This window comes from Sphingomonas pruni NBRC 15498 (genome assembly GCF_001598455.1).
GTDB classification, from domain to species: Bacteria; Pseudomonadota; Alphaproteobacteria; order Sphingomonadales; family Sphingomonadaceae; genus Sphingomonas; species Sphingomonas pruni.
This window is the reverse complement of sequence record NZ_BCYZ01000006.1, coordinates 55,141-112,811: the sequence shown is the minus strand read 5'-3', so window position 1 is coordinate 112,811 and position 57,671 is coordinate 55,141. Positions and strand designations below refer to the sequence as shown.

Annotated in this window: 52 protein-coding genes (2 of these 52 only partly in view); 26 read left to right on the top strand and 26 right to left on the bottom strand. The window is 61.6% G+C overall.

Annotated features, from left to right (window positions below):
* From SPR01S_RS02920 to SPR01S_RS02880, 9 genes are all read left to right on the top strand, one after another.
* Positions 1-1,186: the 3' portion of a hypothetical protein gene (locus SPR01S_RS02920; protein ID WP_066584659.1), read on the top strand. The gene continues 299 nt to the left of window position 1, outside the view; 1,186 of the gene's 1,485 nt are visible here — the last part of the coding sequence; the start codon falls outside the window, past its left edge; the stop codon is at positions 1,184-1,186.
* Positions 1,186-3,003 carry an asparagine synthase (glutamine-hydrolyzing) gene (asnB, locus tag SPR01S_RS02915; protein ID WP_084250889.1) on the top strand — a complete coding sequence of 606 codons (1,818 nt, stop codon included), beginning with the start codon at positions 1,186-1,188 and terminating at the stop codon, positions 3,001-3,003. Before SPR01S_RS02920 ends, asnB begins: the two co-directional genes overlap by 1 nt.
* Before the next feature lie 33 nt (positions 3,004-3,036).
* Positions 3,037-4,260, top strand: a complete 1,224-nt coding sequence (locus tag SPR01S_RS02910) for a glycosyltransferase family 4 protein (protein ID WP_218016692.1) — start codon at positions 3,037-3,039, stop codon at positions 4,258-4,260.
* Positions 4,257-5,912, top strand: coding sequence for a heparinase II/III family protein (locus SPR01S_RS02905; RefSeq protein WP_066584656.1), 1,656 nt, complete (start codon positions 4,257-4,259; stop codon positions 5,910-5,912). Before SPR01S_RS02910 ends, SPR01S_RS02905 begins: the two co-directional genes overlap by 4 nt.
* Positions 5,909-8,005, top strand: coding sequence for a bi-domain-containing oxidoreductase (locus SPR01S_RS02900; RefSeq protein WP_066584654.1), 2,097 nt, complete (start codon positions 5,909-5,911; stop codon positions 8,003-8,005). Before SPR01S_RS02905 ends, SPR01S_RS02900 begins: the two co-directional genes overlap by 4 nt.
* Positions 8,006-8,009: 4 nt before the next feature.
* The gene (locus tag SPR01S_RS02895) at positions 8,010-8,930 is read left to right on the top strand and encodes a glycosyltransferase family 2 protein (RefSeq protein WP_066584648.1); all 921 of its coding nucleotides are present in this window, start codon (positions 8,010-8,012) and stop codon (positions 8,928-8,930) included.
* The gene (locus SPR01S_RS21120; RefSeq protein ID WP_169803359.1) at positions 8,927-10,087 is read left to right on the top strand and encodes a glycosyltransferase family 4 protein; all 1,161 of its coding nucleotides are present in this window, start codon (positions 8,927-8,929) and stop codon (positions 10,085-10,087) included. Before SPR01S_RS02895 ends, SPR01S_RS21120 begins: the two co-directional genes overlap by 4 nt.
* 181 nt (positions 10,088-10,268) lie before the next feature.
* The gene (locus tag SPR01S_RS02885; RefSeq protein ID WP_066584642.1) at positions 10,269-11,720 is read left to right on the top strand and encodes a hypothetical protein; all 1,452 of its coding nucleotides are present in this window, start codon (positions 10,269-10,271) and stop codon (positions 11,718-11,720) included.
* Positions 11,717-12,490, top strand: a complete 774-nt coding sequence (locus SPR01S_RS02880) for a glycosyltransferase family 2 protein (RefSeq protein WP_084250887.1) — start codon at positions 11,717-11,719, stop codon at positions 12,488-12,490. Before SPR01S_RS02885 ends, SPR01S_RS02880 begins: the two co-directional genes overlap by 4 nt.
* A gap of 74 nt (positions 12,491-12,564) precedes the next feature.
* On the opposite strand, the gene SPR01S_RS02875 is transcribed toward SPR01S_RS02880, so the two are convergent.
* The 5 genes from SPR01S_RS02875 to gmd all read right to left on the bottom strand — a co-directional run bounded on the left by SPR01S_RS02875 (position 12,565) and on the right by gmd (position 18,980).
* Positions 12,565-13,694 (bottom strand): IS3 family transposase gene (locus SPR01S_RS02875; RefSeq protein WP_157081894.1). Its coding sequence is split into 2 segments (ribosomal slippage): positions 12,565-13,442 and positions 13,442-13,694, totalling 1,131 coding nucleotides; the frame shifts between segments, so codons are not numbered across the junction.
* A 461-nt stretch (positions 13,695-14,155) separates the two neighbouring features.
* Positions 14,156-15,205, bottom strand: coding sequence for an acyltransferase family protein (locus SPR01S_RS21115; protein WP_169803358.1), 1,050 nt, complete (start codon positions 15,203-15,205; stop codon positions 14,156-14,158).
* A gap of 639 nt (positions 15,206-15,844) precedes the next feature.
* Positions 15,845-16,804 (bottom strand): GDP-mannose 4,6-dehydratase, encoded by a 960-nt coding sequence (locus SPR01S_RS02860; RefSeq protein WP_066584630.1) that lies wholly within the window; start codon positions 16,802-16,804, stop codon positions 15,845-15,847.
* Positions 16,801-17,880, bottom strand: a complete 1,080-nt coding sequence (locus SPR01S_RS02855) for a glycosyltransferase family 4 protein (RefSeq protein WP_066584625.1) — start codon at positions 17,878-17,880, stop codon at positions 16,801-16,803. The genes SPR01S_RS02860 and SPR01S_RS02855 overlap by 4 nt, the downstream gene beginning before the upstream one ends.
* 35 nt (positions 17,881-17,915) lie before the next feature.
* Positions 17,916-18,980: a GDP-mannose 4,6-dehydratase gene (gmd, locus tag SPR01S_RS02850; protein ID WP_066584623.1), complete on the bottom strand. Its 1,065-nt coding sequence runs from the start codon at positions 18,978-18,980 to the stop codon at positions 17,916-17,918.
* A gap of 181 nt (positions 18,981-19,161) precedes the next feature.
* Here gmd and SPR01S_RS02845 point away from each other — a divergent pair, with 181 nt between their 5' ends.
* The 4 genes from SPR01S_RS02845 to SPR01S_RS02830 all read left to right on the top strand — a co-directional run bounded on the left by SPR01S_RS02845 (position 19,162) and on the right by SPR01S_RS02830 (position 24,836).
* Positions 19,162-20,634, top strand: a complete 1,473-nt coding sequence (locus tag SPR01S_RS02845; RefSeq protein ID WP_066584621.1) for an O-antigen ligase family protein — start codon at positions 19,162-19,164, stop codon at positions 20,632-20,634.
* A 70-nt stretch (positions 20,635-20,704) separates the two neighbouring features.
* Positions 20,705-21,331, top strand: a complete 627-nt coding sequence (locus SPR01S_RS02840; protein ID WP_169803356.1) for a polysaccharide biosynthesis/export family protein — start codon at positions 20,705-20,707, stop codon at positions 21,329-21,331.
* A 9-nt stretch (positions 21,332-21,340) separates the two neighbouring features.
* Positions 21,341-23,569, top strand: a complete 2,229-nt coding sequence (locus SPR01S_RS21110; RefSeq protein ID WP_084250882.1) for a GumC family protein — start codon at positions 21,341-21,343, stop codon at positions 23,567-23,569.
* 67 nt (positions 23,570-23,636) lie between these two features.
* On the top strand, positions 23,637-24,836 hold the full coding sequence (locus SPR01S_RS02830) for a hypothetical protein (RefSeq protein ID WP_066584606.1): 1,200 nt from the start codon (positions 23,637-23,639) through the stop codon (positions 24,834-24,836).
* Between the two features lie 42 nt (positions 24,837-24,878).
* On the opposite strand, the gene SPR01S_RS02825 is transcribed toward SPR01S_RS02830, so the two are convergent.
* The gene (locus SPR01S_RS02825) at positions 24,879-25,589 is read right to left on the bottom strand and encodes a class I SAM-dependent methyltransferase (RefSeq protein WP_066584603.1); all 711 of its coding nucleotides are present in this window, start codon (positions 25,587-25,589) and stop codon (positions 24,879-24,881) included.
* Positions 25,590-25,899: 310 nt separating this feature from the next.
* Positions 25,900-26,154 (bottom strand): hypothetical protein, encoded by a 255-nt coding sequence (locus SPR01S_RS02820; RefSeq protein ID WP_066584601.1) that lies wholly within the window; start codon positions 26,152-26,154, stop codon positions 25,900-25,902.
* A gap of 363 nt (positions 26,155-26,517) precedes the next feature.
* Between SPR01S_RS02820 and wecB the strand changes: the two genes are divergently transcribed.
* Together wecB and wecC are read left to right on the top strand one after the other, a co-directional pair.
* Positions 26,518-27,651, top strand: coding sequence for a non-hydrolyzing UDP-N-acetylglucosamine 2-epimerase (wecB, locus tag SPR01S_RS02815; RefSeq protein WP_066584599.1), 1,134 nt, complete (start codon positions 26,518-26,520; stop codon positions 27,649-27,651).
* Between the two features lies 1 nt (position 27,652).
* Positions 27,653-28,903 (top strand): UDP-N-acetyl-D-mannosamine dehydrogenase, encoded by a 1,251-nt coding sequence (gene wecC, locus SPR01S_RS02810; RefSeq protein ID WP_066584597.1) that lies wholly within the window; start codon positions 27,653-27,655, stop codon positions 28,901-28,903.
* 9 nt (positions 28,904-28,912) lie between these two features.
* Here wecC and SPR01S_RS02805 read toward each other — a convergent pair whose 3' ends face one another.
* Both SPR01S_RS02805 and SPR01S_RS02800 read right to left on the bottom strand, forming a co-directional pair.
* Positions 28,913-30,211: a sugar transferase gene (locus SPR01S_RS02805; protein ID WP_066584592.1), complete on the bottom strand. Its 1,299-nt coding sequence runs from the start codon at positions 30,209-30,211 to the stop codon at positions 28,913-28,915.
* A 70-nt stretch (positions 30,212-30,281) separates the two neighbouring features.
* Positions 30,282-31,250 carry a M48 family metallopeptidase gene (locus tag SPR01S_RS02800; protein WP_066584591.1) on the bottom strand — a complete coding sequence of 323 codons (969 nt, stop codon included), beginning with the start codon at positions 31,248-31,250 and terminating at the stop codon, positions 30,282-30,284.
* A gap of 132 nt (positions 31,251-31,382) precedes the next feature.
* On the opposite strand from SPR01S_RS02800, the gene SPR01S_RS02795 reads away from it, so the two are divergent.
* Positions 31,383-32,630, top strand: coding sequence for a nucleotide sugar dehydrogenase (locus SPR01S_RS02795; RefSeq protein ID WP_066584590.1), 1,248 nt, complete (start codon positions 31,383-31,385; stop codon positions 32,628-32,630).
* Positions 32,631-32,640: 10 nt separating this feature from the next.
* Positions 32,641-33,639, top strand: a complete 999-nt coding sequence (locus SPR01S_RS02790) for a GDP-mannose 4,6-dehydratase (RefSeq protein ID WP_066584589.1) — start codon at positions 32,641-32,643, stop codon at positions 33,637-33,639.
* Positions 33,640-34,218: 579 nt separating this feature from the next.
* Here SPR01S_RS02790 and SPR01S_RS02785 read toward each other — a convergent pair.
* From SPR01S_RS02785 to SPR01S_RS02775, 4 genes are all read right to left on the bottom strand, one after another.
* Positions 34,219-36,762: a hypothetical protein gene (locus tag SPR01S_RS02785; RefSeq protein ID WP_066584588.1), complete on the bottom strand. Its 2,544-nt coding sequence runs from the start codon at positions 36,760-36,762 to the stop codon at positions 34,219-34,221.
* 273 nt (positions 36,763-37,035) lie between these two features.
* Entirely contained in the window at positions 37,036-37,326 is a 291-nt protein-coding gene (locus SPR01S_RS21420; protein ID WP_157081888.1) for a hypothetical protein, read from the bottom strand.
* Between the two features lie 217 nt (positions 37,327-37,543).
* Positions 37,544-38,347 (bottom strand): FkbM family methyltransferase, encoded by an 804-nt coding sequence (locus SPR01S_RS02780; protein ID WP_066584585.1) that lies wholly within the window; start codon positions 38,345-38,347, stop codon positions 37,544-37,546.
* Positions 38,344-38,910 (bottom strand): aspartyl/asparaginyl beta-hydroxylase domain-containing protein, encoded by a 567-nt coding sequence (locus SPR01S_RS02775; protein WP_066584582.1) that lies wholly within the window; start codon positions 38,908-38,910, stop codon positions 38,344-38,346. Before SPR01S_RS02775 ends, SPR01S_RS02780 begins: the two co-directional genes overlap by 4 nt.
* Positions 38,911-39,017: 107 nt before the next feature.
* Between SPR01S_RS02775 and SPR01S_RS02770 the strand changes: the two genes are divergently transcribed.
* Genes SPR01S_RS02770 through SPR01S_RS02750 form a run of 5 tightly spaced genes read left to right on the top strand, consistent with a single transcriptional unit; the run spans position 39,018 to position 44,279 of the window.
* Positions 39,018-40,205 (top strand): sulfotransferase, encoded by a 1,188-nt coding sequence (locus SPR01S_RS02770; protein WP_066584579.1) that lies wholly within the window; start codon positions 39,018-39,020, stop codon positions 40,203-40,205.
* 59 nt (positions 40,206-40,264) lie between these two features.
* Positions 40,265-41,188, top strand: a complete 924-nt coding sequence (locus SPR01S_RS02765; RefSeq protein ID WP_066584576.1) for an HPr kinase/phosphorylase — start codon at positions 40,265-40,267, stop codon at positions 41,186-41,188.
* Entirely contained in the window at positions 41,185-42,084 is a 900-nt protein-coding gene (locus SPR01S_RS02760; RefSeq protein WP_066584572.1) for a sulfotransferase domain-containing protein, read from the top strand. The genes SPR01S_RS02765 and SPR01S_RS02760 overlap by 4 nt, the downstream gene beginning before the upstream one ends.
* Positions 42,081-42,347 carry a PqqD family peptide modification chaperone gene (locus tag SPR01S_RS02755; RefSeq protein WP_066584563.1) on the top strand — a complete coding sequence of 89 codons (267 nt, stop codon included), beginning with the start codon at positions 42,081-42,083 and terminating at the stop codon, positions 42,345-42,347. The genes SPR01S_RS02760 and SPR01S_RS02755 overlap by 4 nt, the downstream gene beginning before the upstream one ends.
* A gap of 27 nt (positions 42,348-42,374) precedes the next feature.
* A complete protein-coding gene (locus SPR01S_RS02750) occupies positions 42,375-44,279 on the top strand; it encodes an asparagine synthase-related protein (protein WP_084250879.1) in 1,905 nt (634 codons plus the stop codon).
* Positions 44,280-44,296: 17 nt separating this feature from the next.
* Here the strand turns inward: SPR01S_RS02750 and SPR01S_RS21415 are convergent, their stop codons facing one another.
* The gene (locus SPR01S_RS21415) at positions 44,297-44,467 is read right to left on the bottom strand and encodes a hypothetical protein (protein ID WP_157081882.1); all 171 of its coding nucleotides are present in this window, start codon (positions 44,465-44,467) and stop codon (positions 44,297-44,299) included.
* A gap of 281 nt (positions 44,468-44,748) precedes the next feature.
* Between SPR01S_RS21415 and SPR01S_RS02745 the strand changes: the two genes are divergently transcribed.
* The 4 genes from SPR01S_RS02745 to SPR01S_RS02730 are packed head-to-tail and all read left to right on the top strand — an operon-like array spanning position 44,749 to position 46,968.
* Positions 44,749-45,288: a phage tail protein gene (locus SPR01S_RS02745; RefSeq protein ID WP_066584559.1), complete on the top strand. Its 540-nt coding sequence runs from the start codon at positions 44,749-44,751 to the stop codon at positions 45,286-45,288.
* Between the two features lie 33 nt (positions 45,289-45,321).
* Complete coding sequence (locus SPR01S_RS02740) at positions 45,322-45,879, top strand: phage tail protein (RefSeq protein WP_066584554.1); 558 nt, start codon at positions 45,322-45,324, stop codon at positions 45,877-45,879.
* Between the two features lie 16 nt (positions 45,880-45,895).
* Entirely contained in the window at positions 45,896-46,426 is a 531-nt protein-coding gene (locus tag SPR01S_RS02735; RefSeq protein WP_066584551.1) for a phage tail protein, read from the top strand.
* Between the two features lie 11 nt (positions 46,427-46,437).
* Positions 46,438-46,968 carry a GNAT family N-acetyltransferase gene (locus SPR01S_RS02730; protein WP_218016691.1) on the top strand — a complete coding sequence of 177 codons (531 nt, stop codon included), beginning with the start codon at positions 46,438-46,440 and terminating at the stop codon, positions 46,966-46,968.
* Here SPR01S_RS02730 and SPR01S_RS02725 read toward each other — a convergent pair.
* The 12 genes from SPR01S_RS02725 to SPR01S_RS02675 form a co-directional block, all read right to left on the bottom strand.
* The gene (locus tag SPR01S_RS02725; RefSeq protein WP_066584550.1) at positions 46,961-47,281 is read right to left on the bottom strand and encodes a DUF6916 family protein; all 321 of its coding nucleotides are present in this window, start codon (positions 47,279-47,281) and stop codon (positions 46,961-46,963) included. The genes SPR01S_RS02730 and SPR01S_RS02725 overlap by 8 nt on opposite strands.
* A gap of 34 nt (positions 47,282-47,315) precedes the next feature.
* Positions 47,316-47,435: a DUF2474 family protein gene (locus SPR01S_RS21105; RefSeq protein ID WP_084250878.1), complete on the bottom strand. Its 120-nt coding sequence runs from the start codon at positions 47,433-47,435 to the stop codon at positions 47,316-47,318.
* Positions 47,435-48,445 carry a cytochrome d ubiquinol oxidase subunit II gene (cydB, locus tag SPR01S_RS02720; protein ID WP_066584546.1) on the bottom strand — a complete coding sequence of 337 codons (1,011 nt, stop codon included), beginning with the start codon at positions 48,443-48,445 and terminating at the stop codon, positions 47,435-47,437. The genes SPR01S_RS21105 and cydB overlap by 1 nt, the downstream gene beginning before the upstream one ends.
* Positions 48,442-49,920 carry a cytochrome ubiquinol oxidase subunit I gene (locus tag SPR01S_RS02715; protein ID WP_066584544.1) on the bottom strand — a complete coding sequence of 493 codons (1,479 nt, stop codon included), beginning with the start codon at positions 49,918-49,920 and terminating at the stop codon, positions 48,442-48,444. The genes cydB and SPR01S_RS02715 overlap by 4 nt, the downstream gene beginning before the upstream one ends.
* A 135-nt stretch (positions 49,921-50,055) precedes the next feature.
* Positions 50,056-50,601: an FKBP-type peptidyl-prolyl cis-trans isomerase gene (locus SPR01S_RS02710; protein WP_066584542.1), complete on the bottom strand. Its 546-nt coding sequence runs from the start codon at positions 50,599-50,601 to the stop codon at positions 50,056-50,058.
* Between the two features lie 9 nt (positions 50,602-50,610).
* Positions 50,611-51,276 (bottom strand): FKBP-type peptidyl-prolyl cis-trans isomerase, encoded by a 666-nt coding sequence (locus SPR01S_RS02705; protein ID WP_084250877.1) that lies wholly within the window; start codon positions 51,274-51,276, stop codon positions 50,611-50,613.
* A gap of 10 nt (positions 51,277-51,286) precedes the next feature.
* Positions 51,287-51,931, bottom strand: a complete 645-nt coding sequence (locus SPR01S_RS02700) for an FKBP-type peptidyl-prolyl cis-trans isomerase (RefSeq protein ID WP_066584540.1) — start codon at positions 51,929-51,931, stop codon at positions 51,287-51,289.
* 111 nt (positions 51,932-52,042) lie between these two features.
* Complete coding sequence (rpsU, locus tag SPR01S_RS02695) at positions 52,043-52,249, bottom strand: 30S ribosomal protein S21 (protein ID WP_056428702.1); 207 nt, start codon at positions 52,247-52,249, stop codon at positions 52,043-52,045.
* Between the two features lie 154 nt (positions 52,250-52,403).
* On the bottom strand, positions 52,404-52,667 hold the full coding sequence (locus SPR01S_RS02690; protein WP_066584537.1) for a hypothetical protein: 264 nt from the start codon (positions 52,665-52,667) through the stop codon (positions 52,404-52,406).
* A 72-nt stretch (positions 52,668-52,739) separates the two neighbouring features.
* A complete protein-coding gene (locus tag SPR01S_RS02685) occupies positions 52,740-54,167 on the bottom strand; it encodes an efflux transporter outer membrane subunit (protein WP_066584534.1) in 1,428 nt (475 codons plus the stop codon).
* A 3-nt stretch (positions 54,168-54,170) separates the two neighbouring features.
* Entirely contained in the window at positions 54,171-57,338 is a 3,168-nt protein-coding gene (locus SPR01S_RS02680; RefSeq protein WP_066584530.1) for an efflux RND transporter permease subunit, read from the bottom strand.
* 6 nt (positions 57,339-57,344) lie between these two features.
* A protein-coding gene (locus SPR01S_RS02675; RefSeq protein ID WP_066584527.1) for an efflux RND transporter periplasmic adaptor subunit crosses the window boundary here: on the bottom strand, positions 57,345-57,671 show its 3' end. Its footprint extends 843 nt past the window's final position; the window shows 327 of its 1,170 coding nt (coding positions 844-1,170); its start codon lies off the right edge, out of view — the gene reads right to left on this strand; the stop codon is at positions 57,345-57,347.

Here is a 57,671-nt window from a genome sequence, read left to right as displayed (position 1 = left end):
CTACGACTTTTATCCACTTGAGACCGTAAAGCTAAATCTACTGATAACCGTTTTTCATGTCGTATTTCTGCTGACAGTTAAGGGAGTATTTTACGTTATTCGCGATTGGAAAATTTCGGCGGAAAATTCAAATCCGAATGCACTTATTCATCACTCTCGCCTAAGCATGCTTGTTTTTGGATCAACTTGCATGATTATCGGTTCAATAGTAAATTACTTTGTTGTATTTCCACAAATTGTGGGATGGATCAGGCTTCCCTTTTTCAGCACTATATCCAACTTTTCGGCCCTAGCTTGGGTTGGATATTTCATGGTGACCCTATGGGCCCTTCGGAATGGCCGTAGGGAACTTGTCGTCCTCCCGATCATCCTCGCAATAGGCGAATCGGCTATCGGTGTTTTTGCCATGAGTAAGACGGCAATGCTGAATCCGCTGATCATGCTTGGTATTGCTTTTGTTTATCATCGGCAAAGCATCAGCAGAATTTTGCTTTTTTGCGGCATTACCCTCCCGTTGATCCTCTTCCTAGCTCCGATCATAACCTATGCCCGTGAGACCAATAACGCATTATACAGCGGCTCAGCCACTGTTGCGGAAATTCCAAATATCTATGCATCCTATTTCTCGAACGATCGCAGGCAGGACCAATATTCCGAGGTGCAACTAGGATGGGCCCGGCTTAGCTATGTCAACGCGGGTACATTTATCATCAGCCAATATGACCACGGCCTGCCGGGAACCTCATATCGATATTGGTCAATAGTCTGGATTCCGAGAGTTATTTACAATAATAAACCAATTATTACAGACGTCTCGCGCGAACTCTCATACGCGGCGAGCGGCAACTACGACACCTCCTCCAGTGCGGGGCTCGCTGCTGAAGCATATTGGAATGGCGGCTGGATCGCCGTGGGAGGCATCGCCATTTTTGTTGGACTTTTGTTCACTCTGTGTTCGATATATTCCTTCGTTGTCATTCACCGACAAGCATGGCACCTATTCTTTATTGTGTTGATAGGGATGCGCATGGCGCTTCGCGTTGATGGTGCGTTCGTTGCCGATATCTTGGGACCAATCGCGTTAATGGTGCTGGCGCATGTGTCGCTCGAGCTTATCAATCGCTTTTTACCGCAAGGGATGGCGCGCTGGGGCCGCCCTATCCAGCAAAATATTGGGCTCCATTAATGTGCGGGCTAGTCGGCTTTTTCGCTTATTCCGCGCACGCCCCGTCGGTCTGTCGTACGACCTTGGTGGCAATGCGAGACCGTATGATCGCGCGCGGTCCGGACGGCGCGGGCTTATGGATCGCGCCGGACGGCCGTGCGGGTTTCGGCCATAGACGCCTATCGATCATAGATCCTAGTGATGCTGGCGCGCAGCCGATGTCCACATCCAACGGGCGCTACACGATCGCGTACAATGGCGAGATCTACAACTACCGCGAGCTGCGCTCCGAGCTCGCCGACGCCGGCATAGTATTTGTAAGCGATTCCGATACCGAAGTGCTGCTTCATCTTTACGCCCGCCACGGCGCCGAGATGCTGACAAGACTTCGAGGAATGTTCGCGATCGCAATCTGGGACGCTGTCAAGCGATCGACGTTCCTCGCGCGCGATCCTCTCGGCATCAAGCCGCTATACTACGCCAATGTGGGTGGCGCCGTTCGCTTCGCTTCGCAGGTCAAGGCGCTGTTGGCCGACCCAGCGATTCCGCGCACGCCGTCCGCCGCCGGGCTGGCGGGATTCCACCTGATGGGCTCCGTCCCCGAACCCTATACCGCCTGGCATGCGATCCGCGCATTACCTGCCGGTCATTGGGTGGCGATCACTCCTGACGGCGTTCAGGAGCCCCTCGAATATGCGCGCATCGCCTCGGTCTTCGCAGGAGCGGCGAGCCTGACAGTGAGCGACGCGGATGTCCGGACGGCGCTGCGTGACAGCGTGAGGCACCACCTAGTTGCCGATGTCGAGGTCGGCGCGTTCTTGTCCAGCGGGGTCGACTCCGGCGCGTTGATCGGACTGATGCGCGATTGCGGTCAGCACACTATCCGCGCGTGCACGCTAGCCTTTGCGGAGTTCGCGGGCGCTTCTCAGGATGAAACTCCCGGTGCGATCGAACTGGCGCAGAATTATGGCGTCGACCATCATATTCGCACGGTCACGGCCGCCGAGTTCGCCGACGATATGGACGCGATCTTCGACGCAATGGACCAGCCGAGCATCGATGGTATCAATACTTGGTTCGTCAGCAAGGCGTGCCGCGAAATGGGGTTGAAGGTCGCATTGTCGGGATTGGGCGGCGACGAACTGCTGGCCGGCTATTCAACCTTCCATTCGGTACCGCGGACGCTGCGCTACGGCGGACCGCTCAGCCGAATCCCGGGCGCTGCTTCGACGGCGCGCATGCTGATCCGCACGCTCGCGCCACGTTTCGCTCGCAAGAATCCGAAGGCCCTCGGCGTGCTGGACTATGCCGGCACCTGGGCGGGTGCCTATTTTCTGCGGCGTGCAGTGCTCCTGCCGTTCGAACTGGAAGGTGCGATGGATCCTAGCCTCGCGCGCGCAGGTCTCGAGGAATTGGCTTCCCTCCGGCCGGTGGCGAGCAGCATTGAGCCTGACCCTGGATCGGACAATGGCCGAGTGTGCACGTTAGAATTGAGCAACTACATGCGGAACCAATTGCTACGTGATTCGGATTGGGCCGGCATGGCCCATTCGATCGAGATTCGCGTGCCGCTGGTCGACTTCTCCTTGCTACAGGCGCTCGCGCCCCGCATCGCGTCGCTCAAGCCGGGCGAGGGCAAGAAGCTGCTGGCAAACGCACCGACGGTCCCCGTCCCTGCAGCTATCGTCGATCGCAGGAAAACGGGATTTGGCATTCCGATCGGCGGCTGGTTGCGCGGCGGTGCCGAGCATCTCGAGGACCGCCGCACGTCGCGCCGTTGGGCGCAGGTCGTACACGCGCGCTACGATCAGTCGACTACCGGACATTCCACGCGCTAAGCGGTGGCGCGGGCGTGGATGAACGGCTAGGCCGTGCCTGTGAAAATCCTCGCGCTTTGCCATTATTATCCGCCCGAGGTGAACGCGCCCGCATCGCGCCTGTCTGAACATGCACGTATCTGGCGTGAGGCCGGTCACGACGTAACCGTCGTGACCTGTGCACCCAACCATCCGGCGGGACATCTCTATCGAGGCTATCGCAATCGCCTGTGGCAAGAAGAGACAATTGACGGTGTCCGCGTTATTCGGCTGTGGACTTTCTTGGCGGCGAACGAGGGCTTTCTGCCGCGCAGCGCCAATTATCTTTCCTACCTGTTCTCCTTGCTGTTTTGGATATGGCGCTTGCCGCGCGCCGACGTGGTGATGTCGACCAGCCCTCAATTCTTCTGCGGGATCGCCGGTTGGTTCCTCCAAAGGCGCCAGCGGCCGTGGGTGCTCGAGATACGCGACCTCTGGCCCGAAAGCATCATCACCGTGGGCGCGATGAAGCGGGGGGCGACGATCCGCGCGTTGGAGCAGATCGAGGCGTTCGCCTACCGCAAGGCGGATCTCGTAGTTTCGGTGACCGAGGGTTTCGTGCCCCATATCCGGGCGCGCCGTCCCGAAGGACCGATCGCTGTGATCAAGAATGGGGTCGACCTGTCGCATTTCACCAGAGACCCGGTCGCCGCCGACGCTTTCCGAGCGCAACACGGCCTGACCGGCAAGTTTGTCGCATCCTATGTCGGCACACACGGCATGGCGCACGGGCTCGAGGTCGCCATCGCCGCTGCGGAGCGCGTCCGCGAGCGGACCGATATCGCTTTCCTGATGGTCGGAGGCGGTGCCGAGCGCGAGAGAATCAAGACGCTGCGCGACGCCAAGGACCTGACCAACATTGTCATGCTCGATCAACTGCCTAAACCCGCGATGCCCGCAGTCTGGGGGGCAAGCGATGTCGCGCTGGTCATTCTCAAGCGCGTCGAAACGTTCAAGACAGTGATCCCGTCCAAGATGTTCGAAGCGATGGCGCTCGGCGTGCCGATGATCCTGGGCGTCGAGGGCGAAGCCAAGACGCTGATGGAAGACGGCGGCGCGGGCATCGCGATCACGCCGGAGGACGATGCCGAACTTGCCGCGGCAATCCTGCGCCTCGCCGACGACCGCGCGCTCGGTCGCCAGATCGGCGCTTCGGCCCAGGCGTTCGTCCGCGAGCAGTTCGATCGCGAGAAGCTGGCGCGCGCCTATCTCGCAGAATTCGAGGCGCTTCGCCGATGAAGCTGGCGCGCAGTCTCGCTTTTGCCCGCCACGTCCCGCCGCGCCAGATCGCCGCGCGCTTCTGGCTCGAGGCGAAGCGCCGCTGGTCGCTGCGCGCGCCCCCGCGCCTCGAAGCGCTCGCTTATCCGGCCGCCGCGCCGCCGCAGCCGATCTTCCCGCCGCGCACCGGGATGATCGAGCGCCTTCCCACCGGTTGGCGCTTCACCTTTGTCGGCCGCTCGGTCGAAACCGGCGAGGCGATCGACTGGCAGGCCGATCCCGATCAATTGTGGTGCATGAACCTCCATTACATGGAGTATTTGGAGGAAGTCGACCGCGACACCGGTATCGCGCTGATCCGCCAGTGGATCGCCGCCAACCCGCCTTGGCGCCGCGGTTACTGGCGCGACAGCTGGAACAGCTACGCCTTGTCGCTGCGCGTGGTGATGTGGATGCAGCGGCTCACCGCCTGGGGCGTGGACTTGGCCGATCCAGACAGTCGCCGCATCGTCTCCAGCCTGGCAGCACAACTCGATTTCCTGCTGCGCAACCTGGAGCTCGATCTCGGCGGCAATCACCTGATCAAGAATATCAAGGCGCTGGCCTGGGGCGGTGCATTCTTCACCGGTCCGTTTGGCCAGAAGCTGCGCGACCGCGCTATCCGACTGCTCGCACGCGAGATCCCGCGCCAGATCCTGCCCGATGGGATGCATTATGAGCGATCGTCCTCCTATCACGCCCAGGTCTTCGCCGATCTAATCGAAACGCGCGCGGCGCTCGACGATCAGGCGCTCGACCCGGTGCTCGCCCGCATGGCGCAGGTCGTCGCGATGCTGACCCACCCCGATGGCGGCCCGGCGATTTTCAACGATGCCGGGCTTACCATGGCCTATGCTCCCGACGTCTGCCTTACCGCCTTTTCGCGAGCCACCGGCCGGCCAATCCCGCAGCGCGACGGCGCGTTCGGCCTTCGCGACGCCGGCTATTTCGGGCTCCATGCCCCCGGCTTCGCGCTGATCGCCGACATGGGACGGATCGGCCCGGACAGCCTGCCCGCGCATGCCCATGGCGATATCGGCTCGATCGAATTGTCGATCGGCAGCGAGCGGATCGTTGTCGACCAGGGCGTCTACGAATATGTCGCCGGGGAGCGCCGCGAGGCGTCGCGGAGCGCGCATCATCATAATTGCCTGGCGATCGAGGATGCCGAGCCGGCCGACTTTTACGGTGCGTTCCGCTGCGGCCGCCGACCGCGCGTCGGCGTGTCGCAATTCGTCGGCGGCGATGGCGGCATGCTGCTCCAGGGTCATCATAACGGCTATCGTCGCCTCAAGGGGAAGCCGGTCGTCGTCCGCCGGCTGGAAGCGAATGCCGAAGGAATCGTTCTCCACGACCGGATCGACGGATCGCATTGGCACGAGGCAACGTCCCGCCTGCTGCTCCACCCCGATTGCCGCATCGAGCTTCACGGCGATCTTGCGATTGTGCATCGCGGCGAAGTGTCTATCGCCGTCAAAGGTTCCGCGCCGCTCCATGTCGAACCCGCTGTGTGGTGGCCCGACATGGGCGTAGAAGTGGCGACGCGGCGGCTGTGCTTGACACTCCCGCCGGGTTGCTTTGAAGCCACGCTGGAATTCGGCGCCGCAACACCGCTTGAATCGGGGATTTCGTGAAACAGGTCGAACAGAATTATCGCAGCGGCGTGCTCCGCCTGATCGACGCGCCGGTGCCGCGCGCCGGGGGCGGGCGCAACCTGGTTGCGACGCGCGTGTCCCTGATCAGCGCGGGTACCGAGAAGCAGATCATCGACCTCGCGCGGTCGAGCCTCGCCGGCAAGGCGATGGCGCGCCCCGATCTCGTCCGGAAGACGCTGCAGAAGGTCCGCAACGAGGGCTTGCTGCCGACCGTGCAGAAGGTTTTCGCCAAGCTCGATACGCCGATCCCGCTCGGCTATTCGCTGGCCGGCACGGTTGTCGAGGCCGGCAGCGACGCGGGTGGCTATATGGTCGGTGACCGCATCGCCTGTGCGGGCGCCGCCGTCGCAAACCACGCCGAATACAATGCTGTCCCGAAGAACCTGTCGGTGCGTATCCCGGCCGGCGTCGACGACGAAGCGGCGAGCTTCGTCACGATCGGCGCGATCGCGCTGCAGGGCGTTCGCGTCGCCAACCCGACACTTGGCGAGCGTGTCGTCGTCATGGGGCTGGGTCTGATCGGCCAGCTCACGGTGCAATTGCTCAAGGCCAATGGCTGCCGCGTGTTGGGGTTCGATCCCAATCCGGCGCGTGCCAAGCTCGCGCTGGAGATGGGCGCCGATGTCGCGGTCAGCGACGCGCTGGACGACGCCGTGCGCGGCTTCACCGACGGCTATGGCGCCGACGCGGTGATCGTCACGGCGTCGAGCAAATCCTCCGCCCCGCCCAACCAGGCCGCAGAGATCAGCCGGATGAAGGGCCGCGTCGTGATGGTCGGGCTGACCGGCATGGAGATCGACCGCGAGCCTTATTACAAGCGCGAGCTCGATCTCAGGCTGTCGATGTCCTACGGCCCGGGCCGCCACGATCCCGCCTATGAGCTGGAAGGCCATGACTACCCGCTCGCTTATGTCCGCTGGACCGAGCAGCGTAACATGCAGGCGTTCCTCGAACTGGTCGCCGAAGGCCGGGTCACGCCGTCCAAGCTCGTCACCCATCGCTTCCCGATCGAGCAGGCCGAGGCCGCCTACAAATTGATGGACTGCGACGAACCCTATCTCGCCATCCTGCTGACCTATGCCGACACGCCAACCCCGATCGAACGCTCGATCCCGGTAGCCGGCAAGAAGGCGTCGATCGCCACCGGCCCCGGCACAGGCTTCATCGGCTTCGGCAATTACGCCAAGTCGGTGCTGCTCCCCGCGCTCAAAAAGGCGGGCAACGAGCGGCTGACGACCGTCGTCACCTCGACCGGCCTGTCGGCGCATGACGCCGCCGAGCGCCAGGGGTTCGCGCGCGCGGCGACCGATCCCCAGGCAGTGCTGGGCGACGCCGACACCGATTGCGTATTCATCGCGACGCGGCACGACAGCCACGCTCGGTTGACAGTCGAAGCGCTCAAGGCCGGCAAGCACGTCTTCGTCGAGAAGCCGCTCGCGCTGACTATCGACCAACTCGCCGAGGTCCAGGCCGCGGCGAGCGCCGCGCGCGGCGTGCTCACGGTCGGCTTCAACCGCCGGTTCGCGCCGATGATGGTCGAGGCCAAGATGGCGCTCGCCAATCGCGGTGGACCGATCGCGATGCATTACCGCATCAACGCCGGACACGTGCCGGGCGACAGCTGGCTGCACGGCAGCGAAGGCGGCGGCCGCATCGCTGGCGAGGCTTGCCATTTCGTCGACGCGCTCACGTTCCTGGCCGGCGGGCCGCCGGTCGCGATCGAGTCATTCAGCCCTGACGGCGTCGGCGACACGGTCTCTGCGGTACTCCGTTTCGCCGATGGCTCGACGGGCACGATCCTCTATTCCTCTCTCGGCGACTCCTCGCTGCCCAAGGAATATCTCGAGGTGTTCGCCAGCGGCCTCGTCATCCGCCTCGACGATTTCCGCAAGCTGCACATCACGCGCGGCGGCAAGACCACGACTAAGTCGGCCTCGGCGCAGGACAAGGGTCAGGCCGGGCTGGTCAAGGCGTTCTACGCCGCGGCGCGCGATGGCGCTCCGCCTCCGATCCCGCTCGAGGAACTGATCGCGGTCAGCGCCGCGACGCTGGACATCGCAGGCGCGGGCTGACCCTGTGGCCGACATCACTGCGATCGTCCTCGCTTATAATGAGACGCTCCATATCGGTCGCTGCGTCGAACGCCTAAAGAGTTGGTGCGCGAAGGTCGTTGTGGTCGACAGTTACTCGGCCGACGACACCGTGGCGATCGCGCTGGCAGCGGGAGCCGAGGTCTATCATCGCCGCTTCGTCAACCAGGCCGAGCAGTTTCAATGGGCGCTCGACGCCATCCCAATCACCACTGGTTGGGTTATTCGCGTCGACGCTGATGAATATTTCGAGCCGGCACTGATCTCCGAGATCGAGGAGCGCCTGCCAACGCTCAACGCCGAAACGACCGGAGTCATATTCAAACGTAAGATGATCTTTCGAGGCCGATGGATTCGCTGGGGAACCTACTATCCAGTTTACCTGCTCCGACTGTTTCGCACTGGTGCTGCCCGGATGGAGCAGCGCTGGATGGATGAGCATCTCCAGCTTTTACACGGCCAGGCAGCGCACTTCACGCGCGGCGATTTCGTGGACGAAAACCTGCAGACGATCGGCGCCTGGACCGACAAGCACAATCGCTACGCGACGCGCCATATGATCGACTTCGTCGGGCGCCAAATCGGCCTCATCCCGACCGAGCCAATGCCCGCCAATCGTAGAGCGCGCGTCAAGCGCTGGCTCCGCGAAGAGGTTTTCGGCAAAGCTCCGCTCTATCTGCGGTCCTGGCTCTACTTCCTATATCGCTACTTTCTGCGACTTGGCGTTCTCGACGGGCGGCAAGGATTGGTCTGGCATTCTCTCCATGGGTTCTGGTTTTTCATGTTAATCGACGCAAAAATCGACGAGGCTCGGCGCCAGATCGCCGAACATGGTGAGGGATCGCTGCCTCAATGGCTGGCGGATCGCTATGGCTTCACCGAGCTTTTGCCCGGACCGAATCAGTGAAGCCTCGCATCTTGGTGTTGATCGGTGCCTTCTGGCCCGGTCACGAATCGGCCGGCCCAAACCTGAGTGTAAGGGCCATGTGCGAGACACTCGCTGATAGCTTCGACTTCCTTCTCGTCGCGCGCGACCGGCCAGTCGGCGCTGCTGAGCCACTAGTACCGAGCGACGGCTGGCGGGACCTTGGCTGGGCAAACATACACTATTTGCCCGTTAGCCGGCGCGGCGCGACAGGACTCGCTCAATTGCTTCGCGAGACGCCCCACGACGTAGTGTTCACCAATAGTTTCTTCGACAGGGAATTTACCATTCCGCTTCTTGTGGGGCGGCGTTGCCGCAAGATACCACAAACGCCGATAATACTTTCTCCGCGTGGCGAATTCTCATCTGGGGCGCTGGGATTGAAGAAAGCTCGTAAAACCCTTTATCACGCCGTGGTGAAAGTGTTCGGGTTAGCGCGCGACATAGTCTTCCATGTCACCAGCGACAGTGAGAAGGCCGACACGCGCAAACTCTTTCCGAAAAACCGGATTGAGCAAATCACCAATGTTCGCCCCCTCTTCCCGCTGCCCCCTTATGAGCCCGGGAACCTATTCCGTCTTGCTTTTCTCGGCCGCATCTCACCGGTCAAGGGTCTCGACGTAGCGCTGGAAGCCTTGGCGCTCGTCAAAAAGCGTGTCCACCTCACCATCTATGGTCCGATTAGTGATGCGGCCTATTGGACGCGTTGCCAAGAATTGATCTCCGCCCTACCCTCCAACGTCACCGCGCACCGCGAAGGCGAACTTAGGAATGAAACGGTTCCCGCCGCAATGGCGGCGCAGGAAGTGATGTTCATGCCATCACGCTCGGAGAATTTCGGTCATGCGATCTTCGAAGCGTTGTGCGCCGGCACCCCGGTCCTCATTGGAGATCGCACTCCGTGGCAGGATCTCGAGGCAGCCAATGCGGGGTTCGACATTCCGCTCCCGAATCCAACCGCACTCGCTGCGGCAATCGAACGGCTCGCCGCGATGGCGCCGACTGAATACTCCGCTTGGCGTGCTGGCGCACGGGCAATGGCCGAACATTTCGTCGCGACCTCCACAGCGCGCGCCGACATGGCCGAACTTTTCCATAGCTTGACCATCAGGAGCGCTTCACCCGGGGGCAGCAGCTAATGACGAGACTCGCCATCATGCTACAGCGCGCATCTAGAATTCGATTACTAGGCATCGAGAGCGGTGCAATACATTCCTACTCGACGTCGGGACTGGTCATGAAGCGATGATTGCACGATTGGGTGCGCCTTCAGGCGCGTTCCGCGTTGGCCTCGATGTTGTAACGCAATTCCTATCGGTCATGACCAGTTTCATTGACCGCCTCTTCCTCACCGGACTGGCTCTGCGTGTGCTGGGAGTCGCCGGGTTCGAATATTGGTCTGTTGCGATGTCGCTATCGGCGCTGCTGTCAGTGCTCGATTTCGGCTGCTTGATGAACTTCTCCAACATGGTGGTGCACGCCCGCGAACGTGACAATCTGGCATTATCAGTCCGGCTTTATCAGCGGGCAAACACCATTTTTCTAATCATCGGCAGTGTTGCCGCTCTAGGCGGAATGATCATAGCGATCTCCCCATCACTGCAGAATTTCGTCGGCTTAAATGCTCGCCAATTCGATACGGAAGCGCCCCTGGTGCTTGGCCTTTTAGTTATCGCGACAGGAGTTAAACTGGTCTTCGCAAACGCGATGTCGGTCTACCGCGCTAACTTGCGTTTTGCCCGTGGAAGCACGATCAATGCTTTCGTCGATCTACTGCGGATTCTCGGGACAATCCTCGGGTTGCTGATCGGCCGCAACCTCGTCGGTGCTGCGGCTGGCCATACGTTTGGTACATGCTTAGGTCTATTTCTTATGATGGCGGACATCACCCGAACGATGCCACACTACCGCTATCGCTTCCGGTCCCCCCTCTCCGAAGACATGCGAGGCGCGCTTCGTACGTCCCTCGCGTTCGCTGCCCCCTACATCCCCATAACTATTTTAAATCAGGGACCAATCCTATTACTCAACAGCCATACCGCCGCGGGCTCTAGCGTGCTCGCCATCTTTGTGCTCTTGCGGACGCTGAGCAACGTCATTCGGACCATCATCATTAAGGTCACGAACGTGCTCGGCATGGAAGCCGCACGCCTCGCGATTCGCGGCGAGGAAGGTGTGGCGGAGCGCCTACTCGACCTGATAGGATGGCAGATTGCTGCGACTGCGGCCTGCATAGCTGGTGCGCTGCTCGCCGGAGGAGAAATTTTCGTCCGGCTTTGGACCGGTAAATCGGGTTTGTTCGACCCTCTCATCCTAGCCATCATGCTCGCCCCCTTGGTGTTAGCGCCCACCTATCTGATCGCAGCGTCGTTCCTGCAGTACCGCAATACGCCCCGAATATGGACTACCGGGATGTTCGCCCAGTTGCCCGCGGCCGCTTTAATTTATGTTCTGCTGACTGGGCAGAGCGAACTGCTACGGATTAGCGCTGCCGCCTTCTTGGGCGAATTGGTAGGTCTCGCCCTACCAATGGCATTAGCAATTGGCGGACAACTACGCGTCATGACAATTTTGCGCGAAACCCTACGCACATTAGCCGCCGGTGCACTCGCGGCCGGGGCGTTTCTGGTCACGCGCTGGCTTATCAATTGGTTGGGCGGTGGAGGAGACGCATTGCTGATTGCATCACTAATCTTAGCGCTGCCTTATCTGGCGATCGCGGCGCTCCCGCTCCTTCCGATCCGCAACTTACTCAAGGAGCGCAGGGCATGATATTGCCTAAGGTATCAGTTCTCTTCCTGACCTACAATCGTGCTCACACGCTAGTCGCGACCTACGAATCATTTCTCGCACGAATAAATTATCCCCGCGACCGATTGGAATTGATCCTCTGTGATGACGCAAGCCACGAATTCCACCAAGCGATCATTCGCGGGCTCAGTTTTGATGTGAGCCTCTGCGCGACGCGGAACCAAGGATTGGGAGCTAACACCAACAAGGGTGTCCGAGCCGCGTCCGGCGACTTCATCCTGCAGTTACAGGATGACTGGCTCTTCGTTGGAGAACCAGATTTCCTTAGAGATGTGATCCGCACATTGCAATGTCATCCAGACATTGGAATGATAGCTTTTCGCGAGCGCAGCAACCTTGCGGTAGCGGAAACGCGCGAAGTAGATGGATCTCAATTTGATATACTGATTCCAGATCTCAACGACAATGGCGAGATCGAGAGCGTTGCTCGCGGTGTTTATACCGATACGCCCCACGTCAAGCGACGGAACTTCCACGATATCGTTGGTTATTATGCCGAGGGCATTCCGATGACCAAGATGGAGCTAGCCATGAACCGTGCAGTGTCGACGCGCGCTGATATGGTCGTTGCGGTAAAGCGGGGACCCGAAACCTTTAGACACATTGGTGAAGCTTATTCGTTTAATCCTGGCGCCAAGCGTGAGCAGTTGATTCAGCGGATCGGAGCGATTCCGGGCGGCCACGTCGTTTTAACGCTAGCCCGGAGTGCAAGAAACCTCTTTAGGCGTTGACGGTGACGTCCTCCCTATTTTTTCATCCATGTTGAGTGAGAGTTTTCCGGCCCTTTTGAGGGTCCCCCGGTTTTTCATCCAGGCATGATGCGAGCTTCCGGCCTGCATCCGCCGGGATTAATCCCGGCGGATGCAGCATATTCGGCTGGCGTCAGCCAGCCAAGAGCCGTGTGAGGACGGCTCTCATTATAGTCTCGCCGCCAGGCCTCGATCTTGGCCCGGGCGTCGGCTAGCGACAGGAACCAGTGGGCGTTCAAGCACTCGTCACGCAGGCGACCATTGAACGACTCCACAAAGGCATTGTCGGTCGGCTTACCGGGCCGCGAGAAGTCGAGCGTGACGCCGTTTTCGTATGCCCAGCGGTCGAGCACCTTCGAGATAAACTCGGGACCGTTGTCGACGCGGATGGTCTTGGGTGCGCCACGCACCGATGCGATCCGCACCATAGTCTCGACCACCTGCTCACCCTTGATACCCTGGTCGACGTCGATCGCCAGCGCCTCTCGTGTGAACGCGTCAACCACCGTCAGCGCCCGCAGCCGGCGACCGTCGAACAGCGCATCCGAGACAAAGTCCATCGACCACATCTCGTTCGGCCCCGCGGCCGCCGGTTGACGCTCACGCTGCGCAGCGCTGACGTTGCGACGAGGGCGCCTGAGCCGCAGGCTCAAGCCATCTTCCCGATAAAGCCGGTAAACCCGTTTATGGTTCACCAACCACCCCTCCCGGCGCAACAGGATGTAGATGCGGAAGTAACCGTACCGCATCCGCGCAGCCGCCAGATCGCGGATACGCAGACGCAACGGCGCCTGATCCGACTTGTGCGACACGTATCGCACCGACGAGCGGTCAACACCCAGCGCAAGGCAACTGCGCCTCTCGCTGACACCCTGGGACGCCTGGACGTGCGCGACGATCTCGCGCCGACGCCCAGGCGTCAGAGCTTTTTTGCCAGAACATCCTGGAGGATGTGCTTGTCGAGACTCAGGTCGGCGACCAGCTGCTTGAGCTTGCGGTTCTCGTCCTCGAGCTGCTTCACCCGGCGCAGCTCGCCCACGCCCAGCCCGCCATATACCTTCTTCCACCGGTAGAAGGTCTGTTCCGACACCCCCATCCGGCGGATCACCTCGGCGACCGGTGTTCCCGCCTCCGCTTGCTTCAGCGCGAACGCAATCTGCTCTTCTGAATAACGCGACTTCTTCATATCCCAGCTCCTTGCTCAGAAACGTCAAAGGGCCGGAAAACTCTCACTCAACATGGATGAAAAAATAGGGAGGACGTCAAACTGCAGCGCGCCGTACGTCGACTTCTACTTTTAGAAGGTCGACGAACCACCCTACGGCATAGGTGTGCCGCCGCCGTCCCGGGCTTTTAGTTCTCGCGATAATCTGCCTTTAGCTGAACATGCTTCAATTTATTCCGTACGCCCGCTTTTGGACTATACTCGATCGGTCACATCTCTGTGGGGAGCAAACCAATATTGTTCCTGCCAGCAGATAATCGCAGATCTGGCCGATCATAATGAGCGCTTCTAAACTCGGTGCCGAGGCACTTGATTCTGCGCTATCTCAGTGCCAGCTACGCTGAGAAGCAGGCCAAGATTGGCTAGCCACGCGTCCGCAAAAACCAAGCGCAACTCACCCCGACCAACGGACGTGGCATCATTTAAAGGATTTTTTTCAGCCGCGCTCGTAGCGGCTCGTCAGCTAAGCGATCGACCGCGTAAGCTGTCAGAACAGACGCCAACAGGAAAGCGACACCAATTAGCCAACCGGCCGCCACCGTCCGCAACCCGGCTACTTTTACGCAGGCAGCAGCGAAAAGCACAAACGGCAAGTTGAACGCGTATAGGGGGTAAGAGACCTTGCCCATGAATCGTGCCGAACTCTCCAAAATTCCGACAGGTTCGATCTTCACAGCTAGCCACGCGACTGGCGGCAGCAGTAATAAGGTCGCAGCAAGATCGAAATGAACAGCAGTGAGCGCAGGTGCCCAAAATATCACTGCCAATACCAAAGCGCCAGCTAGAAATGGAGCATTGGCATTGAGGGGCTTTCCCCTAGTAGATCGCGAGATGAAGACCCCGACAAAAAATCCGTAGGTTGCCCGAGAGAGCGCGAGTGCCGCATATTCGGTGTGAAAACCCTGTACAAAGCTCTTCGACGACGGCGTTAGAATAATCATCGCTAAATAGGAAAGAGCTATAATCGCGATCAGCCGCCATCCCCACAATAGTCGGAACGTAGTCACAAATAAAACGTTGACAATTAGCTCAAATAGAAGTGACCAAAACGGTTGATTTATCGGATAAAATTCCCCCATCCAAAACTGCGGAACGAGCAGGGTAGTCAGCAGCCCTGACCAGAGTAATGATCCATAATTACGAAACGGCGTCGCACCGCTATGCGCGGCAAAAATAAGACTATGAACGACAATTGCCGCGAGGGTGGCCATTACGATAACAGGGTAAAGCCGCAGTGCGCGAAGCTTGATAAATTCCCAAGGACTTAAGCGGCCATCCATTAGTCGAGCATCGTAACTATGAGCCAAGACGGCTCCGCTTAGGATGAAGAAAAAATCCACCGCCAAATATGAATGCCAAGGCGCGCAATTGCCGAAGAAAACTACCGAATGGCCTGCCGCAACGGCTAAGGCGGCTATACCTCGATATCCTTCGATCGCGGCGAACCTGCGCCTGCCGATTTCTGACGCCATGTTCACCTTACCCGGGTTATCAGCGCGGGACATCTGCGTCTAGAGAGTTGGTCTCGGGCATACTTCACGCGATAGCGGAACGAGGCGCTATGCGCGAGGTACTCTGCAGGAGGGTCAGGCAACCGGAGCGGTCTGTCGACCGATCACAGTCAAAGAGAGCCTGACGGCCCTAGCTTCCCGGCACGGCATGAACCAAAGGCTTTCCCCGAATGGACGAAGGGCAGCTCGACGACCGTCGCAACAGGTTAGCAGGACTCACGACCGGCCTCGCTGCCGATCAAGATACAAGGGGTAGTGGTCGCCTTTTCGACGCCACGTGTCGCAGCCTTTGGACGAATGCCCGTAGCGCTCCAGGCCTGGATCCCGAACGCTGCCAATAGGACCAACACGCCCAACTCCTGCAGCACCTCGACAAGTTCACCGCCGCCTACACCTTCGGCCGCGGACTCAAAGCATTCGGGGGGCTCATGCCATGCCGACCCAATGTAGAATATGGCAGAAAGAACCCAGACGCCTTACCTCAGACCCGATCTACCATTTACCGGGACCACACATCTCACATTCGACCGGGCCGGCGTTGCATTGCGGCTGATAGTCAGAAAGCTCAGTAATAGGTTGTATCACCTGAACCGACTATGATCACGCAGCCTGCGAAAGGGCTTGGGCTACCAATAGCTTTGGCAATTCCTCGCCCGCCACGCTCGGCCGCCAGCCAATTAGCTTGGCGGCGCGCGAGGGATTCGCGCGTTGTTGGGCGATATCGGCTGGTCGGTGCAGCCCGGCTACGCACTGCACATGGTCGCGCCAGTTGAGTCCGATCGCCGCGAATGCGGCGGCCACGAAATCCTCTAGCCGCATGCTCGTGCCCGTCGCCAAGATCAGGTCCTCCGGCGTGCCGCGCTGGAGCATCGCCCACATCGCCGCAACGAAGTCGGGCGCCCATCCCCAGTCGCGCACTACGCCGAGGTCGCCTAATTCGAGTGGCGCACGGTCGCCCGCGGCGAAGCGACGGATCGCCGCCATCAACTTTCCAATGACGAAGCTGTCGGGCCGCAGCGGCGATTCGTGGGGAAAGAGGAAAGCGGAGCAGACTCGCTGCCCATAGGCCACCCGATTGGCCTCGATCAGCAGGTGTGCGCTACACTTGGCCGCGGCATAGGGGCTGCGCGGTGCGAAGCGCGTCGTTTCGGTCGCAGCCGTCGCGGTCTCGCCGAAACAGTCGCCCGATGCGGCGTTGAGCAAAGCGGCGGCGGGTGCCTTATGCCGCGCCGCCTCGAGAACGTTGAGCAGGCCCAGCGCAGCGCCCGCGAAGGTCGCTTCTGGCTCGGCGAACGAACGTCCGACAGAGCTCTGGCTCGCCAGGTAATAGATCTCATCGGGCGCAGCCGCAGCGATCGCTTCGCCCACCCGCGGCGCATCCGTCGGATCGACGGCATGAAGCGCGATATCCTCTGCAATGCCGAGACGCCGCAGGTTGACGGGAACTCCCGTGGCGCGGCTGGTACCGTGGACGCGATAGCCCTTTTCGAGCAGCAGCCGCGCCAGATAGGCGCCGTCTTGACCGCCAATGCCCCAGATGATCGCCACGGGCCTGCTCATGCCCCGGCCATCAGCTTACCGGTCATCGCTGTCAATCGCTCGGCGAACGCCGGAAACGCGAAATGGTCGAGGCCGGTAGGTATCGCGCGCGGGCAGTCGAAGGCGGCTATTACCGCGTCGATCACGGCCTCGTCATTCTGCGGATCGACGATGGCGCCGAGCAGGCCCTCGCGCATGGCCTCGCGCGTGCCGTCGCGAGTACTGCCGATCGACGGAATGCCGCAGGCCATAGCTTCGAGCAGGACGAACCCGAATCCCTCACCCCGGCTCGGCATCGCATAGACGTCGGCCAGGCGATAATGGTCAGCCTTCTCTTCCTCGCGCACCATGCCCGTGAAGATGACATGATCGATGAGACCGAGATCTCTTACCCTCTGCTCCAGGCGTCCGCGATCTTCGCCGTCGCCAGCGATCACGTAGCTGGCGTCCGGCCGCCGCGCCACGATGGCGGGCATCGTCTCGATTATACGGTCAAAGCCTTTATAGCGCTCGCTTCCGGCCAAACGCCCGAACGTCATGATGACTTTCCGCCCTGCAAGACCGTAACGCTTTTCTAAAGCACTACTCTTAGGTCCGACGGCGAATTCGTCGAGATGGATCGCATTCGGCATCAGGGTCGTCGCCGCATCGGGATAGGGCGCCCACGAGCGGAAGCGGTCTAGCGTCACCTGGCTGATCGACATCACATGATCGGCGGAGCTCGCCAGCCGCCGCGACCAGATGCGCCGGCTCGGCTCCCAGGCGTCAATCCCGTAAATGGCGAGAACCAGCGGCTTGCGGAGAAGGCTCGCGACGACGCGCGCCAGCGGCAGCAGGTTGAGATGGGCACAATAGACGAGGTCATACCGCCCGCTGCGCATCGCGCGCATTGCTGCGTAGATATAGGCCCTGAACCCACCGAGCCCCGAAAGATCAAAATCGAGCTTGTCTGGCAAATCGCTGACCAGCGGCAATTTAGCGATACGCGGCAGCGCCACGATTTCCCCGATCGTCGGGTCGAGGCACATAGCCTCGATCACGTCACGGTTATATTGCGCGATGCCCCCATGCCCGCCCCAGGCATCGGTCAGCAACATTAACACCCGCCGCCCCTTTGGCGCGGCCGCTTCCATCAGACCCGGCCCCGGTTGCTTTGTCCTGCGGCTTGTCTGAGGTCGGCTTCGACCATTTCGGTGATCAGTGCATCGAGCGAGGTGGTCGGGGTCCAGCCGAGCACGCGCCTGGCCTTGGATGCGTCGCCAATCAACAGGTCCACCTCCGTCGGCCGGAAATAGCGCGGGTCGATCTGCACCAATATGCGGCCACTTTCGCTACAACGGCCGATCTCGTCGATCCCTTCGCCTTCCCAGGCGATGGTGATCCCGGCTATCGAGAACGCGCGTTCGACGAAGCTACGCACGCTGTGGGTCTTTCCAGTGGCCAGCACGTAATCATCGCCTTCCGGCTGCTGCAGGATGCGCCACATCCCCTCGACATAGTCACGGGCATGGCCCCAGTCGCGCTGCGCGTCGAGATTGCCCAGGTACAGCATGTCCTGATGGCCGTGGCGGATCGCCGCGACCCCGCGCGTGATCTTGCGCGTGACGAAAGTCTCGCCGCGCAACGGGCTCTCATGATTGAACAGGATGCCGTTGGAGGCATGCATCCCATAGGCTTCGCGGTAATTCACGGTGATCCAATAGCCGTACAGCTTCGCGACGGCATAGGGGCTGCGCGGATAGAAAGGCGTGTTTTCGGTCTGTGGCACTTCGCGGACCTTCCCGAACAGCTCCGATGTCGAGGCTTGGTAGAACCGGGTCTTGTCGACCAGTCCGGCGACGCGGATCGCCTCCAGCACGCGCGCGACACCGACGCCGTCGGCATTGGCTGTATATTCGGGCGTCTCGAAGCTTACCGCAACATGGCTCTGCGCTGCCAGGTTGTAGACTTCATCGGGCTCGATTTCGGCAATGACGCGGCCGATATTGGATGCGTCGGTCATGTCCGAATAATGGAGGAACAGGCGCACCCCTTCGACGTGCGGATCGTCGTAGAGGTGGTCGATACGGCCCGTGTTGAACGACGATGACCGGCGCCTCAGACCATGCACCTCATAGCCTTTGGCAAGTAGGAATTCCGCCAGATATGCGCCATCTTGGCCGGTAATTCCGGTGATGACCGCTTTCTTGCTGCTCAACTTCCGTCCCTTCTGCTACGCCGCTACCCGCCGGTGGATGGTCACCAGTCCGGGTAGTCCTCCCACGGTCAAAAGCAAGGCCTGTAGTTCCACAGCACCAAGCTTGGCAGCGGCAGCTGCAACGGCTAGGGCCGTTCCTTCATGGGTTTGCAGCGGCAGCGAAAAGACCACCGGAGGAAGTTTGCCCAGTCCGTTCAACACCAATCGGCCACAGACGCTCTATGCGGGGCTTGTCCTGCTGACGGTCGCAGTCCTTTTTGGCGGGGCGTCGCGTTATGAGGTCGGCACCACGATCCTGCCGCGCCTCACCGCGCTGGCTGCCATCGTATACCTATTCTGGCCGCGCCACCGTTCGGCGATTTGGGTCGAACGCGGCGAGCTGATCTTCTGGGCAGTCCTGTTCGCGTTACCTCTCGTCCAGCTCATTCCTCTACCATGGTCTGTCTGGACGGCGCTTCCCGGGCGCGGCCTTGCGAAACAGGTCTTCACCGCGCTTGGCGACAAGCCTTGGCTGCCGATCAGCCTGTCGCCAAGCCGTACGCTCGATTTCCTGCTTGCTCTGTTCGTGCCGTTCGCCGCATGGCTGCTCGGGTCGCATCTCGATTATCCGGGCCGGACGATTATTCTGCGCGCGATGCTCGCTTGGGCGTTGGTGAGCGCCGTGTTAGGGCTTGTCCAGCTCGCCCTCGGCGCCGGCAGCCAGGTTTATTTTTACGCGATCACCAATGACGATTCGAGCGTTGGATTCTTTGCAAACGCCAATCATCTCGGTCTCTTCCTCGCAGGCGGAATCGTCATCGCTCTGGCTTGGTTGGCCGATTCAATGACGGCAACGGGGCGGATCATCGCCCCCGCTGCGATTGCATGCGTTCTCGCAATCTGCGTGATGCTATTCGGCATTGCGGGCACTAGTTCTCGCGCTGCGGCAATTTTCTCGGTCATCGCGCTGCTCGCCGGACTTGCTATGCTGCCCCTGGAACGTGTCGGGCTGAAGCGTCGTCACGTACTCGGCGGAGCGGCGATAGCGACGTTGACGCTGGTCAGCGGACTAGGCCTCGTGCTTAGCGGACGCCTACTTTCGAACCGCTTTCAGATAGAGGACGGGACGCAAGATCGGATCGAGTTCATTCCCCAACTCGTCCATGCAGCGAGCGATTTTTTTCCGTTCGGATCGGGCTTGGGCACGTTCGAACCCATCTTCAAGAGCTATGAACCTCCAAATACGCTGAGCTTCGGATACTGGAATCAGGCTCATCAGGATTATTTGCAGACTGCGATCGAAGGTGGCTTAGTTGGAATACTATTAATCCTTGCCTTCCTAACCTGGTTCGCAGTTCGCGTGATACTCATCTGGTACATGGGGAACAAATCCTCGCGCGTGCGCCGGCAACAGGCAACCTCGGCACTGTTTATAGCACTGATCTCAGCTCATGGCTTAGGCGACTATCCGCTGCGCACGGGAACGATCTCCTGTCTGTTCGGTTTCCTTGCCGCATTCATCACAGCTCCGCGCAACGGAAAGTCGAGCAGCCGGCCCCGATTGGGCGGCGATCTGGGCGAAGTCGATTTCGGAGTGTATCAACAGAATGATATGGTACCCATCAAAGAAGTCGGCCGTGGTATTGCGGCGCAGGGAGGCGATCATTACTCGTAAGCTTATCGCAACATACGCCCTCGTAGGGGCTCTGAGCGCGTGCGCCGGTCCCAATTACAAGCCCGAGACCGTGTCCGCCGCCACCGCAGAGACAGAACTTCCGGTGCCGTCCGTTCAGGACATGACACGCGACCAAGCCGACTATCGCATCGGTCCGCTCGACAAGCTCACTGTCACCGTGTTCGGTGTTCCCGATCTGACAACCAACGGTCAGGTCGACGGCACAGGCAATCTGGCCATGCCGCTGATCGGTCAGGTTCCGGCCATCGGTGAGACGCCACTTTCGCTATCGGGTAAGATCGCTGCAGCACTGGATAAACGCTACGTCCGTAACCCGCAGGTCTCGGTCACCGTGACCGAGGCTGTGAGTGCCTTGGTTACCGTCGAAGGCGCAGTTATAAAATCTGGCCAATATCCTGTCGTGGGCCGCACCACCCTGATCCGCATGATAGCGGCAGCTGGTGGACCTTCAGACAACGCTCGCCTCAGCGAGGCATTGGTTTTCCGCACTGTAAACGGTAAGAGACTAGTCGCGCGGTTCAACCTCAAAGATATCCGTGGAGCCCGTGCGTCGGATCCCGAGATATACGGCAACGACTTGATCGTGGTCGGCGACAACCCTGGACGCCAGCTCTTCAAGGATCTGGTGTCGATAGCCCCCGTGCTCGGCATCTTTTATCAGATCACCCGCAAGTAAGGCTTTCCCTTGGCAATTGACAATCTCCCCCTCGAGTTCGGCAGCCCTGCCGGTAACCGCGACCGCGATTCACGATTAGCGCTAGAGCACTTCCTACAGCAACAGGACACGGAAAGTCCGCTAAGGCAGTACTTGCAGGTTCTCCTCCGCCAGCGCTGGATCGTACTCGCGATAGTGACGGCCGGTGTACTTGCGGCGGTGTTCATTAACGCGACAACGGTAAAGCTTTATCGCTCTACTGGTTCGATCGAGATCGCTCGCGAAGCGACAAGGGTCGTCAATGATGGCGATACCGAGCCAAAAACCAACGTGGGGGGAATGGAATTTTACCAGACTCAGTATGGTTTGCTTCGAAGTCGCGCATTAGCGGAGCAGACCGTGGCTAGTCTCCATCTGGCCGATAGCCGGGCTTTTCTCTATGGCTATACTGGCCACCGGGGGGCCGCGGAGGCAGTGGTCAGCGATCCGCAACGGCGTGAATTAATGGCAGCACGGTTGGTGATGAGCCATTTGACCATCGAGCCTATTCGTGGGTCAAGCCTCGTCCAGGTTAGTTTCGACAGTCCTGACCCCAACCTGTCCGCGGCAGTTGTTAACGCTATTGCAAAGAACTTTATCGCGTCAAGCCTCAATCGCCGCTTCCAAGCGACCGCTTATGCTCGTCAGTTCCTACAACAGCGTATCGAAACGACCCGCCAGAAACTTGAAGCTTCTGAACGCGCGTTGGTAGACTACGCTAGCCAACAGCGAATTATTAATTTTGAGGCGCCGTCGTCGGGCAAGAATGACGATCAATCAAATGGTGTTTCGGTCGAGTCAACCGACCTACGCACGCTCAACGATGCGCTTAACACTGCAAGGATCGACCGAGCGCAAGCGCAAGCACGATACCAACAAGCGGCGCGCAGCGGCGGATTAAATGCGCCAGAAAGTCTTCAGGATAGCACGATCGTTACGCTCCGTAGTCAGCGCGCGCAGCTTCAGTCAGATTATCAGCGTCTTTCCGCGCAATTCCGGTCAGACTATCCGCAGATGGTCGCGCTGCGCCAACAGATCACGGAACTTGACAAGCAGTTAGCCAAGCAGGGATCGATCGTACTGGATTCGTTACGCGCGAATTACCAAGCAGCGGCACAACGCCAATCTGAGTTACAAGCTCAGGTCAACGGGTTAAAAAGCAGCGTGATCGACCTGCGGGGTCGCAGCGTTCAGTACAATACCTTGCAGCGCGACGCTGACACGAACCGCGCGCTTTATGATGCATTGCTCCAGCGCTACAAGGAGGTTGGCATTGCCGGCGGCGTGGGCACTAACAACGTTTCAGTTGTGGACATGGCGCTACCGGCGAGTAACCCGATAACGCCCCGGACTCTGATGAACCTACTCATTGGTCTTGTGCTTGGAATCATGATCGGCGGGGCCGTTGCGTTCATCCTCGAGCAGCTCGACGAGTCGATCATCGCGCCGCACGACCTCGAACGGAAGCTCGGCGTGCCGTTGCTCGGCAGCGTACCGCGTGTGCCCGATTCGGACGTCTCGATCGACTTGCTAGAAGACAACAAGACGCCGCTCGCGGAGGCGTATCTGTCGCTGCAGACGGCGCTGCGCCTGACGACGAGCAAGGGCGCGCCGCGGGTGCTGTTCGTTACCAGCTCTCGGCCGTCGGAAGGCAAATCAACCACTGCGATGGCGGTAGCGCGAAACTTCGCGTCGCTCGGCAAGAAAACAATCCTCATCGACGCCGACCTGCGCAACCCGTCGGTGCACAAGATGCTGGGTTTCGCCAATTCGGGCGGCCTGACCAATATCCTCGCGGGTGCGACGGACCTTGGCACTTACATCCGCAAGGGGCCGATTGAGCGTTTGTCGATCATGAGCTCGGGTCCGATCCCACCGAACCCAGCCGAACTGCTTGCCGGACCGAATCTCGCCCATACGTTCGAGCTTCTGAAGGAAGCAGGGTACGAACATATAGTTGTCGATGGTCCGCCGGTGCTAGGCCTCGCCGACGCGCCGCTGATCGCCAGTTATGCCGAGGCAACGATGTTCGTGATCGCGGCACGCAATACGCACACGCGCACGGCGCGCGTGTCGCTGCGTCGCCTTGCCGACGTCCACGCCAATATCCTCGGCGCGGTGCTAACCAAGTTCGACGCTAAAAAGATCGGCTACGATTATGGCTACAATTATGATTATGGCGACAAGCGGATCGGCTTCATGAAGCGCGTGACAGGCTGAGCACGGGGACAGACACGCCATGGCGGTTATCGCTTTGCGCCGCGGTACTTCGGGTGTCCGAACCGTTGTGCTCGTCATCGCGCTAATCGCCGGCTTCTTCACCTTACGATCGGGGCTCGCTTTCCTGCTAGCGACGCCGGCCACGGCCGAGTTCGCATTGAGGATCGACCCGACCAATACCAACGCGCTCAGCGTCGATGCCAATGAGCGGTTGAAGACGGTAGAATTGGGAGCGCCAGCGGCCCAGCTTGCCGCCGACAGCAAGCGCATTCTCGAACATTCGCCGTACGAAGTCGTCGCGCTTCGGAATATCGGCATCATCACCGCATCGAATGATGACGAAAAAGGTGCGGCTAAGCTTCTCGGTCTCGCCGCGCGCCTCTCGCTGCGAGACTATTTAACCCACGCCTGGCTGCTCGATTATCGCTTCCGCACCAACGAGGTGGCTCCCGCGGTAAAGGAAGCCGACATCCTTCTACGCCAAGACGACCAAAATTGGCCGGTTATCCTCCCGGCGTTGATCGCGCTCACCCGCGATCCCAGGATTATCCATCCCCTGGCGACTACGCTCGCGAGACGGCCCTATTGGCGTAGCACCTTCCTTACGCGGCTCGGCAGCGACAATCCGCACCCGGAGGTGACGTTTGCGCTTTTGACCCGGCTGAAGGCGATCGGGTCTGCTGCGGGCAAAGACGAACTCGATACGTATTTCACTAATAGCGCCGATCGAGTGTCTCCCAGAGAGCTCTTCGCTCAATGGACGGCACTCCTTCCACCGAGCGCCGCAGCAGCCGGTAAGGGATTGCTGCGCGAGGGCGATTTCACCGGCCTCGACGCGTCACCACCGTTCAATTGGCGGCTCTACCCGAGAGATGGCGTCTACGCGGAACGTGGCAAGGGCCCGGCGGGAATGGGAAACGCGTTGTACGTCTCCTATTCGGGTGAGCGCGAAACGGTGTTTGCCAACCAGGAACTGGTTCTACCGGCTGGTCACTATCGTTTCGCGGGCCGCGTCTATGCAGAGGATGCAATCGAAGCGGGCGTGTTTCGCTGGTCGATCGCCTGCATGACCAAGGGCGCAACCGGGATCCTCGCTACTGTGCCGATCAATCCCGCCCCCGGCCAACTCGGCCGTTATTCGGTCGAGTTCAATGTGCCGTCGAAATGCGACCAGCAAGTGTTGGCGCTCTCGGGAACCGCGCGGGATACAACGTTCGAGAGGCTAGCGCTTTACGTCGATGACCTAAACCTTACTCACGTGCGCTAAGGCCGATCGCAGATAGCACTTCAGGAAGTTGCTCGCGGTGCGTTAGAGGTCCGAACAGGGACGCGAAGCAACGATGGCGAACATCGTCTTCCGACGGTGCGGCGGTCCGGCGAGCCAATTCACGAAACTCGGCAAAGGAGGATCGGCATAAAAGGCCGTCTCCAGCACACTGAGACCAAGTTCGCTCAACATGATGGCAACTTTCGTCGAGCAGGGCACATGTCGGACATGGCGGTAATAATGGGGTCGCCCCGTGAGCCGCCATGCGAGGGCTTCGAACCGGCGGTAGCCTGAACTGCCATTGGGCAGGGACAGGATCAATCGCCCACCCGGGCGAAGCGTGCGGACAAGCCGCGCAACTTCGGTTCGCAAATCTGGCAGATATTCAAGGACGCTCGAGCACAGCGCCAGGTCGTACTGCTCCGCCCGGCTAGATAGCGCTGTGAGCAACGCAACGGAGAACGAGACGTTAGCAATCCCGTGTTCGGCCGCGTCGGCTCGCGCCAACTTGATCATGCGTTCGGATCCGTCGATCCCATCGACATGCGCGGCGATCCGCGCAATCTCGAACGAGAGCGTTCCAGCGCCGCATCCCGCGTCGATCACCCGATCGCCGGGCCGGGCATAGCTGTCGATTAGCCGTCGCCATGTGCACAATCGATCGCGAAATCGGCGAGACCGGATATAGCCGTCGCGAAATGCCGGCGCGATCGAATCGTGCCAGCTTATGGCCGTTTCGGCTGTATCCCTCATTGCACGCCCTTGAAGATCATACCGCCTCATATGTCCCAGTTCGAGCGGTCTCGATGGAACACGCGGGGGGCGCCCACCTTGCCATACCTTCTTATCTGATGTCGACAATCCTCCAAGCCGCTGGACTATGGAGACGATTCGCTAAGCGAGCGCGCCATTGCTGCTGCACGCAGGATCGCCGCAAGACAAAAGGTTGCGAACTCCGGACGCAGAACTCCGCCGACACCGCTCGGTCCGGGAGAGAAAGCACAAACGAAAAGGGCGTGAAGCCATTAAACTTCACGCCCCTTCAAATCCGGTTAAAAACGGATCACGGACTCTTCGGCTTCGAGCTGCCGGAGGTGGCAGCAACGATACCACCGATGATGGCAATCACCGCGAGGACCGCAACGATACCGCCGCCGCCACCACGAAGATGATTGGCATCCTTGGCATCGGCGCCAGCGCGCACGGTGCTGACCTTCGCCATGACCGTCCCGTTGGCGGGCGCAGCCTGAGCCAACGCCGGGGTCGCCGCGAGCGCCACCGACGCGAGCGCCGCAACAGCGGACTTAAACAGCACCATTAGCAAACTCCCTTGGTTATCTGTTCCAATTTCGCAACGCGCTTGCCACACAAACGCTCCGACTGTCAACCATAGTGCCGATCGTTCCTGGATCATTCCCAGCCCCAATTCGACCTCACGCCAACTATCTGCAAACGCCGATAAGCTGGATTTGTTGCGTGTTGAAAACGCTTTTTCTTGGAGTGTGGCTTCCAAGCATCGGCTTCGCCGGAAACGGTTAAATTTCGATGACAATAGATCAGGATTTCTGGCGTATTTTCGACGATAGCCACGCCTTCGCGATGATAAGTCGGTGTTCTCTACAGCGGTAAGGTGCGACGAATGGGGCTTGTCTGGCGCCATCCAATCCGGGAAAGGGCGTGCATGCCTTCCGCCGCCCGTCCCCGCATTCTCGTGGTCTTCGGGACGCGCCCCGAAGCGATCAAACTCTTTCCGTTGGTCCACGCGCTTCGCCGCACCGACGCCGACGTGCGCGTGTGTGTCACTGGCCAGCATCGTGAGATGCTCGATCAGGTCCTTGAAATTGCACAGATTGTGCCAGAGCACGACCTCGACCTGATGCTGCCCAACCAGTCGCTCGATACGCTCAGCGCGCGACTGTTGACCGAGCTGGGCAAAGTGATGGACGCCGACCAGCCCGACCGCGTCATCGTCCAGGGCGACACGGCGACCGCGATGATCGGCGCGCTAACCGCGTATTACCGCAAGATTCCAGTCGGCCATGTCGAGGCTGGGCTGCGCAGCGGCAACATCTATCACCCCTGGCCCGAAGAAGTGAACCGCAAGGTCGTCGGCGCGATCGCCGACCTGCACTTCGCGCCGACCGACACATCGCGCGATGCGCTGCTGGCCGAAAACGTCCCCGCAGAACGGATCCACGTCACCGGCAACACTGTGATCGATGCGTTGATCGAGACGCGCGCGCGAGTCGATTCGGACGCTGCGCTCGCCTCGACGATCGCGCCGATCGCCGCGCGCTTCGCCGGCAAACGCATAGTTGCCGTAACGACACATCGGCGGGAAAATTTCGGCGAGGGTCTGAAATCGGTCGCCCAGGCGGTCCGCCGAATCGCCGATCGTCCCGATGTCGCTGTAATCTTCCCGGTCCACCCCAATCCCAATGTCCGTGCGCCGATGAGCGAGGTGCTGGGGGGCGTCGAAAACGTGGCGATGATCGACCCGCTCGATTATCCCAATTTCGTCCGCTTGCTGTCGCTGTGCCATTTCGTGATGACCGACAGCGGCGGCGTCCAGGAGGAAGCGCCCGCGCTCGCCAAGCCCGTGCTGGTAATGCGCGAGACGACCGAACGGCCGGAAGGTGTCGCCGCCGGCACTGCCAAATTGGTCGGCAATGACGAGGAGGTCATCGTTACCGAAGCTTCACGCCTTTTGGACGATAGGGCAGCCTATGAAGCAATGGCCCGTGCCCACAACCCGTTCGGGGATGGCAAAAGCAGCGAGCGGATCGCTCGCATGATCCTCGATTCGGCTCGCTGAGATGAGCGCCAGCATTCTGCGCGTCTGCGTCGTGGGCCTCGGCTATATCGGCCTGCCCACCGCCGCGGTGATCGCGCGCAGCGGCGCATCGGTGTTGGGCATCGACATCAGCCCGCACGTTGTCGAGACGATCAATGCCGGCCGCATTCATATCGAGGAAGCCAATCTCGAATCTCTGGTGCATGAGATGGTCGCAATGGGCTCGCTGCGCGCGGCGCTCGCTCCCGAGTCCAGCGACGTATTCGTGATCGCGGTGCCGACGCCGTTCACCGACAATCACGCGCCCGACATCAAATATGTCCTCGCCGCGACACGCTCGATCGCACCGGCGGTGGGCAAGGGCAGCCTGGTGATCGTCGAATCGACTTGCCCGGTCGGCACTACCGAGGCGGTCCGCGACGTGCTCAGGGAAGCGCGCCCCGATCTCACATTCCCCGACGGCAGCGACGCGCCGAGCGACGTCTGTATCGCTTATTGTCCCGAACGCGTGTTGCCCGGAAAGATTCTCGAGGAATTGGTCAGCAACGACCGGTCGATCGGCGGGCTCAGCGCCGCTTGTGCCGAACGCGCGGTGGATTTCTACCAGGGGTTCGTCGCCGGCGAGTGTATCGCGACCACCGCGCGGGCCGCGGAAATGTGCAAATTGGTCGAAAACTCGTTCCGCGACGTCAACATCGCCTTCGCTAACGAATTGTCGGTAGTCTGCGACACGCTCGATCTCGACGTCTGGGAAGTCATCCGGCTGGCCAACCGCCACCCCCGCGTCAACATTCTTCAGCCCGGGCCGGGTGTCGGTGGGCATTGCATCGCGGTCGACCCCTGGTTCATCGTCGACAGCGACCCCGAAAATGCTCGGCTGATCCGCACCGCGCGCGAGGTCAATGACGGCAAGGCGCATTACGTCTTTGCGCGCACCGCCGCGCTCGCCGACGCGCACCCCGATGCCGCGATCGCGTGCCTGGGCTTGTCGTTCAAGGCCAATATCGACGATCTGCGCGAAAGCCCAGCGCTCGAAATCGCGATCAAACTGGCAAGGAAATATGGCGACCGCGTCCGCGTGGTCGAACCGCATATCGATGCATTGCCGCCGGCGTTCGACGGCACCGGCGCGACCAAGGTGACGCTCGACCAGGCACTCCACGAGTGCGAAGTGCTCGTCGTGCTAGTCGATCATCATGAATTCCGAGGGGTCCCCGCCAATCGGCGCGCGGGCAAGGCGATCTACGACACGCGTGGCCTCTGGCCGAGCTGAATTCCCCGGCTATTTCGCCCCGAACCCGCTGACCACCGTTCCGACCGTCTTCAACAGGATCAGCAGGTCGAGCCAGCCGGAAAAGTGCTTGATGTAGAAGAAGTCGTAGTTGAGCTTGTAATGGACCGATGCAAGGTCGGCGACATGTCCCTGGTTGACCTGCGCCCAGCCGCTGATGCCCGGACGCACGATATGGCGATATGAATAAAAGGGGATTTCCTGCTCGTACCAGCTCGACAGCGCCACCGCTTCGGGCCGCGGGCCGATCCAGCTCATCTCGCCCTTGATGATGTTCCACATTTGCGGCAGCTCATCGATCCGCGTCCGGCGCAGGAAGCGGCCGAGCCGGGTGATCCGGTCGTCACCGTCATTGGTGATGAACCCCTCGCGCGCCGCTTCCTCGGGTGTGCATTCCCGCATCGTGCGGAACTTCCACACCATGAACGGCCGGCCGCGATAGCCCATGCGCTCCTGTTTGAAGAGCGCGGGTCCCTTCGAATCGAGCTTTACCAGTAGCGCCACTACCAGCATCGGTACGATCAGGATCGGCAGGAAGATAAGCGTCAGCAACAGGTCAATACCGCGCTTCATCTTGCGATAAGCTAGGTTGGGGAGCAGCGATCCGAAGCTGTTTTCCGACAGATGCTCGATCGACACGCGTCCGGTCAGCGATTCGCGGATCTGCTTGACGTGGTAGACGGGATGGCCCTTGACCGCCGCCTCGGCTAGCATGCGTTCCCAATCGTCGTCATGATCGTACCGCAGATCGGCGACGATCACCGCCTCGCGGCCCGACGGTATGACCGGCTCGGACAGCGGGATCCATTCGACATTGGGCAGCTCGGTCAGTGCCGCGGTTTTGCCGAAGGGCACGATGTAAAAGGGTTTGGTCGTCGCGCGCAGCAGATAGAAATGGATCGCGTATGACGTCATCGCCGCAAGCGCAACTGAGATGCCGAGATAGGCGCGGCTATAGTCGAGACGAAGAAAGAAGAAGGCCGCGAACACCAGTCCATAGGATGTGGCGTAGGTGGGGACGATGTAGCTGAACACGCGGCTGCCCGGGAAAGCGGTCACGCGGCGCAGCAGGAACAGGCCGAGGATCGCCCCGATTGCCGCGCCGAGCATCACGCTATCGACCCCGCCGATCAGCGTCGCCGCATTGGGATTGTCGAGAAGCAACGGCCGGCTGATCACCATGCTCGGCACGAGCACGGCGAGCACGAGCACCGCGAAGGCTTCGACGCGGAACGACTCGAAGATGCTCGATCGCGGGCGCGTCGCGGCCTCGGCCCGGCTCATCAGCATATGACGAATTCCCCTTAAAGTCGCTGCGGCACGGTTTTACGGCGCGTTACACCCGGATTGCGCCCCGAGTCTATTGATCTACAGCAACTTTATCCGGGCTTCGTCGTGACTTCAGATCGTCTGGTGGAAGGACCGTGTTGCCCCGGGACACCAGGTCGGCGATCCGCGCGCGTTCGATTTCAACGGCGCACACGCGGTCCGACCACGCTGGGTGCGTCGCACTCGGAAACAAGCCGCCAAGCCGCTGTGCCTGGAACCGGCGCCATAAAGCGACCGCCGCACCGGGATCAAATCCTGCCCGCACCATCAGATAGGGCATTAACCGGTCGGCCTGAAGTTCATGCAAACGCTGGATTTTTGGAGCGGCCTTGCGATGCCCTAGCGCATTGTGCGCGAGTTCGTGCGCCAGGATCGCGGCCAGCTCGTCGGGAGTCGTCGCGAATCCGGCCATCCGCGTCGACAATTGCACCCACGTTCCGTTCGCCACCGCATCGGCGTAATCGCCTGGCACTAGCTGGAACCGCGCCTTGCAGGCGAGGGTACCGATCAGGTCGACCGTCAGCCGCTGTCCGTTCCGGTCGACCGTCAGGCGCGCTTTTCCGTCGGCCAGTGCAGTATCGAGCGCGGTCATCGCGGCCTCGACGCCGGCGAATCGGCCATAGGATGAATCTGGCGGTGCCGCCGCGAACGGCGTGCCGTCGGCATCGACGAGCACGTCTCCGCGCTTGAGCCCGGCGCGCTCTGCCGGAGATCCCGCGACGACCAGCGCGACGGTCGGTCCGTCGGTAAGCCCGAGTACCTGCCGCGCGGCCGGCCGGAACGCTGCGCCATATTGGCTCAATGTCTCGATGAGCATGCCGCTGTCGACCATATGCTCGGCGCAGAGATCGACATTGGTGGTCGCCAGACGATACCCGATCGTCGCGACGGCGGTGTCCTGCTGCAGCAGCCCGCGTACGACCAGGGTCGCCTGGTAGTCGGCGGACGGCGCGGCAGCGATCAGGGCGATAGCGAGCAAGGGCCTTAACGACTTGATCATCCCCGGGTCGCTAGCCGAGACGCGGTATTCAAGCCAGCTTGGCCGTTGTCGGCTTCCCCGCTAAGGGCCGGTAGTCCGGAGGAGGCATGTGCCGCGCGCGCTCATCCGATCCGGCGTTACGAAGGAGCGCGTGTGAAGCTTGTCGTCGTCGGCCTGGGCTATGTTGGCCTGCCTTTAGCAATAGCGCTCTCGCGTCATTTCGAGGTCTGGGGTATCGACATCGATACCGGCCGCATTGCCGAACTGTCGCAGGGCCATGACCGTACGGGGGAAATCGACGAAGCCACGCTCGCCGCTTCGACTCTCAATTACACTTCGGACCCGTCGGCGTGCCCGGCGGCGAGCGCCTATATCGTCACCGTCCCCACCCCGATCGATGCCGACAAGCGCCCCGATCTCGGCGCGGTGATGGGCGCGACCCGGATGGTCGCCGGGATGATCGACCCTGCCGAACGGCCCACGATCATCTACGAGAGCACCGTCTATCCTGGTGTGACCGAGCAGATTTGCGGGCCGGAGATCGAGAAGGTCTCCGAACTTGTGCGCAGCCGCGACTTCACGCTCGGCTATTCGCCCGAGCGTATCAATCCCGGCGATCGGGAACACACGGTCGACCGTATTGTCAAGGTCATCGCCGGCGAGGACGACGCGACGACCGATCGGCTCGAGGCGATTTACGGCAAGGTCACCTCCGCTGGCGTGTTCCGGGCGGCGTCGATCAAGGCTGCCGAGGCGGCCAAGGCGATCGAGAATGCGCAGCGCGACATCAATATCGCCTTCATGAACGAGATCGCGCGGATCTTCGGCGCGATCGACCTGTCGGTGTGGGACGTGCTGGCGGCGGCCAAGACCAAGTGGAACTTCCTGCCCTTTCAGCCGGGCCTGGTCGGCGGCCACTGTATCGGCGTCGATCCTTATTATCTCAGCCATCTCGCCGAACAGCTCGGTCACGACCCTCGCGTCATCCTGGCCGGGCGCGACACAAATGACGACATGTCGCGGTGGGTCGCCGAACGGATCCATGCCCGCGCCGGCAAGGCGGGGTCGGCACTGATCCTGGGGCTGACCTTCAAGGAAAATGTTCCCGACCTGCGCAACTCGAAAGTGGCGGAACTGGTCACCGCGCTCGACACGCTTGGCCATAACGTCACTGTCCACGACCCTATGGCCGACCCGGCCGAGGCGACGCACGAATATGGCATTACGCTCGACGGCGACGCGTTGAGCCGCCGCTACGACCTCGTGGTGCTTGCGGTTCCGCACCGGACATACCTCGAAATGGACGGCGGACTGGCTCAATTGGTCGCCCCAGGCGGCCTGTTTGCCGATATCAAGAACGGCGTCCCCGAAATGACCGGCACAGCGCGCTGGACGCTTTAGGAGTAAATTCATGCGCGTACTCGTCACCGGCGCGGCCGGCTTCATCGGCAGTTGGGTGATCCGCAGGCTGCTCGCTCGCGGCGACATCGTGATCGGGATCGACAATCTCAACGATTATTATTCGGTCGAGCTCAAGCGCGACCGCGTTGCACTGATCCAGGCGCTCAACACCAACCGGTTCGAATTCGTCCAGGTCGATTTCGCCGATCACGAAGCGCTCGAGGCAGCGCTGGCGGGCAAGGAATTCGACCGCATCGTCCATTTGGGGGCGCAGGCGGGCGTCCGTTATTCGATCGACAACCCTCGCGCCTATGTCCAGTCGAACCTGGTCGGCCATCTCAACATGATGGAGATCGCTCGGCATCGGAAGCTCGAACACTTGATCTACGCCTCGTCCTCGTCGGTCTATGGCGGCAATGACACGCTCCCCTTCCGCGTCGAGGATCGCGTCGACCATCCGCTCTCCCTCTACGCCGCGACCAAGAAGGCCGACGAGTTGATGAGCGAGACCTATGCCAGCCTTTATCGCCTGCCGCAGACCGGCCTGCGTTTCTTCACCGTCTATGGTCCCTGGGGCCGCCCCGACATGGCGATGTGGATCTTCACCAAGGCGATTCTCGAGGGCCGCCCGATCCCGGTGTTCAACAATGGCGATATGCGCCGCGACTTCACCTATATTGAGGATATCGTCACTGGTGTGGTCTCGTGCCTCGATTCGGCGCCCAAGGACGATGGCGAGGAAAAGGCCGGGGGCAGCCGCACGCCGCACGCCATCTACAATATCGGCAACCATCGCTCCGAAGAGCTGGGCAAGATGATCGACCTGATCGAGCAGGCTTGTGGCGTGAAGGCGATCCGCGATTACCAGCCGATGCAGCCCGGCGACGTACCCGCGACTTATGCCGATATCAGCGCGATCGAACGCGATTTGGGGTTCAGCCCGACGACCCCGATCGAGGTCGGCGTGCCGAACTTCGTATCATGGTACCGGGAATATCACGGGGTCTGACCCCTCGGGGCTTCACCGTAAACATTTCCGGACGGCACAGCATCCGACGCATAGTAGCCGGACGGCATGAACCAGCGCACCTTAAGAGATGAGTTGGGCATCGCGCTTTGAAGGATTAGGAAGGTGTGAAGACGACGGAAGAATTATGTCGGCGTCAGCGGTGGCTAGCCACTGCTAGGATCACGATTGGGACCAGAAAAGGCCTGCCGCGATTAAGACACCGGCCGATCACGTGACGACGCTCACGCTGCGCCGGTTGCGGCATCCGCCGCAGTACGGCGTCGACCGAAGGCTGGATCGGCGCCCCCTCTTACTGGTGACAAGACGGCATTCGGGCAATGCGTATACCTAGCGCGCAGAGCACCGCCGCAGCCTTAGAATGCCGCGAAGGTTTGCAAACAGCGCGCGTTTCCGCTCGTTGACAGTGCTCAACTCATCGATCGCCGCCGATGAAACTGGAACGCGATACGTTCCTCACGTCGAAAAATACGAAAAAATTTCATCTGAGGCGAAACGATGGCCGATCGCGTCGTCCAAGGCAGAGAGCACTGCTGCACGTGCGCCTGACAATCCCGGACATCACAAATTCGCTGGCGGCGCGCGGAACAACCCGTATATTCTCTGGCGCGTGGCACTGCCCGCAGCGCCTGCTGGTAATTCGAGCGTCTTGGCCGTGAGATCGAGTGCCGAAATCAGGTTTTGCGTATGAAGAAGATGCGTGTCGATGTTCGGATTGACGAAGATGCGGTCACCATCGGCCACTTCGCTCGCATCGAGGGGTGCGCCCGTGCCGCGCTGGAACGCGGTTACCTTTGCGCTGTCCCGCGCGAAACTCGCAAATGACGGCAGCGTCGGCGTTGAGAAACCCGAATAGTAGCAGCTGAAAGTGTCGGTCGGATCCATCACCATGCCGTCAAAAAATTGGTACCGACCCCCGACCAGTCGATAATTGTTGAGGGCTCGCGCCTTGAACGCGCCGATCGCGCTATCATAGTGATAGATCGCGAAGACCGTCCCGCTTTTGTCATGCCGGATCACCGACCCGGCGACGCCGCCCTGAAAATGGAACAACGCCGCGTTGTTCGCACCGATATTCCCTTCGAGCCGGAGACGGATGGGATCAGGATCACCGGCCAGTTGCGTGGTGTCAGAGCTTACCGTCAAGTCGGTTGGATGCAGCAAGCCGGGCTGAGGAAGACCGGAGACGACCTCGAACGGTGCGGTGCCCGCAGGCTGCACGCCGCGACACCAGATCGGCAATCCCGTTTCACGCGTGCCCATTATTTGGGTTATCGTATCGATGAGAAACTGCCCAACGAACCTGCCGGTGCTGAGATCGCGCATGCCGGCGTAGAAATGATGCTCGGTGCGCCTGCCGTTCAAAGCGGGCACGGTAACGCTAAGCGTGGCGTTGGCGACGTGGGCCATGAATGGCGGGACCGTCGCCGGGCCGTTGGTACCAAGGCGCGATGATCCGATCGACACACCGTCGAGGCGTAGGTTGGTCGTACGAAAATCCAGGACATAGGGAAAGTCGGTGATTGACCCGCTTTGGATGCGAAGACCCGCCGTTGTACCTAGCGCGTTGGTCGGATGGCCCCACACAAAAGGGGGAACCCCACGTCCATGCTTGTCCAATAGGCCGAGATCTATGGTCGGCGAGGCAAGGACAATCTCGCCTTCGTTCGATGTCGCCCCGCTGCAGGTGCCAATCTGCCAACCGCTTTCGATATAGACCTGTTGAAAGATGGTCGAGGTGACGATCGAGATTGTGTGGATTTCCATCAATCTCATCAGACCGGAGAAGGAGCAGCTTTCGATCGTCCCTCCGAGCCTTCCGTTTCGCGTTCCGTGGCGATTAGTCGTGATCGCGCAAAAGGTCGTGCCGCCTCTCAGGTAGCCGATGCGATTGTTCCTACCCTGCGACTGACAATAGGACCCTCCGTAGACGCAATAATCCACACCGGCGCGGATGATTTCGATGAAGTCGCCGTTGCCATCGGTATTACCCGGGTGGACAATCCAAGCCGCTCCGAATCCGCGAAAGTCGGCATCGATCGTCAACCCAGAGCTGAGAGCCTTAGTTCCGCGCCCGGCCGCGAGCCCGGTCCAGGCGGGCCAGGTCGGCGTGACGTAGGTTGTATAGGCGCTACCGGTTTCGGGGTCGGTACCGTAGATCGCGCCGCGATTGTCGTTGAATCCGTCGACCGTGAATCCCGCATAAGTGGAGTAGCGATTGAGCGCGCGTGGGTCAGCGGTTGGTGGCAGCCAGTTACGCATCACTGTATCATCGAACGATGGTGCCACCAAAACACTGGCGACCTTGCTTTCGAGGATATACTTGAAGAAGCTGCCGATCAGCGAGATCGCCTTGAAACTGCCGTTTCGTTGACCGGCATAGTTGACGGCCGGGCGATCGCTGAAATTGTTGACGAGCGCGGTGCCCGTAAAGTTGGACTCGCCGCCGTAGCGTGGGCCGGCTCCGACGATATTGGTAGTGACGAATTTGTCGCCATATCCGCCGTGCAGTGTCGCCGTGTGAAGGAACGCGCCCGGGCCGATCCGGCCACGACATTTCCCGACATAGGTGCAGTAATCCAGCCAGCTTTGTAGGGCCGAAGTGTTATCCGTGCCGCTCCACAATCCGGTCGTTGCATTGTACACCGCGTCACCGATTGCGCCGAACGCAGCCGCGTCCGGCTCGGGCTCGGCGAGCACGGCGCGCCTCGAATTCGCCATTTCGAACCACCAGACGCCTTGTCCGCTGGCCTGCACAGTGTTGGGTGTCGACAGCGCGGCATAGTCGGCCGCATCGGACACCGGATCGAGCAGCTTGTACCACGCATGGCCCAGGCCCTTTGCCGAGAAGCCGGACGTGGCGATCATGTCGGTACCTGCCGGCATCGACATTATTGTCAACTCGTCTGCCAGGCCAGTCGCCAGAATATTTGCGCGAAGGTTGCTTCCAACGTCGCTAGCCCTACCGGCAACGGGCGGCCCCGTATCGGGACCGGATGGGTCCAAGGCCGGTCCGGCCGTGCGGCGTTCGGCAGTCGCCGGAAAAGCGGCGGCGGCAAACACGCCGCCGGTCAATTTCATCATTTCGCGGCGTTCGATCATCATGGTCTCGATTCACGCTAAGCGTAGTCGGTTTTAGGGGCCTCTCAAGGGGGCGTTCCACCTCTCGGCGATCCAGGATTGTCGTTCGCCTCATCAACAAGGCTCTGGGGGCCCGGGCGATGCGCCGACCTTGACCGACGTTGGTTGCTCTACGGTGGCCTGGCGGGGCTGCAGAACCCGCCAGGCAGCGTCGGCGGGCGTATGTGCGGTCACACATGATGTAGTCCTCGCGCCGGTAGTCCTCGCGCCAGCTGCACAGCGCCGAGCGGGCATAGCTCAACAATGCGAACAGCAATCTCGTTCAGGCGTTCGCCCCGCAAGCAACAGTTGCTGCTCTTGAGGGGGCCATTCTGCTGTGGCTTGCCCAACGCGACGCAATAACACTCGGTCTGCCGATCCCGCGCTGGTCTGCCAAGTCCGGTTGTCGCTCACGATCGTCAGTGGCTTGCCAGCAATCGCGTTGATCGCATCGAGCTCACGGGCAACACGAACGCCCAATAGCGCCTTGTCTACCACCAGTGTCAGATTCTTCTGCGTGAAGCTGTCGAATACGGCGCGGATGCGCATCCGCCTGCCACACCAGCGTGTCGCTCACGAAGTCCCGACCCTACCGCTCGCTTGGGCACGAGCTGCGACTATCGTAGGCTCGGCCGCATTTCGCGCAGTCGAGACGGACTTATGTATTTGTGACCCGGCGTAAAGGATCTCTCGCTCCTCTGCCTCTCGCAGGTCTCTGCTTTTCGCATTTAGCGATGCTTTCGATAGACGCTTTTGATGAGTCAATTCATCGTCCACCGTACACCGCGACCAACGCGCGATCACCCGGAGAATAGGTGCGGAGCCGCAAAGGCGCCATCAACTCGAACCCATATCCGGAAAGAAAATCAAGTACCGCCTGCTTGTCGTCGAATTCGTCGAGATAGACCGCCGCGATCCGCCTCGCCTCGAACAGCCTGCGCGCGCCTTCGAGCACGTCCATTTCCATTTGCTCGACGTCGATCTTGATCACCAGCCTGCCCGGCAGGTCGAAACTGTCGAGCCGCCGCGTCGCGACGGAGAAGCCGCGCCGAGCAATATGCGCGCGCCCCCCCTTGTCGCGCCGCGTCGCGATCCCGGATACCGCGCCGGTCGCGAACTCGAGCTCCCCCGCTTCGGCGGCCAGGGCGATATTGACCGCGTCGAATCCGAAGCGCGCGGCATTGACCGCGAGCCGCGCGAACGTCGCCGGATCGGCCTCGAACGCGATTACGCGAAAGTCGCGGAACAGCCGCCGCGCATCGGCGATGACCGACGAGAATATGCCGATATTGGCGCCGACGTCGACGAAGGTGACGCCGTCGCCGAGCATCATGCTCACCCGCTGCATCACCAATGTCTCGTCGCGCAACAGGCTGTTGGCATGCGCCAGCCGCGCGGCACGGAAATAGCCGTTCTCGCGCAACGCGTTGATCCTGACCTTGCGCTTGAACAGCATGACATCCAGATCGCGCGCGCCGTGGCGCAGCCGCGTCAGCCACTCGCGCAGCCGCGGCCGCTCGTTAATCTGCTTCTGGATCAGCCGCAGCCGATTGAAGCGGCGCCTGCTCACGCCGCGATCTGCTCGATCAGCCAATCGTTCGCAGCGCAGTCGATCACCAGATGGACGCGGTCGGTGTGGCCGTCATTGGTCACCGCGTGCGGGTCGGACAGGCGCAGATACCAGGCCTCACCCGGCGCCATTGCTACCGGCACGCGATTGAGGAGGAACGTAACACCGGGATTGGTCGTGATCGGCACGTGCAACCGCGCCTGCCCCCAATCGGCGGCGAGGTCGTGATCCTCATGCTCCTTGATCCTCGACCCGGGGGTGAGACGCATCAGCCGGACCGCTTTCAACGAACAGGGAATCGCCGCCAGCACGCTACGGAAATATGGGGTGGCGTCGAGGATGGCCGCATCGACGAAGTCCGTCGCGTCGGGTGGGGTATAGGCCTGCATGATCGGATGCGTCGCACCGGCCTGATGACGCAGCGGCAGGACGTCCCACCGTCCTTCGTAATTTTGCCGGACAAAATGGTCGGTCCAGGTCGTCGCCTCGACCGCCGCCAGGTCAGCCTGCAACCGCGCGGGGTCGAACGCCACCGCCAGGCGGGCACGGTCGGGCAGCGTCAAGGCAGGTTGTTGCGTCCAGTCGGTCAGGATAGGCTCCCCTTGGCCGCACGTCCCTGGGCGGCCGGTCTCGACCCTATGCCTCCTCTTTGCCGATTGCCAAGCACCTGATGTCCGATCCCGATGCTCTAGGCCGCCTGCGCGCGATGATTCTGACCGATGAAGCCTTGGCCGACCGACTCGCGTTGACGGAAGATCGCGACGCGTTCGCCGCTGCCGCGGCGGAAGCGGGCCACAGCGGCGGGATCAAGATTACAGCCGAAGCGATCCTCGCGAGCAGCAAGCGCGATCCGTTGGGAATCGAGCGCTTTACCGGACAGCAGGTTACGACGGTAGATTGGCCCGGCCGCAACTGGCTACCCGCCGCACTGGTTCCCGCGCCCGGCCAGTTGGCAATCGACTGGGTTCATTTCGGCGACGCCCCGCTCCGCGAGTCCTTCTTCGAGGATTCGCTGCGCTGCGCCAGACGCAGACCGATCAACGCCTTGTCGAAAGTCTGCACGCCGCTCGACATTCTTGCCAAGCCGGCCCCGGCCGACGCCACGGCCGCGCCGGACGGCCTGATTTTTCACATGTCGCGTTGTGGCTCCACCCTGGTATCGCAGATGCTGGCCGCGATGCCCGGCGGCATCGTGGTGTCGGAGGCTCCGCCGCTCGATGCGATCGTCCAGATGACGCACAGCCATCCCGAGGCTCCGCTCGACCAACGCGTAGCGCTGTTGCGCGGCATGGCCGCCGCGCTCGGCCGTGACCGCTTCGGTAATCGCCGTCATTACGTCATCAAGACCGACAGCTGGCACAGCCTTGCGCTGCCGCTGTTCCGAGCCGCGTTTCCCGATACGCCCTGGGTGTTCCTGTTTCGCGATCCCATTGAGGTGATGGTGTCGCAAATGGGCATGCGCGGATCACAGACGGTGCCGGGCACCGAGCTTGATGCAGTCTTCGCAATTCCCGATCCACACAGCCTGTCGACCGAGGACCATATCGCCCGCGTGCTCAATCGCGTGACCCAGGCGGCCGTCGACCATGCCGAAATCGGTGGGGGGCTATTCGTCGATTATGCGGAGCTGCCCTATGCGGTCGAACGACGCATCTTGCCGCATTTCGGGATCGAGGCGAACCCCGAAGGGCTGGCTGCCATGCACGCAGCGGCAACCTGGGATGCCAAGACGCCAAGTTTCGCCTTCGCGCCTGACAGCGATGACCAACGTCGCACCGTCGGTGACGCGATTCGCGCCGCGACCGCAGCGCATCTCGACGGCATGCATCACCAGCTGACGGCCTTGGCCGCCCGCTAACGCCTTGAACGACCGGATGGTCCTTCGTATGCCCTGACGACAATCGCCGGGGGGTGTCAGTGTTTTCGTATCGCGTTTCGGGGCTCGCCGTCGCCAGTGAGGTGGATCTGCCGGGACTGATTCCCGGCGACCCCGATCGCGCGCCGGAAGTCACGATTCGCAACGCGCCAGTGCCATTCGCGCTCGACGATCCCGAAATGGTCGGGCCGACCTGGCAGCGCGCCGGCGACCGCTTTCTGCTGCGCATTCCCGACATCGCGCGCTTCCTGCTCGAGGACGGACGCTCGATCGCGTTCGAGGCCGAAAATGGCGCCGACCCGCAGGATGTCGCGGTGTTTCTGTCGGGAAGCGTGTTTGGCGTGTTGCTCCATCAGCGCAACCAGATTGTGCTCCATGCCAGCGCAGTCTTAGTCGGCGGTAAGGCGGTGCTATTCTGCGGGGCATCGGGCGCGGGCAAATCGACGCTGGCGGCAGCGCTGGGGAAACAAGGCTATCCATTGATTGCTGACGACCAGTGCGCAATCGAGATCGGCGATGACGGCATTCCGATGATCCAGGCCGACGGGCGCCAGTTGCGCCTATGGGAAAAGAGCATCAGCGAACTTGGGCTTGCCGAACGCCGCGGCGACGCGATGCGCAACCGTTTGCTCAAATTCTATGTCGATCCGGCCGCATCAAGCGAGCGGCCGGTGCCGATCGGCGCGGTGTACGCGCTGACCGAAATACGCCATCCCGACGAGCCCGGAATCGAGCGACCCAATATCGTTGACGCCACCAAATTGCTGACCGTTAACGCCTATCGCCCAATGCTGATCCACCGCTTTGCTCAGCGCGACGTCTATTTCCGCGGCGGCACGACGATCGCGGCGACGTCGGGGATTTTCCGGTTGAAGCGGCGGCTCGGCTTCGACGGCCTACCCGCAACGATCGCAATGCTGCGCGGCCATTGGACGCAGATCGGGCTGGCGGAAGCCGCGTCGTGATTCCAACGGTCTGGCTGGCGTCCTATCCCAAATCGGGCAACACCTGGTTTCGCATCCTGGTCGCCAACCTATGGTCGAAACTCGACACGCCGATCAACATCAACCTGATTCACAGCACCGATTCGATCGCCAGTGGGCGCAATCAATTCGATCGGCAGACGTTGATAGATTCCGCGCTGCTCACCAATGACGAGATCGATCGCCTCCGCCCGGCCTCTTATGCCTATGCCGCCGCCGGCAATACTCTGGCCGACCCCGACGATCCCTGTTTCCCGGTGCGCTTCGTCAAGGTGCATGACGCCTATATCCGAAACGATTTTGGTGAGGCTTTGTTGGGCGGTGCCGCCGGCGGAGCCGGGGCGATCCTGTTCGTCCGCGATCCGCGGGACGTAGCCGCGTCGTTCGCGCATCACATGCGCTGCCCGATTGACATGGCGATCGACCGCATGGCCGATGCCAATTTCTGTTTCGCCGCCGCGACCGACCGGGTCGACCGCCAGTTTCGTCAACGTCTGCTCAGTTGGAGCGGGTTCACGCGAAGCTGGCTCGATCAGCGCGACATTCCCGTCCATCTGGTCCGCTACGAGGACTTACTGAGCGACACAGCCGCTACTGCGCGCGCTGCGCTGGCCTTTGCCGGCATCGAGCCCGATCCGGTGCAACTCGATCGGGCGATCGCGTTCGCCTCGATCGGCGAGTTGCAGCGACAGGAAGCCCAACACGGTTTTCGCGAGGCCCCGCGCGACGTACGCGGCTTCTTTCGACGCGGCGTAGCCGGCGGGTGGCGCGACGAACTCCATCCCCACCAGATCGCCCGAATCGAACGCGATCATGGCCCTATGATGGACAGGTTAGGGTACGACCGATCGACCGTGATCACGGAGCAACGATTATGATTCATCGCGACGGCGACTGGCTCGCCGCCAAGGTTGGCGACGAACTGGTGATGATGAGCGCCGCCAAGGGCAATTATATCGGATTGTCCAGCGTCGGCGCGCGCATCTGGGAATTGATCGAGACTCCGCAAACGGTCGAATCGCTATGCGACAGGCTCGTCGCCGAATACGAAGTCGACCCGGCGACTTGCCGCGCGGAAGTCGATGCCTTTCTGGCGATGCTCGGTCAGCATAATGCAATTCGTATCAAAGACGCCACATGAACGGCGCCGATTGAGCGGGCGACATCGATGAGCGCTATTTGCGGCGTGGTGCGGTTCGATGCCGCCGACGTTTCTCCCCGTTGCGTCGATCGCATGGCGCGGGCCATGAGGCACCGCGGCGCCCACGGCATCGAGACGGTCGAACTCGGTCGTCTCGCGCTTGGCCATTGCCTGATGCGGGTCAACCGCGAGGATGTCCATGAAGCGCAGCCGATTGTGGCGCCCGACGCCGTGCTCGTCGCCGACCTGAGGTTGGACAATCGCGAGGAACTCGCGGCCACGCTGGGCATCGCGGATACCGAGTTAGCAACGCTACCCGACAGTGAAGTGCTGCTCGCCGCTTGGCGGCGTTGGGGAGCGAATTGCGCACAATACTTACTGGGCGACTTCGCTTTCGCCATCTGGAACCGCGGCGACGGGACGTTGCTGCTCGGCCGCGATCATATGGGCCAGCGCGTCATCCATTACTATTTGGGCGACGGCTTCCTCGCCTTTGCCACAGAACTGTGCGGATTGTTCGCGGCCGATGACATTCCTCAGCGGCTCAATGAAGATGAGTTAGCGCGCCGCCTGTTGATGTCGACCGAGCGGGTGGAGGGCGAACAAATCTACGCCGATATCCATCTTCTGCCCGGCGGCACGACGTTGCGACTCGCGGCCGACGGCAAGGCGGGGATCGATCGATATTGGCAGCCGCACGCCGCGACCGAACATCTCTGCCGTGACGATGCTTATTATCTTGATGCTTATCGAAAGACGATCCAGGAAGCGGTCGCCTGCCGGCTGCGCCGGTTGATCGACCCGCCCTCGCTGTTATTCAGTGGGGGATTCGACAGTGGAACGATCGCGGCGCTAGCGGGACCGATGGTGCTGGCACGCGGATGGAAGCTCACCTGCATCGCGTCAGTTCTTCCCGAAGACGCCTCACGTCGCGACGCCCGCCCCGCAGTGGAAGCGTTTCGCGGGCTGCCCGGCCTCGACCTGCACTTCTATGTGCGCGGCAACGAGACGAGCTATGACGATCTGGAAACCGTTTTCGCCCGTACGTTCCTGTTTCGACCGCCGAGCGTCGTCCGCCGTCGTATCGGCGACATGGCACGCCGGGCAGGATCGCGGCTGATCATGGACGGGCATGGCGGCGACTATACCGTTAACGCGTACGATCAAGGAATGCTGGGCGCTATCCTTCGCCGCGGCGAGATCGGGCGGTTCGCTCGCGAGTTCCGCGCGCGGCAGCGCTTCACCGGCTGGTCGCCAGTTCGCGTAGTCGGGCGTGATTTGGTGGTGGCCATAGTACCGCAGGCGATTCGTATCCTGTGGCGAACTGCCCTTAACGGCTTCGTGCCGGCATGGAAGCGTCGTGGCGTTCAGCGCGATTTCGCGCTCGGTGCCATTGCTAGTGGCGTGGTCGATCGGCGCAAGCTGCGCGACGGCTTCCGCCCCGGTCTCCGATGGCGCGCGCGCTGGCTGGAAGTGTGCCGCCGAGTGTCGGCTGGTGGCGCTGGCGGCGCCCTTGCCACAACCGAGCACCTTGATCTGACAAGGCCGTTTCACGACAAACGAATTGTCGAACTCGGCTGCGCTTTACCCGATCGCCTGGTATTCCGCGATGGCCGCGAACGCTGGCTCGCCCGGACCGCATTTGCCGACATTCTTCCCCAGGCGCTGATTTGTCGCCCGCCCGGCAATGACCGGGAACAGCCCGATCTGATCGCCATGGATATCCAGGCCGCTCCAGCAATGCTCGCCGCTCTGGAGGCTGTTCAGCATGATTCCAGCGTAGCGCGTTACGTCGACGTGCCGGCGCTGGCCGCGATGGTGCGCGCCGGCTGCTCAGAAGACAGCTCCAGGGACCGGATTCGCCTGTCCTTCGCCATGAACGTTCTAACGGCGGCGCGCTTCCTTGCCTGGTTCGATCGCAATAACCGTTGAGATGCGGTCTTCGCCTATTATGATCCGATGCTGGTCGGAATGCTGCTATAGACCACGTCCACGCCGCCGGAATTTTGGTTCGAAAGCGTCTGGTGCTGCGCCGACGCCACTATCACCACCGGTGTTTCCCAGCGCTTACGATTGATATGGTTGCCCGAATCACCGGAATTCTGCTCGACAGGCGGCATTGCTGTCTCCCCTGAATCTTTCGCAAGTAGCGGCAATGCCGCACCCCTGTTCGCTTTATTCGTCGTTCAATGGCCTGCGGTCAAGCCGAACGATACTTAGATCAAGAGTAGTCCCTGTTTCGTGCGGTTCTATGCGTGGACCGCCCTATTTGCGATTTTTTTACTGCTACGCTAGGAATCGGGCGCCAACCTTCGTAAGAACCGATCAACGCTGTCTGGGGGAGGTAGCGAATTCGCGGCCGCCCCTCGGATGAGGCAAAAACGAGCGCGAGGCCGGAATCATGTCTTCTCCCTTTCTTGCCGAAATAAGGACCTTTTCGTTCAATTACGCGCCCAAGGGTTGGGCGATGTGCAATGGCCAGTTGCTGCCCATCGCACAAAACCAGGCCCTGTTTTCCCTCCTCGGCACCACATATGGCGGTAACGGCACGACGATCTTCGGTCTTCCCGATCTCCGCAGCCGCACGCCCATTCATAGGGGCCAAGGTCCCGGCCTGCCGAACGTGGTCCTCGGCCAGGTCGGCGGTGAAGAGAATCACACGCTGACGCTGACCGAACTGCCCGCCCACACCCACCCGTTCACGGCATCGACGTCGGCCGCGACGCGAAGGCCGGTAGCGGGCGGCATCTTCGCCGATGACGTCGATACGCAGGCGGTGGACTATTTTGCGACGTACAACGCGCCCAATTCCTCGTACGTCAATCTCAATCCGCTCAGCATGACGAACGCGGGCGGTGGGCAGGCACACAACAACATGCAGCCATATCTGGTGCTCACCACCTGCATCGCGCTGCAGGGAATCTACCCTTCGAGCAACTAATCGTACGGCGGAAAACCGCGCAGAGAGGTTATCATGGCGACCCCCTTTATTGGTGAAGTCAAAATGTTCGGAGGGAATTTCAGCCCTCGAGGATACGCGTATTGCAGCGGCCAGTTGATGGATATCTCGCAAAACCAGGCGCTCTTTGCGTTGATCGGCACCATCTATGGTGGCGACGGCGTGACCACGTTCGCGCTGCCCAATCTGCAGGGGCGTATCCCGCTGCATCAGGGACAGGGACCCGGGCTTTCAAACCGCATCATCGGCGAGATGGCGGGAACGGAGACGGTCACGCTCTTGTCTACGCAGATGCCGGTCCACAATCACCAGCCGGTCGCCAATAATGTAGATCCTACCAACGACGCCCCGGCGCCAAATACCATGCCGTGCCGGCCCAAACAGGCGGTCGGCGGGAACTCGGCGCTGCTCTACACCGATCCAACCAAGACCCCGACGGCAGGCGACCTGAAGCCGATGCTGGCAGGCATCATCGGCAATGCCGGCAGCAACCTGCCGCACGACAACGTGATGCCGTTTCTCTGCATCAGTTTCATTATCGCGCTCGAAGGCGTGTTCCCCTCGCAGAATTGATCCGAAAGGACTAAAAATGAGCGATCCCTTCGTGGCTGAAATCCGGATGTTCGCGGGCAATTTCGCGCCGCGCAACTGGGCGTTGTGCGACGGCCAGATCATGGCGATCTCCCAGAATACTGCATTGTTTTCGTTGATCGGGACGTTTTACGGCGGCAACGGAACCTCGACATACGCGCTCCCCGATCTGCGTGGCCGCGCGGCGATGCACCAGGGGAATGGCGCCGGCCTATCGCCGCGAGTGATTGGTGAGGTTGCCGGCGAGAACAGCGTCACGTTGCTCAGCCAAGAGATGCCGATGCATAGCCACGCGATTTCCGGAGCGGTGATCGCGAATTCGACCCCCGTAGGGACCCCGGCGAGCAATACGCTGTTCACCAATTCGTCGCCGAACCAATTGTACGGCACGGTGGTCGGCAACCCCGTCAATTTGGCGCCGCAATCGATCACGATCGTTGGCGGATCGCAGCCGCATAACAACACGCAGCCTTATCTGGCGGTTACGTTCATCATCTGCTTGTTTGGCGTATTCCCGTCACGGAACTGATCGACACGCTCATGCACGACATTCCTGGGCCTCCGGCATTCGCCTTGCCGGAGGCTTTGCGGTCGATGGGTCTCGCACTCAGGCCGGAGACCGATGGCGACTTGCCGTTCCTGATGCAGGTTTTCGCCTCGACAAGGGCGGATGAACTGACTCTGGTGTCTTGGACGCCGGATCAAAAACGGGCTTTTCTGATTCATCAGTTCGGCGCGCAGCGCCATCATTACAGGACCTTTTATCCCAATGCGGCCTTCGATGTGCTCGAGCGCAACGGAAGCCCGATCGGTCGGCTATATGTCGACGAACGTCAGACGCGGGTCCACATCCTGGATATTGCGCTGATCCCAGACGCGCGCGGCGGGGGGGTCGGCACCGCCATCCTCTCTGCGATTCAGGAGTATGCGCGTAATCGGCGGAAAGGCGTCGATATCTTCGTCGAGCGGGTCAACCCTGCGAAATCGCTTTACGACCGGATGGGGTTCAAGGTCATCCTCGAAGAAGAAGTATACCTGGAAATGGACTGGACGCCGGACGGCGTCAGTTGAACGTAGCGCAATAATTGACGCCGGTATCAGTCCTTGCCGCAGGCACCAAGAAGATCTCGTGCTCACCCATGACCGGATGCGCCATCGGATACAGGCCCTGCGGGAAGACATCGGGCATCGCGACCGTGAACGTCAGCTGGAACGGATCGCGGAAGTCGCCGAAGCCGGGCTTGTGGCTCAGCGCTTTAACCTCGGTCAGCGTGAAGTGAATCAATACGGAATCCTCCTCCGCAGGCACCGTGAAGTCGGTACCGACATGCGGTGCGAAATCATCGAGCGTGAGCCGTTCCTGCGACATGTCTTCCCCCGTCATCGTGTCGCTTCACTGGCCCAGCAACCGCAGGCGATCAAGCGTGAAGCACCGCACGAATCGCCATCGCGACAACCGCCAGCGCCCCGACGCTAGCCGTCCAGATCGCCGCCATCCAGCAGAGTCGCTTCCACAATGGACCGGCGTCTTCGGCCATCAATGATAACCGCCCGATTCGCCGACCTTGCCGCGGAACACCCAGTACGACCAGCCGGTGTACGCCAGGATCAGGGGCACCATGATAACGGTGCCGATCAGCATGAAGGTCTGGCTGATCGCCGGCGATGCCGCCTGCACGATCGACACCGATCCCGGCACGATGTCGGGAAACATGCTGATCCCCAGCCCGATGAAGCAGAGCAAGTAGAGGGCGAGCGTCAGCAGGAAGGGCAACAACTCCTTCTTCCTGAGCAACGCCCACCAAAAGACGAGCGACAAGACCGCCACCAGCAACGGCACTTGAGCCGCAACCAGCACGTTCGGGAAGGTGAACCAGCGCCGGTAATAAAGATGATCGAGGAAGGGCGTCGCGGCGCTCACCGCGATCACCGCCACAGCCGCGGCGATTCCGGCGATTTTCGCCAGGCGATAGGCGTGGGCCTGTGTCCCGCCCTCGGTCTTGAAGATCAGCCAGCAGCTGCCGAGCAGCGCATAAGCCGCGACCGTCCCAACGCCGGTGAGCAGCGAGAAAGGCGACAGCCAGTCGAGCCAGCCGCCGCCATAGGCGCGGCCGGAAACGTTCACTCCCTGGAGCAGCGCCCCGAGCACGATCCCCTGCGCCAATGCCGCGGTGACCGATCCTGCCGTAAACGCGAAATCCCAGAATCCGCGGTGCCGCGGATCGCGCCAGCGAAACTCGAACGCGACGCCACGAAACACCAGGCCGAGCAACATCGCGATGATCGGCGGGTACATTGCCGGCATCAGGATCGCGAAGGCGAGCGGGAAGGCCGCCATCAGCCCGCCGCCGCCCAGCACCAGCCACGTCTCGTTACCGTCCCAGACGGGCGCGATCGCGTTCATCGCCTGGTCGCGCTCCTCACCGACGCCGAACGCCGGGAACAGGATACCGATGCCCAGGTCGAACCCGTCCATCACCACGTACATGAAGACGGCGAAGGCGATGACGAACGCCCAGATATAAGCGAGCGTGGGGTCGACGGTCATGCCTCGTCTCCCATCTGCGCGACGGGCGTGATGCCGGCGCTCCGGATGGGCGCGTCCGACAATTCGGCTTCGTGCGCCCCGGGCCCCTTCTGCATCAGCTTCAGGATGTACCAGACGCCAATCCCGAATACCGCGAAGTATACGACGACGAACGCCGCCAGCGAGGTTGCGACAGCCGGCGTCGCCAGCGGCGAGGCCGACTGGCTAGTCCTGAGCAGGCCGTAAATCGTCCAGGGCTGGCGCCCGACCTCGGTCGTGATCCACCCGGCGATCACCGCGACGAAGCCCGACGGCCCCATCACCAACGCGGCGCGATGCAGCCACTTCCAGTCGTACAACTTGCGCCGCGTCCGCGCAGCCAGGCTCCAGAGTCCCAGTCCGAGCATCGCGAAGCCCAGCCCGACCATCACGCGGAACGACCAGAAAACGACTGCCACCGGCGCCCATTGATCGCGCGGGAAATCCTTCAATCCCTGAAGCGGAGCATGGGGGTCGTGCTTCAGGATCAGCGACCCGGCATAGGGTATCTCAACCTTGTAATGGACCTTGCCGTCCGCGTTGGAGGGCAGGCCGAACAGGATCAGCGGCGCGCCGTTCGGACTCGGATCGAAATCGCCTTCCATCGCCAGCACTTTCGCCGGCTGATGCTGGAGCGTATTGAGACCCTGCATATCGCCGGCCAATATTTGCACCGGCGCGACCAAAGCGGCCATCCACATCGCCATCGAGAACATGGTGCGGACGGCCTCGCCCGACGCAGTAGGATGAGGACTCGTCACGGCGGCCGGCGAGCCGGCAGGCTCGTCCGACGACGCGGCTTTGCCGCGGCGCCGTGCATCGGTGAGCAAATGCCAGGCCCCGCACGCCCCCACCACCAGCGACGTCGTCAGGTATGCCGCAATCACTGTGTGCACCAAGCGATTCGGAAAGCTGGGGTTGAAGATCACCGCCGCCCAGGATCCGGCGACGACGAACTGCCCCTGCGCATTCATGGCGAAGCCGGTCGGCGTCTGCATCCAGCTGTTGACGCTTAGGATCCAGAAAGCGGAAATGAAGGTGCCGAGCGCAACCATGCAGGTCGCGGCGAAATGCAGGCCCTTCCCCACGCGCTTCATCCCGAACAGCATCACGCCCAGGAAACCCGCTTCGAGGAAGAAGGCGGTCAGCACTTCATAGGCCATCAGCGGCCCGATCACCGGTCCGGCCTTGTCGGAGAAAACCGACCAGTTGGTGCCGAACTGATAGGACATGACGATCCCGGACACGACGCCCATGGCGAACGCGACCGCGAAGATCTTCACCCAGAACCGGAAAAGGTCGAGATAGACCGGCTTTCCCGTGCGCAACCGCAGCCCTTCGAGCACCATCAGGTAACTCGCCAAGCCGATCGAAAAGCTGGGGAAAATGAAATGAAAGCTGACGGTAAACCCGAACTGAAGCCGGGCTAGCAGCAAGGCAGTCTCAGCGGCAGTCATCGCCACCTCCTTGCCCAGTGCCGATGCGCCCGGACCGGGTCTAATGCAAGTGCGCTATGTGCAGCCAGGCTTGTGCGCAACGGTAACGGATGGGCAGTTCCGCTTGACTGGCCGAAGCATCGCGCCCCGCCGGGATCAGGATCGCGGTTGAAAGTCGATCAGCTCGATGTCGAACACCAGGGTGGACTTGCCCGGAATGACGACCTTGCCTTGCTCATCGCGCTGATCCTCGGCGCCATAAGCCAGCCGCGACGGGATCCACACGCGTAGCGTCTCGCCCTTGGCCATCAGTTTCAGCGCTTCGCTGAAACCGGGCACCACTGCCGCGACAGGCATCGGCGTCGGCTGGGTCGATTTGTCGAAGCTCGTACCGTCGACCAACTTGCCCTCGTAATTGACCAAGGCGACGTCAGTATCGGCAGGGTGCGGCCCGGTCGCCGGCTTGATCACCCGATATTGGATGCCCGACGCGGTCTGGATTACGCCGCGCAGCTTGCGATTCTTGGCCAGGAACGCGTCCTCGGGCGACAGCGCCACCGCCGGTGCCTTGGCAGCTGCAGTTCGCTTGGCGGTTGTAGTCCGCTTGGCGGCCGGTGCCCTTTTGTGCGCAAGAACGGGCGCCACGGCCGCGCTAATCGATGCCGCGCCGATCAGGCAAGCCGCCGCAACCCTCAGGCTCATGGCTATCGCCTACTTGCCGGTCGGCGCGGCGGGCGCCGCAACGTTGCCCGTCGGAGCAGGCTCGCCGCCCGGAGCGGCGCCACCGGCGCCGGGAGGTCCGCCCGCACCGCCGGCACCGCCCATCTTCTGCATCATCTGCTGCTGATATTGGTCGATCACCGCCTGTGGCAGGAAGTCGATCAGTTCGATGTCGAACACCAGGGTCGCATTGGCCGGAATCGGGCCCGCGCCCTTCTCGCCATAACCTAGCTTGGCGGGGATCCAGACGCGGAACTTCGCGCCCTTGCTCATCAGCTTCAGCGCTTCGCTGAAACCCGGAACGACGCCCTTGATCGGCATCGGCGTCGGTTGCTGCGACTTGTCGAAGGTGGTGCCGTCGAGCAACTTGCCTTCGTAGTTGATCAGCGCCACGTCGGTGTCGGTCGGGTTCTTGCCCTTGCCCGGCGTCAGAACCTTGTATTGCAGGCCAGACGCGGTGGTCTTCACGCCCGGCGCCCAGGAATTGAACGTCATCGACAGCGAGTCGCGCGCGCTGCCGCCCCACCACATGAACATGCTGAATAGCAGCGCACCGGCGCCCAGCACGGCGAGCACGATGCCCAACCACAGGACGCGCTTCGCGCGCGGATCGAGCGGCGCCTTTGCAGGCACCTTGGGAGCAATCGTGTCAGCCATGTTTATTGGTTCACTGTCCTGGAGGAGGGACGAGGCTTTCGCCAGCGCCCGGGGGCGGACCACCGGCACCGCCAGGCGCGCCGCCCGGCCCACCGGGACCGCCCATGCCGCCGGCACCACCGCCGTTCATCATCTGCATCTGCCGCTGATATTGTTCGACAACCGACTGCGGCAGGAAGTCCTTGAGTTCGATATCGAACATCAACGGCGAATTCGCCGGCAGGACGACATTGCCCTGCTGATCCTTCTGGTCCTGCGCGCCATAAGCAAGGCTCGCGGGAATCCAGACACGGATCTTTTCGTTCTTGTGCATCAGCTTCAGCGCTTCGCTGAAACCCGGGACGACGCCCTTGACCGGCATCGGCATCGGCTGCTGCGACTTGTCGAAGACCTTGCCGTTACGCAGGCGGCCTTCATACTGGACCAGCGCGACGTCGGTGTCCGTCGGCGAGGCGCCCGTGCCCGGCTTGAGCACTTCGTATTTGAGGCCTGACGACGTCGTCTTGACGCCCCAGCCGCGTTGCGACCTGGTGAACAGATCGTCGCCCTGGCGCGCGAGCAGGAAAGCGGCGATCACCGCGACGGCGATGCCGATCCACAGCAGCCAGATATAGCTGCGCTTGACGGGCTGAAGGGGAACGGCGGTCACGGACATGGGAGCAAGCCTCGACGGATAGGCCGCGTACGACCGCGGCCGGGACACGCTGTTCTCGGTAGGTCCGGGGGCCGCGCCTAGCAAGCCCCCATGCGAACGACGATAAAGGCCTTACTTGGCCCCGTCGCGCTCCATCCGCTTGCGCTCGAGCTTGCGCGCGCGGCGAACGGCGGCGGCACGCTCGCGCGCACGCTTCTCGCTGGGCTTCTCGTAATGACGGCGCAGCTTCATCTCGCGATACACGCCTTCGCGCTGGAGCTTCTTCTTGAGAGCCCGAAGCGCCTGATCGACATTGTTATCGCGCACGATGATTTGCATAAAACCCGTCAACTCCAGATCAAATGGATATGGCCGCCCCAGACAAAGTCCGGGCGTGAAGTGCGCGGCTCCTAACAGCGGGTTCGGCAAAAGGCAAGCGAGTCGGCTGTTGCGGGATCGCCACAGCCGTGAAGCGTGCGTCCGGCGCGCCGACTCAGTTCCGGCGGTGCTTTCCGCCGTAGCGCCGCCCGATATAGTCGCCGATCTTGCCCATCTCGCTGGCCGCTGCCAGCGCGCTCGCGCTGCAGCAGGGTAACGGATTTTGCGCCTCGTCGGCCGCGCTGGCCACTTTCTCGCACAGATTCTCGATATCCGCCCGCGTCAGCAGGTTCTTTTCACGCAACACGCACAACAGACTTTGCAGGATCAACATCGTCTTGTCGCTGCCGTTTTCGGTAGCGAGGTCGATATCTTTCATCACCACCCTCTCCTCATTTTCGAAGAGAGGTTATGCTTATTGCGCCAAAAGGCAAGCGGGTGGTCTAATCGTTCACTGAAGCCCGCCGCCGAGCGCGCGATATAACTCGACCAGGTTGCTTGCCCGGCTCGTCCGCGTCGTGACCAGCTGCTGCTCCGCTGCATAGGCGGTGCGCTGCGCGTCGAGCGCGACCAGGAAGCTATCGACGCCCGCGCGATAGCGCTCGTCGGACAATTTGGCCGCGACCTGCGCGGCATTGGCGCGCGCGGTCTGGGCGGAAACCTGCTCGTCGATCGTGCCGCGCTGCGCCAAGGCGTCGGCAACTTCGCGGAACGCGGTCTGGATGGTCTTCTCATACGTCGCCACGGCCGCTTGTTGCGACGCCTTGGCGTAATCGAGATTGCCCTTGTTGCGGCCGGCGTCGAACAGAGGCAGCGCAACCGACGGGGCGACATTGTAGGTGCCGGTCCCCGCCCCGAACAGCCCGGTCAGCCCGCTGCTGATCGTTCCCAGCGCCGCGGTCAGCGAAATGCGCGGGAAGAAGGCGGCGCGCGCCGCACCGATATTGGCGTTTTGCGCAATCAACTGATGCTCGGCCTGGAGCACATCGGGGCGCCGCAACAGCACCTCCGACGACAGGTTGGCGGGCAAGGCGTCGCGAGTCACCCGGCCATCGCCAAGCGCCGCCGGCAACAGGTCGGCCGAGACGGTCGTCCCGGCCAACAGATTGAGCGCATTCTGGTCCTGCGCGACCCTGGTCTGGAGCGTGGCGATATCGTTGCGCGCCGCCTGATAATTGGTTTCGGCCTGCCGCGATTCGAGTTCGGAAGCGACGCCGATGCGGAATTGCGCGCGCGTGAGGTCGAGCGTCTGTTCGAAGGTCTTGAGCGTGCTCTGCGACAGCCGCAATTGCTCCTGGTCGGACGCAAGCGTCAGCCAGGCCGTGGCGATTTCGGCGATCAGGCTGATTCGTGTCGTACGCTGCGCTTCCTCGGTCGCGAAATATTGCTCGAGCGCGGCCTTGGAGAGGTTGCGCAGCCGTCCGAACAGGTCGAGCTCGAACGCCGAGAAACCGACATTGGCCTGGAAATACTGGATGTCCGTCGACGAACCGCCGCCGGCTGCACCCCCGGTGTTCGCGGCCGCGCCTGCGGTGTTCGTATAGGTGGCCGACCCGTTGGCGCTGATGCTGGGCAATATGTCGGCGCGCTGGACGCGATATTGCGCGCGCGCCTGGAGCACGTTCGCCGCGGCCAGGCGCAAATCGCGATTGTTGTCGAGGCCGAGCTGGATCACTTGACGCAGGCGATCGTCGGTGAAGAAGTCGCGCCAGCCAATCGCGGACACATCGGGCGCGTCGGTCGCGGCCCGCGGATAGATACCACCTTCCGGCAGCGCGGCCGGAACGGCGCCTGAGGGCCGGACATATTTGGGAGCGAGGTTGCAAGCGGACAGCGCGCTGCCGGCAAGCACGAGGGCGAGGATGGGACGAACTGTCACGGATCAGGCTCCCTGCGGCGCGACCGCACCGGCATCGCTGTCAGTTGTCGTGTCGCGTTCGCCGTGCCGGCCGAACAGGCGCAGCACGACTACGAAGAACATCGGCACGAAGAAGATGGCGAGGATGGTGGCAGATAACATGCCGCCCACGACTGCGCGGCCGATGGCATGCTGCCCGCCGGCCCCGGCGCCGGCCGCGATCGCCAGCGGGAACACGCCGAAGACGAAGGCAAAGCTGGTCATCAGGATCGGGCGCAGCCGCAGCTTGGCCGCCGCGACCGCCGCTTCGAACGCGCCGAGTCCGTCGCGCATCTTCTCCTCGGCGAACTCGACGATCAGGATCGCGTTCTTCGCCGACACGCCGATCGTCGTGATCAGGCCGACCTGAAGATAGATGTCGTTGTTGAGCCCGGTGATGGTCGCGGCAAGCAACGCACCGAGAACGCCGAGCGGTACGACCAGCAGCACCGAGATCGGCACCGACCAACTTTCGTACAGCGCGGCAAGGCACAGGAACACGATCAGCAGCGACAATGCATAGAGCGCCGGCGCCTGCCCGCCCGACAGCCGCTCTTCATAGGACAGACCGGTCCATTCGAGCGCGGTGCCGGGAGGCAGCTTGGCATGGATGGCTTCCATCGCCTTCATCGCCGCGCCAGACGCCACGCCGGGCGCGGGCGCCCCCTGGATTTCGATCGCCGGCTGACCGTTATAGCGCGTCAGCTGCACCGGCGCCTGCGCCCAGTCCAACGTCGAGAAAGCGGTATAGGGCGCCATCTGGCCGTTGTTGGAACGCACGTAGAAGCTGCCGATATCTTCGGGCTTGAGCCGGAACGGCGCGTCGGCCTGGATATAGACGCGCTTCACGCGGCCGCGGTCGATGAAGTCGTTGATATAGGCGCCGCCCCATGCCGCGGAGATGGTCGAGTTCACCTCGCCGAGATCGAGCCCGAGCGCACGCGCCTTGTCCTGATCGATATCCACCTTGAGCTGCGGCGCGTCCTCCAACGAGTTCGGCCGCACGCCGACCAGCCTTTTATCCTGCGACGCCATGCCCAGCATCATGTTGCGGGCCTGGATCAGCCGGTCATGGCCGATCGCTCCGGTATCGACCAACTGCAGGTCGAAGCCGGTCGCGTTGCCGAGTTCGGATACCGCGGGCGGCACGATCGCGAAGATCATCCCGTCCTTATATTGCGAGAAGGTCCCCATCGCCCGGCCGGAAATGGCCGCAGCACTGTTCTGCCCGCCCTTGCGTTCCGACCAGGGCTTGAGCGGGATCCAGGCGATGCCGCTATTCTGACCGGCGCCGGCGAAGCTGAAGCCATTGACGGTGAAGACGCCTTGGACGTTTGCCTTCTCGTCCTGCAGGAAATGGTTTCGGACCAGGTCGAGACCCTTGGCGGTGCGGCTGGTGGTCGCGCCCGACGGTCCCTGAACGATGGCGATGACATAGCCCTGGTCTTCGTCGGGCAGGAAGCCGGTCGGCAAGCGCCAGAACAGCAGCCCCATGCCGATCACGACGAGCGCGTAGATCAGCATAGAGCGCTTCCAGCCGCGCGCGGTAGAGCGCACGCCTTTTTCGTACCGGACCTGGCCGCGTTCGAACTTGTCGTTGAACCAGCGGAAAAAGCGGGCCAGCAGGCCATCGCCTGTCGCCTTGCTCGGGTCGTGCGGCTTCAGGATGGTCGCGCATAAAGCGGGCGTCAGGATCAACGCGACCATCACCGACAAAGCCATTGCCGACACGATCGTCAGCGAGAACTGGCGATAGATCACGCCGGTCGACCCGCCGAAGAACGCCATCGGCAGGAACACTGCCGACAGGACCAGGCCGATCCCGACCAGCGCGCTGCTGATCTCATCCATCGACTTGCGCGCGGCGTCCTTGGGACTGAGCCCCTCGGTTGTAATCAGGCGCTCGACATTCTCGACCACGACGATCGCGTCGTCGACCAGCAGGCCGATCGCCAGCACCATACCGAACAAAGTCAGCGTGTTGATGCTGAACCCGGTCAGCGCCATCACCCCGAAGGTCCCCAGCAGCACGACCGGCACGGCGATCGTCGGGATCAGCGTGGCACGAAAGTTCTGGAGGAACAGGAACATCACCAGGAAGACGAGGACCACCGCCTCGACCAAAGTCTCGACGACATGCTCCACCGACAACCGTACGAACGGCGTGGTGTCATAGGGGTAGATGACCTTCACGTCGGACGGGAATTGCTTGGCGACCTCGTCGACCTTCGCCTTCACCGCTTCGACCGTGCTGAGCGCATTGGCGCCCGGCGCCAGCTTGATGCCGATACCGGTCGCCGGCTTGCCGTTATATTGCGCGTCGAACCCGTAATTCTCGGCGCCCAATTCGACCCGCGCGACATCGCCCAGCCGCACCACCGATCCGTCGGCGCTGCTCTTCAGCCGGATCTGCGCGAATTGCTCGGGCGTGTTCAGGCGCGACTGGACCGAAACGGTCGCGTTGAGCATCTGCTCCTTGGGCGCCGGCAACCCGCCGACCTGGCCGGCCGAGACCTGCGCGTTCTGGGCGCGGACCGCGGTCATCACATCGGTCATCGTCAGCGCGTAATTGTTGAGCTTGAGCGGATCGACCCAGATTCGCATCGCATATTGCGAGCCGAACAATTGCGTATCGCCGACGCCGTTCACCCGGCTGAGCGGATCCTGCACCTTGGTGGCGACGATATCGGCAAGGTCCTTGCCGTCATGTGCGCCATTTTCCGAATAGAGGCCGATGAACATCAGGAAGTTCTGGGTCGCCTTGGCGACCTGGATGCCCTGCTGCTGGACTTCCTGCGGCAGGAGCGGCGTCGCCGCCTGCAGCTTGTTCTGGACCTGGACCTGCGCGATGTCGGGATTGGTCCCCTGTTCGAAGGTCAGCGTGACGGTGACGGTACCGGCCGAGGAGGACGAGGACGAGAAATAGCGAAGGTGGTCCAACCCCTTCATCTGCTGCTCGATGATCTGGGTCGTCGTATTTTCCAGCGTCTGCGCGTCCGCGCCCGGATAGGTCGCGGTGATCGAGATCGCCGGCGGCGCGATGCTGGGAAATTGCGCGATCGGCAACGACCGGATCGCGATGATGCCGGCCAGCATCAGGACGATCGCGATCACCCAGGCGAAGATCGGCCGGTCGATGAAGAAACGGGACATGGAGGGTTACTTCGCCTGGGCCTGGCCCGGCTGCTGCGGCGCAGCGGGCTTGGCGTTGGGATTCCACGGCTGCGGTGTGACCGGCATGCCGGGACGCAGCATCATCGCGCCCTCGACGATCACCTTGTCGCCGGGCTTGAGCCCACTGGTGACGAGCCAGGCATCGCCGATCACCCGCTCGGTCTTGATCACGCGCGGCTCGACCTTGTTACCCTGACCGACGAGCAGAGCGGTCGCATTGCCACGCTCGTCGCGGCCTACTCCGCGCTGCGGCACCAGCATGCCCTGCAGCTGGGTTCCCTGAGCCAGTTGCGCGCGGACATACATGCCCGG

What these genes read in the sequence shown, in the direction of transcription:
- SPR01S_RS02705 (WP_084250877.1), bottom strand. Translation starts at nt 51,276, where the DNA reads ATGGCTGACACGATTGCTCCCAAGGTGCCTGCAAAGGCGCCGCTCGAT.
- SPR01S_RS02735 (WP_066584551.1), top strand. Translation starts at nt 45,896, where the DNA reads ATGAGCGATCCCTTCGTGGCTGAAATCCGGATGTTCGCGGGCAATTTC.
- SPR01S_RS02825 (WP_066584603.1), bottom strand. Translation starts at nt 25,589, where the DNA reads ATGAGGGATACAGCCGAAACGGCCATAAGCTGGCACGATTCGATCGCG.
- SPR01S_RS02725 (WP_066584550.1), bottom strand. Translation starts at nt 47,281, where the DNA reads ATGACGGGGGAAGACATGTCGCAGGAACGGCTCACGCTCGATGATTTC.
- SPR01S_RS02805 (WP_066584592.1), bottom strand. Translation starts at nt 30,211, where the DNA reads ATGCTGATGAGCCGGGCCGAGGCCGCGACGCGCCCGCGATCGAGCATC.
- SPR01S_RS02755 (WP_066584563.1), top strand. Translation starts at nt 42,081, where the DNA reads ATGATTCATCGCGACGGCGACTGGCTCGCCGCCAAGGTTGGCGACGAA.
- wecB (WP_066584599.1), top strand. Translation starts at nt 26,518, where the DNA reads ATGCCTTCCGCCGCCCGTCCCCGCATTCTCGTGGTCTTCGGGACGCGC.
- SPR01S_RS02715 (WP_066584544.1), bottom strand. Translation starts at nt 49,920, where the DNA reads ATGACTGCCGCTGAGACTGCCTTGCTGCTAGCCCGGCTTCAGTTCGGG.
- SPR01S_RS02740 (WP_066584554.1), top strand. Translation starts at nt 45,322, where the DNA reads ATGGCGACCCCCTTTATTGGTGAAGTCAAAATGTTCGGAGGGAATTTC.
- SPR01S_RS02710 (WP_066584542.1), bottom strand. Translation starts at nt 50,601, where the DNA reads ATGAGCCTGAGGGTTGCGGCGGCTTGCCTGATCGGCGCGGCATCGATT.
- SPR01S_RS02905 (WP_066584656.1), top strand. Translation starts at nt 4,257, where the DNA reads ATGAAGCTGGCGCGCAGTCTCGCTTTTGCCCGCCACGTCCCGCCGCGC.
- cydB (WP_066584546.1), bottom strand. Translation starts at nt 48,445, where the DNA reads ATGACCGTCGACCCCACGCTCGCTTATATCTGGGCGTTCGTCATCGCC.
- SPR01S_RS02700 (WP_066584540.1), bottom strand. Translation starts at nt 51,931, where the DNA reads ATGTCCGTGACCGCCGTTCCCCTTCAGCCCGTCAAGCGCAGCTATATC.
- SPR01S_RS21415 (WP_157081882.1), bottom strand. Translation starts at nt 44,467, where the DNA reads ATGCCGCCTGTCGAGCAGAATTCCGGTGATTCGGGCAACCATATCAAT.
- SPR01S_RS21420 (WP_157081888.1), bottom strand. Translation starts at nt 37,326, where the DNA reads ATGCGCATCCGCGCCGTATTCGACAGCTTCACGCAGAAGAATCTGACA.
- SPR01S_RS02885 (WP_066584642.1), top strand. Translation starts at nt 10,269, where the DNA reads ATGACCAGTTTCATTGACCGCCTCTTCCTCACCGGACTGGCTCTGCGT.
- SPR01S_RS02785 (WP_066584588.1), bottom strand. Translation starts at nt 36,762, where the DNA reads ATGATGATCGAACGCCGCGAAATGATGAAATTGACCGGCGGCGTGTTT.
- SPR01S_RS02690 (WP_066584537.1), bottom strand. Translation starts at nt 52,667, where the DNA reads ATGAAAGATATCGACCTCGCTACCGAAAACGGCAGCGACAAGACGATG.
- SPR01S_RS21115 (WP_169803358.1), bottom strand. Translation starts at nt 15,205, where the DNA reads ATGGCGTCAGAAATCGGCAGGCGCAGGTTCGCCGCGATCGAAGGATAT.
- SPR01S_RS02750 (WP_084250879.1), top strand. Translation starts at nt 42,375, where the DNA reads ATGAGCGCTATTTGCGGCGTGGTGCGGTTCGATGCCGCCGACGTTTCT.
- SPR01S_RS02770 (WP_066584579.1), top strand. Translation starts at nt 39,018, where the DNA reads ATGTCCGATCCCGATGCTCTAGGCCGCCTGCGCGCGATGATTCTGACC.
- wecC (WP_066584597.1), top strand. Translation starts at nt 27,653, where the DNA reads ATGAGCGCCAGCATTCTGCGCGTCTGCGTCGTGGGCCTCGGCTATATC.
- SPR01S_RS02880 (WP_084250887.1), top strand. Translation starts at nt 11,717, where the DNA reads ATGATATTGCCTAAGGTATCAGTTCTCTTCCTGACCTACAATCGTGCT.
- SPR01S_RS02790 (WP_066584589.1), top strand. Translation starts at nt 32,641, where the DNA reads ATGCGCGTACTCGTCACCGGCGCGGCCGGCTTCATCGGCAGTTGGGTG.
- SPR01S_RS21105 (WP_084250878.1), bottom strand. Translation starts at nt 47,435, where the DNA reads ATGGCCGAAGACGCCGGTCCATTGTGGAAGCGACTCTGCTGGATGGCG.
- rpsU (WP_056428702.1), bottom strand. Translation starts at nt 52,249, where the DNA reads ATGCAAATCATCGTGCGCGATAACAATGTCGATCAGGCGCTTCGGGCT.
- SPR01S_RS02855 (WP_066584625.1), bottom strand. Translation starts at nt 17,880, where the DNA reads ATGTTGCTGACCGATGCCTGGGGCGGGCATGGGGGCATCGCGCAATAT.
- SPR01S_RS02745 (WP_066584559.1), top strand. Translation starts at nt 44,749, where the DNA reads ATGTCTTCTCCCTTTCTTGCCGAAATAAGGACCTTTTCGTTCAATTAC.
- SPR01S_RS02680 (WP_066584530.1), bottom strand. Translation starts at nt 57,338, where the DNA reads ATGTCCCGTTTCTTCATCGACCGGCCGATCTTCGCCTGGGTGATCGCG.
- SPR01S_RS02730 (WP_218016691.1), top strand. Translation starts at nt 46,438, where the DNA reads ATGCACGACATTCCTGGGCCTCCGGCATTCGCCTTGCCGGAGGCTTTG.
- SPR01S_RS02860 (WP_066584630.1), bottom strand. Translation starts at nt 16,804, where the DNA reads ATGAGCAGGCCCGTGGCGATCATCTGGGGCATTGGCGGTCAAGACGGC.
- asnB (WP_084250889.1), top strand. Translation starts at nt 1,186, where the DNA reads ATGTGCGGGCTAGTCGGCTTTTTCGCTTATTCCGCGCACGCCCCGTCG.
- SPR01S_RS02820 (WP_066584601.1), bottom strand. Translation starts at nt 26,154, where the DNA reads ATGGTGCTGTTTAAGTCCGCTGTTGCGGCGCTCGCGTCGGTGGCGCTC.
- SPR01S_RS02800 (WP_066584591.1), bottom strand. Translation starts at nt 31,250, where the DNA reads ATGATCAAGTCGTTAAGGCCCTTGCTCGCTATCGCCCTGATCGCTGCC.